Consider the following 57,671-nt stretch of genomic DNA (forward strand, 5'->3'; position numbering starts at 1 on the left):
AGATCGTCGACTACGCCGCGTCGCGGTACCTGGAGGTCGTCCCCGAGATAGACATGCCGGGGCACACCAACGCCGCGCTCGCCTCGTACGCCGCACTGAACTGCGACGGCGTCGCACCGCCGCTCTACACCGGCACCGAGGTCGGCTTCAGCTCGCTGTGCGTGAAGAAGGACGTCACGTACGACTTCGTGGACGACGTCATCCGCGAGCTCGCCGCGATGACGCCCGGCAAGTACCTGCACATCGGCGGCGACGAGGCACACTCCACCAGCCACGAGGACTTCGTCGCGTTCATGGACAAGGTGCAGCCGGTGGTCGCCAAGTACGGCAAGACGGTGGTGGGCTGGCACCAGCTGACCGGCGCCAAGCCCGCCGCGGGCGCCGTCGCGCAGTACTGGGGCTACGACAGGACGGGTGCCGCCGAGCGCGAGCAGGTCGTGAACGCCGCGAAGAACGGCACCAAGTTGGTCCTCTCGCCGGCCGACCGCGCCTACCTCGACCACAAGTACACCAAGGACACCCCGCTCGGGCTGTCCTGGGCGGGCTACGTCGAGGTGCGGCGGTCCTACGACTGGGACCCGGGGACGTATCTGGCGGGCGCTCCGGCGGACGCGGTCATGGGCGTCGAGGCACCGCTGTGGTCGGAGACCCTCTCGACCTCCGCGCACCTGGACTACATGGCGTTCCCGCGGCTGCCCGGCATCGCCGAGCTGGGCTGGTCGCCCGCGGCCACGCACGACTGGGACACGTACAAGGTCCGGCTCGCCGCGCAGGCCCCGCGCTGGGACGCCCTCGGCATCGGCTACTACCGGTCGCCGCAGGTGCCCTGGCCCGCGAAGTGACGACGTGACGGGGACGGGCGCCCCGGAGGACCGTCTCCGGGGCGCCCGTCGGCTCGGAGGACCGCGGACCGGAAGCGCTCACGGGTGCAGAAGCTCAGCAGGGCCTCCTTCTCGGGCTTCTGCACGACCGTCTCGGCGCGGAAGCCGACGGCCTCGATGAGGGAGAGCGTCGACGTGTCGCGCAGGTCGGGCTCCATCACGACCCGCTGGGCCGCCGGGTCGGCGAACAGCTCCCGCAGCACCGCGGTGAGCGCGCCGCGGCTGAAGCCGGGGACGCGGACGTCGTGGGGCGCGGTGAGGAAGTGCAGGCCCACGTCGCCGGGGAGCGGCTCGTAGAGGCCGACGAGCTCGATGTGCGCGGGGTCGTAGCGCTCCACAAGGAACGAGGGCGCGCCCTCGTGCAGGCCGAGGAACGCGTCGCGGTGCTCGGCGGCGGCGATCGCCATGTACGTGCGCTCGACGTCGGTCAGCGTGGCGTGCTGCATCAGCCAGTACGCGGCCCTGGGGTGGGTGAGCCAGCCGTGCACCAGTTCCGCGTCGGTCAGCGGGTCGAGAGGGCGCAGCGTGAAGCCGTCGTCCGTACGGGTGCGGGGCCGGAAGTCAGCAAGCGCGATCAATGGTCTCTCCCAAGTACTGCTCGGCGTGGCCGGCGATCAGTTCGAGGACGGCCGTGATGTCGGCGATGGTCGTCCCCGGGTTGAGCAGGGTGAACTTCAGGAACTGTCGGTCGCCCACCTTGGCGCCCGCCACCACGGCGTCCCCGGCGGCGCACAGGGCCTTGCGGGCGTACAGGTTGGCGCGGTCGATCGTGGCGGGGGCGCAGATCGCGGCGGGGATGTAGCGGAAGGCGAGGGTGGACAGCTGGGGTTCGGCGACGACGTCGAACCGGGGGTCGGCGACGAGCCGTTTCCAGCCCTCGGTGGCCAGCTCGCAGACGTCGTCGAAGAGGTCACCGACGCCGTCCGCGCCCATCACGCGCAGCGTCATCCACAGCTTGAGCGCGTCGAAGCGCCGGGTCGTGCGCAGAGACTCGGCGGCCTGGTCGGGGACGCGCCCGCGGTGTGTCGCGCGGGACAGCGTCGCCCGGTCGCGCACCAGGAGCGCCGACGAACTCACCGGCTGGAAGAAGGACTTGTGGTAGTCCACGGTGACGGAGTCGGCGTGCTCGATGCCGTCGAGGAGGTGGCGGTACTTGCGCGAGGCGAGCAGCCCGCAGCCGTACGCGGCGTCGACGTGCAGCCACGTGCCGTACCGCGCGCACAGCTCGGCGATCTCGGGCAGCGGGTCGATGGAGCCGAAGTCGGCGGTGCCCGCGGTGGCGACGACCGCCATGGGGGAGAGGCCGTCGCGCCCGCAGTGCTCCAGGGCGCGGGCGAGGGCCACGGTCTGCATGCGCTTGTTCCGGTCGGTGGGCAGGCTCACGATGGCGTCCTCGCCGAGGCCGAGCACCCGGGCCGCCCGGCGGATGCCGGGGTGTGCGGCCTCCGAGGTGACGATGCGCAGGGTCGCGGGGTCCCGGTCCCCGGCCGCCTCGCGGGCGAGCAGCAGGGCCTGCAGGTCGGACTCGCCGCCGCCGGTGAACACGCCGTCGGCGGCCGGGCCGAGGCCGACGCGCCCGGCGGTCCAGTCGATGACGCGGCGTTCGATGAGGGTGGCGCCCGCGGACCGGTCCCAGGTGTCGAGGGAGGAGTTGACGGCGCTGAGCACGGCTTCGCCCAGGACGGCGGGGATGACGGCGGGGGCGTGCAGGTGCGCGAGGTGGCGCGGGTGGTGGAAGTGGACCGCGTCGCGCAGGTACAGCTCGTCGAGTTCGTCGAGCGCGGCGACGGTGTCGTGCAGGGGCTCGTCCAGGTCGACGGCCTCGATGCGGGGCGCGAGGCCGTCGGCGGTCATCCCGGTGGGCGGCCGGGAGGTGGTGGCGAGCCGGGCGGCCACCCGCTCGACCCCTTCGGTCACGGAGCTGCGGTACCGCTCCGCGGTGGTGTCATTGAGCAGGTGCGAGCGCATGGACGGCCCCTCCAGGTGAGGTAAGTAAGGTAAGCCTAACCTAACCTCTCCGGGTCGTGGGTTCGGGGCATGAAAACGGAACTGCCCCCTCCGTGGCGGAGGGGGCAGCCGGGTGAACCGTGGGCACGGGGGCCCTACTTGAGCTTCTTGGCCTTCTCGATCGCGTCGGCGAGGTCCTCCAGGATCGGCGCGCACTTGTCGTACGAGAAGATGGGCTCGGCGACGCGCGGGATGACCTGTCCCGCCTTGACCGCGGGGAGCTTGCGCCAGGTCGGCTTCGACTTGTCGAGCTCGGCGGGCTGGAGGGCGGAGGAGCGGTTGTCCATCATGATGACGTCCGCGTCGTACTGGTCGACGTTCTCCCAGCTGAGGTTCTCGAACCAGCCGCCGGACGCCTTCTTCGCCTTCTCCGGCGGCTCGACGAGGTTCACGCCGAGCGCCTTGAAGTACTCCAGGTCGACGGAGAGGTTCGAGCCGGAGACGTAGAACAGGTCCTGGCTGCCGGAGCCGACGAGGACCTTGATGTCCTTGCGCGCCTTGGCGACCTTGCGCAGCCGCTCGGACGCGGCCTCGAAGCGCTTCTTCGCCTTGACGGCCTTGTCGGACCGCACGTCCGCACCGAGCGACTCGGCGAGCGCCTGGATGCGCTGCAGCGGCTGGGTCAGCTGTCGGTCGTACACGCTGATGCCGACGCTGGGGGCGAACTTGAGGATCTTGTCCTTGCTCTCCTCGGGGACGTACCAGAGGGTTCCCTTGTCGTCGAACATGGTGGAGATCAGCACGTCCGGGGCGAGGCTCGCGTACTTCTCGATGTTGAACTGGCCCCAGGCGTTGCCGATGACCGTCAGCTTGCTGACGTCCATGTCGCCGGCCTGGACGTCGGGCTTGCCCTCCTTGGTCGTGGTCGGGCCGAAAACGCCCTTGACCTCGATGCCGTAGTCGAACAGGGCGGCGGCGACGCCGGTGAACGCCACGATGTTCTTCGGCGTCGCGTCGCGCTTCGCGGTCGTGCCGCGGTCGTCCTTGAAGCTCCAGGGGCCGGTCTTGCCGCCGCCCTCGGCCTTGCCGGACCCGTCCTTCTTCTCGGTGCCGCAGGCCGCCAGGGCGGCGGTGAGGCCGAGGGCGCCACCGGCGGCGAGGATGCCGCGACGGGAGGGCTGGGGGAAGCGGGCCTGGGGCATGAGGGTCTCTGCTTTCGTGGACGTACGGCGACGGGGCCGCTGGCCGGAACTAGAGCTTAGGCTAACCTAAGCTAACTCCGGATCCAGTGGCCCCTCGCGTCACCTCCGCCGCACGGACCCAGGCTCTCAGCCCGCGAAGCCCAGCTCCCTGGCGATCAGCATGCGCTGCACCTCGCTCGTGCCCTCGCCGATCTCCAGGATCTTGGAGTCCCGCCACATGCGCGCCACCGGGTACTCGTTCATGAAGCCGTACCCGCCGTGGATCTGCGTGGCCTCGCGGGCGTTGTCCACCGCGACCGTCGAGGAGTAGAGCTTGGCGATGGCCGCCTGCTTCTTGAAGGGTTCGCCCGCGACCAGGCGCGACGCCGCGTCGTGCCAGCCGACCCGGGCCATGTGCGCCCGCGTCTCCATGTCGGCGATCTTGAACTGGATGGCCTGGTTCGCGCCGATCGGCCTGCCGAAGGCGTGCCGCTCCTTGGCGTACTTCACGGACTCGTCCACACAGCCCTGGGCGAGACCGGTGGCGAGTGCGGAGATCGCGACGCGGCCCTCGTCGAGGATGTGCAGGAACTGGGCGTACCCGCGGCCCTCCTGGCCCAGCAGGTTCGCGGCGGGCACCCGGACGTCGGAGAAGGACAGCTCACGGGTGTCCGAGGCGTTCCACCCCACCTTCGAGTAGGGCGCGGCCACGGTGAAGCCGGGCGTCCCGGACGGCACGATGATCGAGGAGATCAGCGGGCGGCCGTCCTCCTTGCGGCCGGTGACGGCGGTGACCGTGACCAGGCCGGTGATGTCCGTACCCGAGTTGGTGATGAAGCACTTGGAGCCGTTGATCACCCAGTCGTCGCCGTCGCGCACCGCCGTCGTGCGCGTGCCGCCCGCGTCCGAACCGCACTCCGGCTCGGTCAGACCGAACGCGCCGAGGATCTCGCCCGAGCAGAGCCGCGGCAGCCACGCGCGCTTCTGCTCCTCGGTGCCGAAGAGGTGGACCGGCATGGCGCCGAGGGAGACGCCCGCCTCCAGGGTGATGGCCACGGAGGAGTCGACGCGGGCGAGCTCCTCCAGGGCGATGCCGAGCGCGAAGTAGTCGCCGCCCATCCCGCCGTACTCCTCCGGGAAGGGCAGGCCGAACAGGCCCATGCGGCCCATCTCGCGGACGATCTCGTAGGGGAACTCGTGCCGCTCGTAGAAGTCGCCGATCTTGGGGGCGACGACGTCGTGGGCGAACGCCTCGACCGTGCGGCGCAGTTCCTCGTGCTCGGGGCTCAGACGGTGGTCCATCGTTGTTCACTGCTCCTGGTGGGAGGCGGTCTGCCCGGTCCGCTCGTCGTGGGAGCGGGCCGTGAGGGCACGGACGGTGCGGGACGGGCTCGGCCGGCCCAGCTGGTCGGCCATCCAGGCGCTGGTGGCGCTGAGGCGGACGAGGTCGACCCCGGTGTCGATGCCGAGGCCGTGCAGCATCCAGACGAGGTCTTCGGTGGCGAGGTTCCCGGTGGCGCTCTTCGCGTACGGGCAGCCGCCGAGGCCGCCCGCCGACGCGTCCACCGTGGTCACGCCGTGCTGCAGCGCGGCGAGGGTGTTGGTGAGCGCCTGGCCGTACGTGTCGTGGAAGTGCACGCCGATGCGCTCGGTCGGCACCTGCACCGCGTTGAGCGCGGCGAGCATCGCGGAGACGTGGCCCGGCGTGGCCACCCCGATGGTGTCGCCGAGGCTCAGCTCGTCACAGCCCATGTCGAGCAGCGCGCGGCAGACGCGGACGACCTTGGAGATCGGCACGGCGCCCTCCCAGGGGTCGCCGAAGCACATCGAGAGATAGCCGCGGACGTGCACACCCTGCTCGCGGGCGCGGGCGACCACCGGGGCGAACATCGCGAGGGCCTCGTCCACCGTGCGGTTGAGGTTGGCCTTGGCGAACGACTCGGTGGCGCTGGCGAAGACGCCGACGCGGTGCGCGCCGAGCGCGAGGGCGCGGTCCAGGCCGCGTTCGTTCGGCACGAGGACCGGCAGGTGTACGCCCTGCAGGTCGCCGAGGAGCGGGAAAAGACGCTCGGCGTCGGCCAGTTGGGGCACCCACTTGGGGTGCACGAAGCTGGTCGCCTCGACGGTGGTCAGGCCCGCGTCGGCGAGGCGGTGGATGAACTCCGCCTTGATCTCGGTGGGGACGACCGCCTTCTCGTTCTGCAGGCCGTCGCGGGCACCCACTTCGTGGATGCGGACGCGGGTGGGCAGGCCCCGGGTCGGCACGACCATGGGGAGCGGCGCGGAGCCCAGTTCGAGCGGCTCGTCCTGCGCGGCCGTCGGGTCGGTGCCGGTCATTCCTGCTCCTCCTCGGGGGTGACGACGGCGAGGACCTGGTCCATGGCGACGGTCGTGCCCGGGGTGACGTCGAGCTCGGTGACGGTGCCCGCGTGCGGGGCGGAGATGACGTGCTCCATCTTCATCGCCTCGACGACCAGGAGGCTCTGGCCCGCGGCCACCCGGTCGCCGGGGGAGACCTTGACGACGGTGACGGTGCCGGGCATGGGGGCGGTGAGGGCGTCGGCCCCCGCGTGCGCGGCGCCGGTGAGGGAGGCGGCCACCGGATCGTGGTCCTGGATGTGCCAGGCGTCGCCGTCGCGGCCGAGCCAGTCGCCCGTGCGGTGGAAGGTGTGCAGGGTGCCGTCGACGGTGACGCGCACCTGGTCGGGGGTCACGGTGTGGCCGGTGCCGCGGAGGCGGTGCGTGACGGGTTCGAGTCCCGCGGCCTTGAGCCAGTGCGACACGGGCACCGGGGTGCCGCCGAGCCGCCAGCCGCTCGGCACGGAGAACGGGTCGGTCCAGCCGTCGCCCGCGGGCTTCAGGGCGTCCTCGCGCACCGCGGCCGCCGCCTCGTACACCTCGTGGGGCACGCCGTCCGGCACCAGGCCGTCCGCCTCCCGCTCCACCAGGCCGGTGTCCAACTCGCCCGCGAGGACCGCCGGGTGGGCGAGGAGCCTGCGCAGGAAGCCCGCGTTCGTCGGCACGCCGAGGGTGACCGTGTCCGCGAGGGCGGCGCGCAGCCTGCGCAGGGCGGTGGCGCGGTCGGGGCCGTACGCGATGACCTTCGACAGCATCGGGTCGTAGAGACTGCCGACCTCCGTGCCCTCGCTCAGGCCGGAGTCGGTGCGCACGCCGTCGCCCCGCGGCTCGTGCAGCGAGAGGACCGTGCCGCCCGAGGGGAGGAACCCGCGCGCGGGGTCCTCCGCGCAGATGCGGGCCTCCACCGCGTGCCCGGTGAGGGTGATGTCGTCCTGGGTGAACGGCAGCGGCTCGCCCGCCGCCACGCGCAGCTGCCACTCCACGAGGTCGAGGCCGGTGATGAGCTCCGTGACGGGGTGCTCCACCTGGAGGCGGGTGTTCATCTCCATGAAGTAGTACGACGAGGGGTCGCCGCCGGGGACGATGAACTCCACGGTGCCCGCGCCCGCGTACCCGCACGAGCGGGCCGCCTGCACCGCGGCCTCGCCCATCGCCGCGCGCGTGGCCTCGTCGAGGAGCACGCTGGGCGCCTCCTCGATGATCTTCTGGTGGCGGCGCTGCAGGGAGCACTCGCGCTCGCCGAGGTGCACCACGTTCCCGTGGCCGTCCGCGAGGACCTGGATCTCGATGTGCCGGGGGCGGTCGACCCAGCGCTCCACGAGCAGCGTGTCGTCGCCGAAGGAGGCACGGGCCTCACGGCGGGCCGCAGCGATCTCGTCGGCGAGGAGTGCCTCGTCACGGACCAGGCGCATGCCCTTGCCGCCGCCGCCCGCACTCGGCTTGAGCAGCACCGGGGTGCCGATCTCGCGGGCGGAGTCGGCGAGTTGGGCGTCGGTCAGGCCGCTGCCCGAGGAGCCGGGCACGACCGGCACGCCGGCCGCCCGCACGGTCGCCTTGGCGCGGATCTTGTCGCCCATGAGGGAGATGGCCCCGGCGGGCGGGCCGATGAAGGTCAGGCCGGCGTCGGCGCAGGCCTGCGCGAACTCCGCGTTCTCCGCGAGGAAGCCGTATCCCGGGTGGACCGCCTGGGCACCGGACTTCGCCGCCGCCTCCAGGAGGCGTGTCACGGACAGATAGCTCTCGGTGGCCGGTGCCGGGCCGATCCGCACCGCGGTGTCGGCCTCGCGCACGTGCCGGGCGTCCGCGTCCGCGTCGCTGAACACGGCGACCGAGCGGACGCCGAGCTGCCGCAGCGTGCGGATGACGCGGACGGCGATCTCGCCGCGGTTGGCGACGAGCACCGTGTCGAACATGGTCCCTCTCCCCGGGGTGGTCCCTTGCTGGAAGTCGCTCATCGTCCGCCCCTCACATCCGGAAGACGCCGAAGCCGGGCTCGCCCAGGGGGGCGCCGGCGCAGGCGGTCAGGGCGAGGCCGAGGACCTGCCGGGTCTCCATCGGGTCGATCACGCCGTCGTCCCAGAGGCGGGCCGTTGCGTAATAGGCGCTGCCCTGCTCGTCGTACTGCGCGCGGATGGGGTCCTTGAAGGCCTCCTCGTCCTCGGCGGACCACTGCTCGCCGCGGGCCTCCAGCTGGTCGCGCTTGACCGTGGCGAGGACGGAGGCGGCCTGCTCGCCGCCCATCACCGAGATCTTGGCGTTCGGCCACATCCACAGGAAGCGGGGGCTGTAGGCGCGGCCGCACATGGAGTAGTTGCCCGCGCCGTACGAACCGCCGACGACGACCGTCAGCTTCGGCACGCGCGTGCAGGCCACCGCCGTCACCATCTTCGCGCCGTGCTTGGCGATGCCGCCCGCCTCGTAGTCCCGGCCGACCATGAAGCCGGAGATGTTCTGGAGGAAGACCAGGGGGATGCCGCGCTGGTCGCACAGCTCGATGAAATGGGCGCCCTTCTGGGCGGATTCGGAGAACAGGATGCCGTTGTTCGCGACGATCCCGACCGGGTGGCCGTGGATGTGGGCGAAGCCGGTCACCAGCGTCGTGCCGTACTCCGCCTTGAACTCGGCGAAGCGGGAGCCGTCGACCACGCGCGCGATGACCTCGCGGACGTCGTAGGGGGTGCGGGAGTCGGTGGGCACCGCGCCGTACAGCCCCAGGGGGTCGACCTTCGGCTCCTCCACCGGCCGCACCGGCCAGGGCAGTTCGCCGCGCTCGGGGAGCGTCGCCACGATGGTGCGCATGATGCGCAGCGCGTGCGCGTCGTCCTCGGCGAGGTGGTCGGTCACCCCGGAGGTCCGGGAGTGCACCTCGCCGCCGCCCAGCTCCTCGGCCGTGACGACCTCGCCGGTCGCCGCCTTCACCAGGGGCGGGCCGCCCAGGAAGATCGTGCCCTGGTCGCGGACGATGATCGCCTCGTCGCTCATCGCCGGTACGTACGCCCCGCCCGCGGTGCAGGAGCCGAGGACGGCGGCGATCTGCGGGATGCCGGCGCCGGACATCCGGGCCTGGTTGTAGAAGATCCGCCCGAAGTGCTCGCGGTCGGGGAAGACGTCGTCCTGCATCGGCAGGAAGGCGCCGCCCGAGTCGACCAGGTAGAGACACGGGAGGCGGTTCTCCAGGGCCACCTCCTGCGCGCGCAGGTGCTTCTTGACGGTCATGGGGTAGTACGTGCCGCCCTTGACCGTCGCGTCGTTCGCCACGATCACGCACTCGCGGCCCGAGACGCGGCCGATCCCGGCGATGACACCGGCCGCGGGCGCGCCCCCGTCGTACAGCCCGTCGGCCGCGAGGGGGGCCAGCTCCAGGAACGGGGAGCCGGGGTCCAGGAGGGTGTCCACGCGGTCGCGGGGCAGCAGCTTGCCGCGTGCCACATGGCGGGCCCGCGCTCGCTCTCCGCCGCCGAGCCTGGCCGCCGCGAGCTTGGCCCGCAGCTCCTCGGCGAGGGCGGTGTGCGCCGCCTCGTTCGCCCGCCATGCCTCGGACGCGGGGTCAGCCGCGCTCGCCAGCACTGGTGCCTGCCGCATCAGTCGAGCCCCCTTGCTCGGTCCGGACGGCCGCTCCCCGGTTCCGGCGGATCGACGCCCGCACCGGTTAATGACCGTTAACGCGTTTCCTTTAGGTTAACGACCGCTAACCGGCCTGTCTAGAATCAATTCCATGGCCACCAGAACCGATGCGCCCACCCGGCGCGAGCAGATCCTCAAGGAGGCCGCCCGGCTCTTCGCCGAGCGCGGCTTCCACGGAGTGGGAGTCGATGAGATAGGGGCCGCCGTCGGCATCAGCGGACCCGGCCTCTACCGGCACTTCGCGGGCAAGGACGCGATGCTCGCCGAGCTCCTCGTGGGCATCAGCGGGCAGCTCCTGACGGGCGGCAGGCGGTGCGCGGCCGACGTGGGCGGCCCGCCCGAGCGCGTGCTCGACGCGCTGATCCAGGGGCACATCGACTTCGCGCTCGACGACCGCTCCCTGATCACGCTGCACGACCGCGAGCTGGACCGGCTGCGGGACAGCGACCGCAAGCTGGTCCGCCAGCTCCAGCGGCAGTACGTGGAGATCTGGGTCGACGTCGTCCGCAAGGTCTACCCGGACCTCCCCGAGAACGCGGCCCGGGTGGCCGTGCACGCGGTCTTCGGGCTGCTGAACTCCACGCCGCACCTGAGCCGCCGCGACGCGCTGCCCAGCCGGGCGGCCATGGCGGAACTCCTGCACCGGCTGGCCCGGGGGGCCTTCGAGGCCGCCGCCGAGTGACCCGCATCTCTGGACGCTCTGGTGACCGCCGGGTAACCTGCCTCTGAGCAAGCGCTTAGTCGCCGTCGGCATGATGTAGGCAGAGGGAGTTCTCCGTGCGCCGTACCGTTTTCAATGAGGACCACGAGGCGTTCCGGGAGACCCTGCGCGCCTTCATCGAGGCCGAGGTCGTCCCGGTCCACGACGAGTGGTTCGCCGCGGGTCAGGTGCCGCGCGAGTTCTACTACAAGCTCGCCGAGCTGGGCCTCTTCGGGATCAACGTCCCCGAGGAGTTCGGCGGCGCGGGCATGGACACCCACAAGTTCGAGGCCATCCAGTACGAGGAGACCGCCCGCGCGGGCGTCACCTTCGGCGGCTCCGGCGTGCACGTGCTGCTCGCCCTGCCGTACATCAAGGCGCTCGCCACCGACGAGCAGAAGAAGCGCTACCTGGAGAAGTTCGTCTCCGCCGAGGAGATGTGGGCCCTCGCGATGACCGAGCCGGGCACCGGCTCCGACCTCGCGGGCATGAAGAGCACGGCCAAGCTCTCCGAGGACGGCACGCACTACGTCCTCAACGGCTCCAAGACCTTCATCACCGGCGGCGTGCACGCCGACCGCGTGATCGTCTGCGCCCGCACCTCCGCGCCCACCGCCGAGGACCGGCGCTACGGCATCTCCCTCTTCGCCGTCGACACCAAGTCCGAGGGCTACTCCATCGGCCGCAAGCTCGACAAGCTCGGCCTGAAGACCTCCGACACCGCCGAGCTCGCGTTCGTCGACGTCAAGGTGCCCGTCGAGGACCTCCTCGGCGAGGAGAACAAGGGCTTCTACTACCTCGGAAGCAACCTCCCCTCCGAGCGCTGGGGCATCGCCTACGGCGCGTACGCGCAGGCCAAGGCCGCCGTCCGGTTCGCCAAGGAGTACGTCCAGGACCGCACCGTCTTCGGCAAGACGGTCGCCTCCTTCCAGAACACCAAGTTCGAGCTGGCCGCCTGCCAGGCCGAGGTGGACGCCGCCGAGGCCGTCGCCGACCGCGCCCTTGAGGCCCTGGACGCGGGTGAGCTGACCGCCGCCGAGGCCGCGTCCGCGAAGCTGTTCAACACCGAGGTCGCGCACCGCGTCATCGACAAGTGCCTGCAGCTGCACGGCGGCTACGGCTTCATGAACGAGTACCCCATCGCCCGCCTGTACGCGGACAACCGCGTCAACCGCATCTACGGCGGCACCAGCGAGGTCATGAAGATGATCATCGCGAAGAACATGGGTCTGTAGAGACCGCCCGGGAGAGACAGGCCGGTAGAGACGCCCTGTAGAACTACCTTCATGAACCAGGCACTTGAAGCCCTCCTCGATCTGCTCGACCTGGAGCAGATCGAGGAGGACATCTTCCGGGGCGTGAGCCGCTCGGCGCTCGTGCCCCGCGTCTTCGGAGGCCAGGTCGCCGCGCAGGCCCTGGTCGCCGCCGGACGCACCGTCCCGGACGACAGGCCCGCCCACTCCCTGCACGCCTACTTCCTGCGCCCTGGGGACCCCGGCGCGCCCATCGTGTACACGGTCGACCGGATCCGCGACGGCCGCTCCTTCACCACGCGCCGCGTCGTCGCCGTCCAGCACGGGCAGCCGATCTTCCACCTCTCCGCGTCCTTCCAGACCTACGAGGAGGGCCTGGAGCACCAGGCGCAGATGCCGCCCGCGCTCGACCCGGAGACGCTGCCCACCGCCGCCGAGATGCTCCCGCGCCACCTGCCGAAGGACGTCGCCGACCGGCTCGTGGAGACCCGCGCCGCGGTCGACCTGCGCTACGCCGACACGCCCCCCTGGGGCACCGTCGGCGAGCCGCGCGAGCCGCGCTCGCAGGTGTGGTTCCGCGCCAACGGCAAGCTGGCGGAGGACTCCCTGCTGCACGTCTGCCTCGCCACGTACGTCTCCGACATGACGCTCCTGGACTCCGTGCTGCTCGCGCACGGCCGCGGCGGCTGGGCCGTCGGCGACGTCGTCGGCGCCTCGCTCGACCACGCCATGTGGTTCCACCGGCCCTTCCGCGCGGATGAGTGGCTGCTCTACGACCAGGAGTCGCCGTCGTCCTCCGGCGGGCGCGGCCTCGGCCAGGCGCGGATCTGGACGCAGGACGGGCGCCTCGCGGTCACCGTCATCCAGGAGGGCCTGATCCGGGTGCCGCGGTGAGTTCCGGGTGAGCCCCGGGTGAGTTCTGGGGTTCGCGTTTCCCGTTGATCGGACATACCGTCCGATACATGTCGGAGCGAGCGGAGCAGCAGGCGGAACAGGCGCAACAGGCACAACAGGCGGAGCAGCAAGCGGAGCGGGCGGGACAGCCGGAGAGCGGTGAGAGCACCTTCACCGTCCTCGTCGCCGCCGTCGCCAACCTCGGGATCGCGCTGGCCAAGGCCGTCGCGGGCGTCATCAGCGGGTCCAGCGCCATGCTCTCCGAAGCGGCGCACTCCGTCGCCGACACCGTCACCGAGCTGATGCTGCTCGTCTCCCTGAAGGCCAGCGACAAGCCCGCCGACGAGGAGCACCCGCTCGGCTACGGCGGTGCCCGCTACATCTGGGCGCTGCTCGCCTCCGTCGCCACCTTCGTCGGCGGCGGCGTCTTCGCCGTCTACGACGGCATCCACACCCTCACGCACGGCGAGGACCCCGGCGACCCGCTCATCTCGTACATCGTGCTCGCCATCGCCTTCCTCCTGGAGGGCTACTCGCTGCGCACCGGCCTCAAGCAGGCGCGCGGCGAGGCCGACCGCTTCGGAGTGCACGTCAAGCGCTACCTCCGCCACACCCCCGACACCGCGGTCAAGGCCGTCGTGATGGAGGACTCGGCGGCGCTCGCGGGCCTCGTGCTCGCCGCCGCCGGACTGCTCGGCGGGCAGCTCACCGGGTCCGGCGCGTGGGACGGCATCGCGTCGCTCTGCATCGGCGTGCTGCTCGTGTACGTCGCGTGGGTCCTCGGGCACGCCAACTCCGAGCTTCTCATCGGGCGTCCGCTGCCGCCCGAGATGCGGGCCGTGGTCCGCGCGGAACTGCTCGCCGACCCGCACGTCGTGGACGTCATCGAACTGACCACGCTGCTCCAGGGTCCCAAGGAGGCGCTGGTCGCCGCGAAGGTCGACTTCCGCGACATGTCGAGCGCCGCGGACATCGAGCGGGCCTGCGACCGGATGGCGCGCCGCCTCCAGGAGCGCTTCCCCGCGATCCGGCGGGTGTACCTGGACCCGACGCCCGGACCCGCTCAGGACCCGGGCGTCAGCCCCGCCGCGTCGAGCAGGTAGGCCGTCATCGGGTCGTAGTGGCGCGGGCTCGTGACGTGGTCGTCGAGCGGCACGGTCACCTGTACGGTGCCCTCGGCCTCGCCGATGAACAGCGCCGGGTCGTTGCAGTCCGCGTACCCCAGCGCGTCCAGGCCGCGCTGGCCCGCGCGCCCCGCCCAGCCGTGGTCGGCGACGACGAGGTCGGGCTGCGGGCGGCCCTCGCGCTCCAGGCCGTCCAGGACGGCGTTCATCGGCTCGGGGGAGTGGGTGTGCCACAGCGTCGCGCCGCGCTCCAGGACGGCGACGTCCGCGAACTGGAAGACCATGCCCTCGTCGGCCGTCAGGCCCTCGGGGATCACCACGATCTCGCAGCCCGCCGCGCGCAGGGCGGCGGCCGTCGCGCGGTGCACGTCGAGCAGGCCGCCGGGGTGGCCGGTCGCGAAGAGGACCCTCTCCTTGTCGGCGGCCGCCTTGCGCAGGCGAGCCGCCATCCGCTCCAGGGCGTCGACCGTCAGCTCCGGGTCGATGGTGTCCTGACCGTGCCGGAACTGCGGGTCGTCGATGACGCCGCACCGCTCCGCCATCACCGCGAGGACGTCCTGCTCGTCGGTCCAGCGGTCGCCGAGCTCCAGCCCCAGCCAGTAGTGGCGGTCGCCGTTCGCGAGCTTCCTGTAGTGGCTGAGGTTGTTCTCGCGGGGGGTGGCGACGTCGCCCGCGATGCGGGTGCGGACGAGGTGGTCGACCAGGGCGGGGCGGGTGGGTATGGGCGTGGGTGGCATGGTCCCCATTGTGCCGTTGCTTGGGCCGCGGGGCCGGGGCGGTGGGGTTGTTCCTTGGGTGCGGGGGTGTGGGGGCTGGTCGCGCCGTTCCCCGCGCCCCTTGGGGGGTGGTCGTCGGTTCTTCGGGTGCGGGTGGGGTGTGGCTGAGCGCGCAGTTCCCCGCGCCCCTGGGCCTGCGGCCCTTGCCCCGCCTCTGGGCCTGCGGCCCTTGCCCCGCCTCTGGGCCTGCGGCCCTTGCCCCGCCTCTGGGCCTGCGGCCCTCGCCCCGCCCTCCCTCCCCTTCCTGTCCGTCTAACCCACGCGGCTCAGCGCGAACCAGAGTTCCATCCTCGTGTCCGGGTCGTTCAAGTCCATGGCCAGGAGGGATTCGCAGCGGGCGATGCGTTGGCGGACCGTGTTGCGGTGGATCGTCAGGGCCACCGCCGTGCGGTCCCAACTGCCGTGCAGGGAGAGCCAGGTGCGCAGGGTCGTCGTCAGGGGCTCGTTGTCCGTCAGGGGGGACAGGAGCGTGCGGGCGTGGGTGTCGGCCTCTTCGGGGGACAGGAGGGACGCGATGCCGTTCTCCTGGTGTCTGACCAGGGGGCGGCGGGTGGCCTCCGCGCGGCGCAGGGCGCGGGAGGCCTGGGTGTCGGCGGCCGGCAGGGCGGTGGGGGGTGCGGTGGCGGAGACGCCCAGGGTCCAGCCGTCGGTGGGGGTGATCTCGCGGTCGGCGGGGACGAGGAGGCGTACCGCGCCCTCGGGCCCGTGCGGGTCCACGAGCGCGCTGCCCAGGGCCGCGGCGAGCGCGGACGCGGCCAGCGGGCCGGGCGTCCCGCGCGCGTGCACCACGGTCCAGTGGCCGCTGCCCAGGAGAGGGGCGGTCTCCTCCACGGGGGCCCCGACGAGGAGCCGTACGAGCGCCGCCGAGCGGGCCGCCTCGGAGGCGCCCTGGTGTTCGCCGGTGAGCAGCGAGAGCAGGACGACCGCGGCCCCGGCGATGGTGTGGTCGCCCGGTTCGCGGCGGTCCGTGGCGAGGCCGAGGGCGAAGCCGCGGCCGCCGCCCAGGGCGTAGGCGGCGAGGTGCGTGGACCCCGCCGTGTCGGCGGCGGAGGCGGGGGCGGTGGGGGTGCGGCGGCGGACGATCCCGGTCAGCTCCCGCAGCGCGGCCCGTGCCTCCTCCTGGGCCCGCCCCGCCGCCTGCAGTTCCGCGCCGTCGGGGCCGTAGAGCAGCGCGAGGCCGCCGAGCCGGGCCGCCAGCTGGCGCAGGACGGCGGGGACGGGGTCGGGGCGGGCCGCCGCCGTGGCGAGGTGCTGCTGCGCCTCGGTCACGCGGCGCAGCTCCGCGTGCCGGGCCTCGGCCATCAGCCGCCACACGGCGCGGGCGACGCCGCTGAAGGTGGTGCGGGGCGGGACCTCGAGGAGCGGCAGGCCGTGGCGCTCGCAGGCCTCGGCGAGGGCACGCGGCACCGTGTCGTGCACGGGCGCGACGCCGAAGCCGAGCGCCGCGCCGCCCGCCGCGACGATGCGGGCCACGTAGTCGTCCAGGGAGCCGCCCGCGCCCGCCGGGTCCGTGATGTGCACGCCCGCGGTCAGCAGCAGCTCGCCGCCGAGCAGGTACGGGTACGGGTCCGCCATCTCGGAGGTGTGCACCCACTGCACGGCCGTGTCCGCGGCCCGCGCGTCGGGTCCCGCGATCTGCCGCAGGCCCAGCTCCTCGCGGGCGAGCAGCGCGGCGAGCGGTACGGGTGGGGTCGGCGGTACGGGTGGGGGCGGAGGTGTGGGCGTCGGCGTCGGCGTGTTGGGGGGTGTGGGGTCGGCCATGGTGGACGGTTCCTCCATTTGAGTCGCCGAGAGTAGAGGAAACGTACACTTCAGCGTCGCTTTCCGGCCACCTAGGGTCGTGCCGACCACAGGCAGCGGGTACGGGCGGATGTCCCCGCGGCCGGTCGCCACCACTCCATCTGCACGACACGCCACCGAGGTGCGCGAAGGAGGCCCCCTTCATGGCCGTCGACTACACAGTGATCGTCGTCTATCTCGCCGGGATGCTGGCCATGGGCTGGTGGGGCATGCGCCGCGCCAAGTCGAAGAGCGAGTTCCTCGTCGCCGGGCGCCGCCTCGGGCCGTGGATGTACTCCGGGACCATGGCCGCGATCGTCCTCGGCGGCGCCTCCACCATCGGCGGCGTCGGCCTCGGCTACCAGTACGGGCTCTCCGGTGCCTGGATGGTCGTCACCATCGGCCTCGGCATCCTCGCGCTGAGCGTGTTCTTCTCGGCCCGCATCGCGCGGCTGAGGGTCTACACCGTCTCCGAGATGCTCGACCTGCGCTACGGAGGGCGCGCGGGCGTCATCTCCGGAGTCGTCATGTGGGCCTACACGCTGATGCTCGCGGTCACCTCGACCATCGCGTACGCCACCATCTTCGACGTCATCTTCGACATGAACCGCACCCTGGCGATCATCCTCGGCGGCTCCATCGTCGTCGCGTACTCGACGCTCGGCGGCATGTGGTCCATCACGCTCACCGACATGGTGCAGTTCGTGGTGAAGACGGTCGGCGTGCTGCTCCTGCTCCTTCCCATCGCGGTCGTCAAGGCCGGTGGCTTCGGCGAGATGAAGGCCGAGCTGCCCACGGAGTACTTCGACCCGCTCGGCATCGGCGGCGAGACGATCTTCACGTACGTGCTGATCTATACGTTCGGCATGCTCATCGGGCAGGACATCTGGCAGCGCGTGTTCACGGCGCGCAGCGACAGGGTCGCCCGCTACGGAGGCACCGTCGCCGGTACGTACTGCCTGGTCTACGCCGTCGCGGGCGCCGTGATCGGCACCGCCGCCAAGGTCATGTACCCGAAGCTGCCCAGCGCCGACGCGGCCTTCGCGACCATCGTCAAGGACGAACTGCCCATGGGCGTACGGGGTCTCGTGCTCGCCGCGGCGCTCGCCGCTGTGATGTCCACGTCCTCCGGAGCGCTCATCGCCTGCGCGACCGTCGCCAACAACGACATCTGGGCGCGGCTGCGGGGAGCCGTGAAGGCCGAAGGAGCGGGCGGCGAGCCGCACGACGAGGTGAAGGGGAACCGGCTCTTCATCCTCGTCATGGGCGTCGCCGTCGTCTGCGTCGCCATCGCCCTCAACGACGTCGTCCAGGCGCTGACCGTCGCCTACAACCTGCTCGTCGCCGGTCTTCTCGTGCCGATCCTCGGCGGGCTGCTGTGGAAGCGCGGCACTGCCGAGGGCGCCCTCGCGGCCGTCGCGGCGGGCGGGCTCTCGGTCGTCGGGCTCATGTGGGGCTACGGAATCCTCGCCAACGAGCCCATCTATTACGGCCTGTTGGTCTGCCTCGGCGTGTACGTCGCGGTCTCCCTCGCCACCAGGCCCACCGACGCGGCCGTGCTCGCCGCCTGGCGCGAGCGCCTGGCCGGGCGGGGCGCGGAGCCCGAGGCCGAACCGGCCCCCGTACCTCAGTAGAGTCAGAAAGCGCCCACAAGGCGCATCGAAGCGTAAAAAGGAAGGCACTCCATGAGCAGCAACGAGACGCCCCGCGGCCCCGTCGACTCCTCCCGCATCCCGCGCTACGCGGGCCCGGCGACGTACGCCCGGCTGCCCCGCCTCGACGAGGTCGGCGGCAGGACGGACGTCGCGGTGGTCGGCGTGCCCTTCGACACCGGCGTCTCGTACCGGCCCGGCGCCCGCTTCGGCGGCAACGCGATCCGTGAGGCCTCGCGGCTGCTCCGTCCGTACAACCCGGCCCAGGACGCCTCGCCCTTCGCGCTGGCGCAGGTCGCCGACGCGGGCGACATCGCCGCCAACCCGTTCAACATCAACGAGGCCGTGGAGACCATCGAGGCCGCCGCCGACGACCTCCTCGGCTCTGGCGCCCGCATGATGACCCTCGGCGGCGACCACACCATCGCGCTGCCGCTGCTCCGCTCGGTCGCCAAGAAGCACGGCCCGGTCGCGCTCCTCCACTTCGACGCCCACCTGGACACCTGGGACACCTACTTCGGCGCCGAGTACACGCACGGCACGCCGTTCCGCCGCGCCGTCGAGGAGGGCATCCTCGACACCGAGGCGCTCTCCCACGTCGGCACGCGCGGCCCGCTGTACGGCAAGAAGGACCTGACCGACGACGAGAAGATGGGCTTCGGCATCGTCACCTCGGCGGACATCTACCGCCGCGGCGCCGACGAGGTCGCCGACCAGCTCCGCCAGCGCATCGGCGATCGCCCGCTCTACATCTCCATCGACATCGACTGCCTCGACCCGGCCCACGCGCCCGGCACCGGCACCCCCGAGGCCGGCGGCATGACCTCCCGCGAGCTCCTGGAGATCCTGCGCGGCCTCGCCTCCTGCAACCTCGTCTCGGCCGACGTCGTCGAGGTCGCCCCCGCGTACGACCACGCGGAGATCACGGCCGTCGCCGCCTCCCACACGGCGTACGAGCTGACGACGATCATGAGCAGGCAGATCGCCGCCGCCCGCGGCGCGGAGCAGAGCACGCAGTGACCACGGCCTGAGCCACCCGAGAGGTCCCAGCCCGGACGAGGCGGAGGAGACGCCGCATGACCCACGACCACGACCTGGTACTGCGCCCCACGCCGCGCCAGAGCGAGGCCGCCCTGAACCCGCCCCCCGGGCGCAACGGCGGCGACCTCGTCGTCGAGACCCTCGCCGGGCTCGGCGCGACCACCGTCTTCGGGCTGCCCGGCCAGCACGCGCTCGGCATGTTCGACGCGCTGCGCCGCTCCTCGCTCTCGTACGTGGGCTTCCGCGTCGAGAACAACACGGGCTTCGCCGCCGACGCCTACGGCCGGGTCACCGGCGAGGTCGCCCCGCTGCTGCTCTCCACCGGGCCCGGCGCGCTGACCTCGCTCGCCGCGCTCCAGGAGGCGGCGGCGGGGTCGTCCCCGGTCCTCGCCATCGGCAGCCAGGTGCCGGTGGCCGGGCTCGGCGGCGGCCGCCACGGCTATCTGCACGAACTGCGCGACCAGCAGGCCTCGTTCCGTGACGTGGTCAAGTCCGTCCACACCGTCCGCACGGCCTCGCAGATCCCCTCCGCCATCGCGGCGGCCTGGGAGTCGGCGCTCACCGCGCCGCACGGCCCGGTGTGGGTGGAGATCCCGCAGGACGTGCTGCTCGCGGAGACGACGCTGCCCGTCGTGACGGCCATGGACGCGGCCCCGGAGGACGTCGTCCCGCGCCCCGAGCTGACGGCGGTCGCCGCCGACCTGCTCTCCCGCGCCGAGCGCCCGGCGATCATCGCGGGCGGCGGAGTCGTACGGTCCGACGCGAGCGGCAAGCTGCGCGCGCTCGCCGAGCTCGTGAACGCCCCCGTCGTCACCACCTTCGGCGGCAAGGGTGCCTTCCCCTGGGAGCACCCGCTCTCGCTCCAGTCGTGGCTGGAGGACCGCCACACCACGGACTTCCTGGAGGACGCGGACGTCCTGCTCGTGGTCGGTTCCGGCCTCGGCGAGCTCTCCTCGAACTACCACACGTTCAAGCCCCGGGGCCGGGTGATCCAGATCGAGGCGGACGCCGGGAAGCTGGAGTCCAACCACCCCGGTCTCGGCATCCACGCGGACGCGCGGATCGCCCTCTCGGCGCTCCTGGAGACCATCGACGCGCCCCGCGAGGACCCCTCGGCGCCCGAGCGGGTCAGCCAGGTGCTTGCCAGGGTCCGGGAGCGGATCGACGCGCAGGACCTCACCCTGGAGCGGCAGGTGCTCGCCGCCGTCCGCGAGGCCCTGCCGGACGCCTCGCCGTCCTTCTGGGACATGACGATCCTGGCGTACTGGGCGTGGTCGGCGTTCGACGCGCGGCGCCCCAACACCATGCACTCGGCGCAGGGCGCGGGCGGCCTCGGCTACGGCTTCCCCGCGGCGCTCGGCGCGGCGGTCGCGGACCCCTCGCACCCGGTCCTCGCGGTCTCCGGCGACGGCGGCGCCATGTACTCGATCGCGGAGCTTGCGACCGCCCGGCAGTACGGGCTGAACGTCACCTGGCTGATCGTCGACGACGGCGGCTACGGCATCCTGCGCGAGTACATGTCCGACGCCTTCGGCGAGGCCACGGCGACGGAGCTGGCGCGGCCGGACTTCGTGAAGCTCGCCGAGTCCTTCGGGGTGCCGGGGGTCAGGACGACTCCGGAGGCGCTGCGGGACGACCTCGCGAAGGCGCTGGCCGAGCCGGGGCCGTCGGTGGTCGTGCTGCCCGCGCTGCTTCGGATGTTCGCGCCGACGCACCTGGGCTGAGCCGCCGCGGGTGCGGCCCCGCGAGATTTCGTTCGGATCTTCGTTTTTCGTGCAACCGTTCACCCCTGTTGGTGAGTCATGTGAGGCGAGTGCGCCGGGGGGCGCACTTGTCGCACCAGGGGATGGGAAGCTCCATGACTCACCGGACATCCGGTATATCCAGCCGTGCCCGCATGCTCTCGGCGGGCATCGCCGCCGGAGTGCTCGTGCCGCTCGCCGCGGCCGCCACGCCCGCCACCGCCGCCACGCCCGCCGCCGCCGCGCCGACGGTCAGCTGCAGCTCCGCGCAGTCGGGCCTGGCCGCCAAGCTCAAGAAGGACATCACCGCGGCCCTGAAGAACCGCAAGGGCACGGTCGCCGTCGGGCTGTACGACCGCACCACCAAAACCACCTGCACCCTGCGTTCGACCACCTCCTTCGACTCGGCGAGCGTCGTCAAGACGACCGTCCTCGCGACGCTGCTGTGGGACGCGAAGAAGTCCGGCCGGTACCTGACGGAGCGCGAGTCGGACCTCGCGTACGCCATGATCACCAAGTCGGACAACGCGGCCACCAGCACTCTCTGGCGCCAGCTCGGCACCGGCAAGATCAAGGCGTTCCTCAAGGAAGCCAAGATGACCAAGACCGTGCCCGGGGCCGACGGCTACTGGGGCCTGACCCGGATCAACGCGGCCGACGAGCAGAAGCTCCTCGCCCTGGTCACCGCCAAGAACACCGTCCTGAGCGACAACGCGCGCGCGTACATCCTCAAGCTCATGGGCAAGGTGATCCCCTCGCAGCGCTGGGGCACCCCCGCAGGCGCGCCCTCCGGCGTCTCCATCCACGTCAAGAACGGCTGGCTGCAGCGCGCGACCCACGGCTGGCGCGTGCACAGCATCGGCGCGTTCAAGGGCGGCGGCCACGACTACACGATCTCCGTGCTCACGCACGGCAACAGCACGATGAACTACGGCGTCGCGACCATCCAGGGCGTGGCCAAGGCCATCCACAAGGACCTGACGCCCCGGGCCTCCGCGGCGCAGCGCTACACCCCGACCGACACGCCGAAGGAGGCGTTCGTGGCGGTGCCCAGCTCCTGAGTTTTGTTGCGGCGGGATGAAATCGGCGTCCCGCCGCGTTGGGCCTCTCGGCAGGTCAGGTCGACGGGAGGCAGCACGTGGCGGAGCAACGGGGTGGAGCCGAGCGGGAGAAATCCGGCTGGGCCGGGCGACTCGCCGGATACGCGTGGCGGTATCCGAAGGACGTCGTGCTCGCGCTCGGGTCCTCGCTGGGCGGCATGGCCGTCATGGCCCTCGTACCGCTGATCACCAAGGTGATCATCGACGACGTCATCGGACAGGACGGAGAGGGCGGCGGCCGCTCCATGGGCCCCTGGGCCGGCGCGCTGATCGCCGCCGCCGTCGTCGTCTACGTCCTCACCTACATCCGCCGCTACTACGGCGGCCGGCTCGCCCTCGACGTCCAGCACGACCTGCGGACCGAGATGTACGGGACGATCACGAAGCTCGACGGGCGGCGCCAGGACGAGCTGTCCACCGGGCAGGTCGTCGGGCGCGCGACCAGCGACCTCCAGCTCATCCAGGGCCTGCTCTTCATGCTGCCGATGACCATCGGCAACATCCTGCTCTTCGTGATCTCCCTCGTGATCATGGCGTGGCTCTCCCTGCCGCTCACCCTCGTCGCCCTCGCCGTCGCCCCCGCCCTCTGGTTCATCGCCCGCCGCTCCCGCTCCCGTCTGCACCCCGCCACCTGGTACGCGCAGGCCCAGGCCGCCGCCGTCGCCGGAGTGGTCGACGGCGCCGTCAGCGGCGTACGCGTGGTGAAGGGCTTCGGGCAGGAGGAGCAGGAGACCGGCAAGCTCAGGGACGTGGGGCGCAAGCTCTACGCGGGGCGCCTGCGCACCATCCGCCTCAACTCCCGCTACACCCCGGCCCTCCAGGCCGTCCCCATGCTCGGCCAGGTCGCCATGCTGGCTCTCGGCGGCTGGCTCGCGGTGCGCGGGGAGATCACGCTCGGCACGTTCGTCGCGTTCTCCACCTACCTCGCGCAGCTCGTCGGCCCGGTGCGGATGCTCGCCATGGTCCTCACCGTGGGGCAGCAGGCCCGCGCCGGCGTCGAGCGCGTGCTCGAACTCATCGACACCGAGCCGAGCCTGCGGGACGGCACCAAGGAACTGCCCGCCGACGCCCCGGCCACCGTCGAGTTCGACGGCGTCGGCTTCGCGTACGAGGACGACAGGCCCGTCCTGGACGGCCTCTCCTTCGAGATCCGCCCCGGCGAGACCCTCGCCGTCGTCGGCTCGTCCGGCAGCGGCAAGTCCACCGTCTCGCTGCTCATGCCGCGCTTCTACGACGTCACGCACGGCGCCGTCCTCATCGGCGGCCACGACGTCCGCGAGCTGACCCTCGACTCCCTGCGGTCCGCCATCGGCCTCGTGCCCGAGGACTCCTTCCTCTTCTCCGAGACCGTGGGCGCCAACATCGCCTACGGCCACCCGGACGCGACCCGCGAGCAGATCGAGACCGCCGCGCGCGCCGCCCAGGCCCACGGGTTCATATCCGAGCTGCCCGAGGGGTACGACACCAAGGTCGGCGAGCAGGGCCTGACCCTCTCCGGCGGCCAGCGCCAGCGCATCGCGCTCGCCCGCGCCATCCTCACCGACCCCCGCCTCCTCGTCCTCGACGACGCGACCTCGGCGGTCGACGCGCGCGTGGAGCACGAGATCCACGAGGCCCTCAAGCAGGTCATGGCGGGCCGCACCACGCTCCTCATCGCCCACCGCCGCTCCACCCTCGGCCTCGCCGACCGCATCGCCGTCCTCGACGACGGACGCCTCGCCGACCTCGGCACGCACGACGAACTGGAGCGGCGCTCTCCCCTCTACCGGCGGCTGCTGACCGACCCCGACGAACTGGGCGGCGTATCGCCCGGCCACGCGCTCCCCGCCGACCTCCCCGAGGACACCTCCGTACGCGAGGAGCTCGACGCCGAGTTCGACGCGGAGCGCGGCATCACGCCCGCCCTGTGGACCGGTGACCGGGAGCCGAAGGACACCGCGCTCTCCGGGATGCCGTCCACGCCCGAACTCCTCGCCCAGGTCGACGCGCTGCCCCCGGCCGACGACACCCCCGGCATCGACGAGGCGCGGGCCGTCACTCCGGAGGAGTCGTACGGACTGCGGCGGCTGCTCGGCGGGTTCGGGGTGCCGCTGCTGTTCAGCCTGCTGCTCGTCGCCGTCGACGCGGGCATGGGGCTGCTCCTTCCCGTCCTGATCCGGCACGGCATCGACGAGGGCGTCAGCCAACTCGCGCTCGGCGCCGTCTGGGCCGCCGCGGGGCTCGCCCTCGCCGCCGTCGCCGTGCAGTGGGCGGCGCAGACCGGCGAGACGCGGATGACCGGACGCACCGGCGAGCGGGTCCTCTACTCGCTGCGGCTGAAGATCTTCTCGCAGCTCCAGCGGCTCGGGCTCGACTACTACGAGCGGGAGCTGACCGGGCGCATCATGACCCGGATGACGACCGACGTGGACGCCCTGTCGACCTTCCTGCAGACCGGGCTCGTCACCGCGTTCGTCTCCGTCGTCACCTTCTTCGGCATCATGGTCGCCCTGCTGGTCATCGACGTGGAGCTGGCGCTCGTCGTCTTCGCGACGCTGCCGCTGCTCGTCGTCGGCACGTACTTCTTCCGCAAGTCCAGCGTGAAGGCGTACGAGCTGGCGCGCGAGCGGGTCTCCGTCGTCAACGCCGACCTCCAGGAGTCCGTCGCCGGGCTGCGCATCGTGCAGGCCTTCCGGCGCGAGCGCTCCGGCGCCGCGCGGTTCGCGGAGAACAGCGACAGCTACCGCCAGGCCCGCATCCGCGGCCAGTGGCTGATCTCCGTGTACTTCCCGTTCGTGCAGCTGCTGTCCTCCGTCGCCGTCGTGGCCGTCCTGGTCGTGGGCGCCGGACGGGTCGAGGCGGGCACGCTGACCACCGGCGCGCTCGTCGCCTACCTCCTCTACATCGACCTGTTCTTCGCCCCCGTGCAGCAGCTCTCCCAGGTCTTCGACGGCTACCAGCAGGCCACCGTCTCGCTCGGCCGCATCCAGGAGCTGCTCCAGGAGCCGACCTCGACGAAGGCCGCGCAGGAGCCGACGGAGGTGCTCTCGCTGCGCGGCGAGATCGCCTTCGAGGACGTCGACTTCGCGTACGCGGCCACCGGCGACGGCACCCCCGAGGAGGCGCTCAGCGACGTGAGCCTGCGGATACCCGCGGGCCAGACCGTCGCCTTCGTCGGCGAGACCGGCGCGGGCAAGTCGACGCTCGTGAAGCTCGTCGCGCGCTTCTACGACCCCACGGGCGGCCGGGTGACCGTCGACGGCACCGATCTGCGCACCCTCGACCTCACCTCGTACCGGCACCGCCTCGGCGTGGTCCCGCAGGAGGCGTACCTCTTCGCGGGCACGGTCCGCGACGCCATCGCCTACGGCCGCCCCGCCGCCACCGACGCCCAGGTCGAGGCGGCGGCGCGCGCGGTCGGCGCGCACGACATGATCGCCACGCTGGACGGCGGCTACCTCCACGAGGTGGCCGAGCGGGGCCGCAACCTCTCGGCCGGGCAGCGCCAGCTGATCGCGCTGGCCCGCGCCGAGCTGGTCGACCCCGACATCCTGCTCCTCGACGAGGCGACCGCCGCCCTCGACCTCGCCACGGAGGCGCAGGTCAACCAGGCCACCGACCGCATCGCGGGCAAGCGCACCACGCTGGTCGTCGCCCACCGCCTGACGACGGCCGCCCGCGCCGACCGCGTCGTCGTGATGGACCACGGCCGGGTCGCCGAGGACGGCACGCACGAGGAGCTCCTCGCGCTGGACGGGCGGTACGCGCGGCTGTGGCGGACGTTCGTGGGGGAGCCGGTCGAGGCGGTCTGAGCGAACGCGGAGGACGGGGCCGGGCGCGGCGGGGGAGGCGCGGGCAGAAAAGGCGGGGGATTTCGCAACCGTACGAGCCCCGGTCGGCGTCCGTACATCAGTACGTGAGGCAGACGTGGCGGGAGGGACAACTGTGAGCAGTGGACGCGGCACTGGCCGGATACGACGGCGGCTGACGCTCGGCACCGCCGTGCTCACCGCCGGTGTCCTGCTCGCCCTCGCGGGCCCCGGCACCGCCTCCGCGGACAGCGCCGCGGGCCGCTGCGCCGGCCGCAAGGTCCGCACGCTCCCCTTCAGCACCGGCCGGGTCGACGTCTTCAAGAGCCGCGGCTACGTCTGCGCCGTGGTCATCGCCAAGAAGTCCGGCGCCCGCAAGGTCATGTCCGTCAGCGTCAAGGCGCGCGGCGGCCGCCCGGCCCGCGACAAGGGCCGCTACACCCATCACGCGGGACCGGTGACCGTCCACGCCGGGCACCGCTGCGTGTGGGTGAAGGGAAAGATCAGCGGGCGCGGGGTCAGTTCGGGCTGGATTCTCTGCTGACGTCCGCTTTTGTGCCGTCCTCCCGTGGCGCGGCCGCGCAAACCCCCCTGGTGCGGACCCAGTTGCTCCGTTAGGTTCCGGGGCATTGCTGTGTCGACAGGGGAGGGTGCATGCGCAAGGCGCTCAGATGGCTGCTGTCGCTCGTGGTGCTGATAGGCACGGTGGGCGTGGCCGGAGCGACGACCGGGGCGGCCACCGCCGCCGAACCGGGCACGACCACCGGTGCCAGGAGCACCGACATCAAGGACAGGCTGCTCGCCGTACCCGGCATGAGCCTGATCGAGGAGAAGCCGTACCCCGGCTACCGCTACTTCGTCCTCGACTACACCCAGCCGGTGGACCACCGGCACCCGTCCAAGGGCACCTTCAAGCAGCGGCTGACCGTGCTGCACAAGGACACGAGCCGTCCCACGATCTTCCACACCAGCGGGTACAACGTCTCCACGCGGCCCAGCCGCAGTGAGCCGGCGCAGATCGTCGACGGCAACCAGGTCTCCATGGAGTACCGCTTCTTCACGCCCTCGCGGCCCGACCCCGCCGACTGGTCCAAGCTCGACATCTGGCAGGCGGCCTCGGACCAGCACCGCATCTACCGGGCGCTCAAGGCGATCTACGGCAAGAAGTGGCTGGCCACCGGCGCCTCCAAGGGCGGCATGACGGCGACGTACTACGAGCGCTTCTACCCGCGCGACATGGCGGGCGTCGTCTCCTACGTGGCCCCCAACGACGTCGTCAACAAGGAGGACTCGGCCTACGACGAGTTCCTCGCGGGCGTCGGCCCCAAGGAGTGCCGCGAGAAGATCCAGGCGGTGCAGCGCGAGGCGCTGGTGCGCAGGGAGCCGCTGTCGGCGAAGCTCGCGGCGTACGCCGAGGCGGAGGGGTACACCTTCAAGACCGTCGGCAACCTCGACAAGGCCTTCGAGGCCGTCGTCATGGACCTGGTGTGGGGCTTCTGGCAGTACCAGCCCGCCGCCACCGCCTGCGGGAAGATCCCGGACGCGGCCACCGCGACCGACCAGGCCATCTTCGACTACGTCGGCTCGGTGGGCGACTGGTCCTCCTACAGCGACCAGGGCCTCACCCCCTACACGCCGTACTACTACCAGGCGGGCACCGAACTCGGCTCGCCCGACATCGCGCAGCCCTGGCTCGGCGACCTGAGCCGCTACGGCTACCAGCCGCCGCGGAACTTCGTGCCGCGCGACATCCCCATGAAGTTCAAGCCGAACGCCATGCGGGACGTGGACCGCTGGGTGCGGCACGACGCGCACCGGATGATGTACGTGTACGGCGAGTTCGACCCGTGGGGCGCCGAGCAGTTCCGCCCCGCCCGCGGCGCCAAGCACGACTCGTACGTCTTCACGGCGCCCGGCGCCAACCACGGCGCGAACGTCGCACAGCTCGTCGCGGACGAGAAGGCGAAGGCGACGCAGCGGATCCAGGCGTGGGCCGGAGTGTCCTCGCCCGCGGCGAAGCCGCTGGCCCCGTACGACAAGAAGCTCGACCGGCGCGACGTGCGGAAGGAGTCGACGCTGCGGCCGTGACGCGGTGAAGCAGTGACGGCGTGCTGCCGTCGGCAAGGACCCGGGGGGCCGAAGCACCGCTTCGGCCCCCCGGCGCTGTCCCGCCACCTCCTCGTCCCGCTGCATCCGCACGGCGCACCCGACGGGACGCCCGCCACGCAGCGTCACGTACGGGTCAGTACGTCAGCCCGTGTCCGATCGGGTACAGCACCTGCGCCGGGTCGTCCGCCCGCCGCACCGGCACGGGCAGCCGGCCCCGGGGCGTGGCCCGGCCCGCGATCACCCGGGCCGCGGCGCGCAGTTCGACGTCGGTCCAGGAGTAGGAGGCGAGGGCGGCGTCGACCGGGGGCAGGTGGGCGACGTCGTACGGATTGCGGATGGCGAGGGTGATGACCGGGACGCCGGTGGCTCTGAGGGCACTCACCAGGGCGATCTGACCGTCGGTGCCGGTGCCGGGGTCCGTGGCCTGGTGGACGCGGGCGAACGCGACGGGAGCGGCCCGGTCGAGCACGGTGTTCGCCGCCTGGGTGTGGTCCTTCGTCGCCGCGTGGGTGGTGACGTTGTACGTCGCCACCAGGACGGCGTCCTGTCCCCGCGCGGCCGCCACCGCCTCCTCGATCAGCGCCTCGTCGGGTGCCGTGCCGGTGGGCAGGGCCACGGCGCGGAAGCCCAGGCCGTTGAGCGCGCCCGCGAGGACGGTGGTCGGCGGGCCCGTGGTGCCGGACGGGGAGCGGGGGTCGGCGCCGAGCACGAGGATGCCGGGGTGGGTGGCGGGCGACAGCGGCAGGAGCCCGTCGGTGTTGACCAGCACGGTGGTGGTGGCGTCGGCGATGCGGTCGGCGGCGACCAGATGGGCGGGGGTGCCCACGGTGGCGTCGACCGCTTCGGGGGTGGGGGGAGGGCCGGCCGCGCCGCCCAGGTGGGCGTCGAGGAGGCCCCCGTCCGCCTTCATGCGCAGCACGCGGAGCACCGACGCGTCGACGCGCTCCTCCGTCAGCTCGCCCGCCGCGACCGCCTGGATCACCGCCTTCCAGGCGACCTCCGGGTTGGGCGGGTTCAGGAGCTGGTCGGCGCCCGCCTTGAGCGCGAGGACGGCCACGCGGTCGTCCCCGTACTTCGTCCGTACGCCGCGCATGGCGAGCGAGTCCGTGGAGATCACCCCGTCGTAGCCGAGCTCCTCGCGCAGGATGCCGGTCAGGATCGGGTGGGAGAGCGTCGCGGGGTCGCCGGACGGGTCGAGGGCGGGCACCACGATGTGCGCGGTCATGACGGAGTCGACGCCCGCGGCGATCGCGGCCCGGAACGGCGGCGCGTCGTCACGCTCCCACTCCTCGCGGGTGTGGAGGATGTGCGGCAGCTCGGTGTGGCTGTCGTCCCGCGTGTCGCCGTGCCCCGGGAAGTGCTTGGCCGCCGTCGCGATGCCCGCGCTCCGGTACCCCTCGACCTGCGCGGCCACGAACCCGGCGACCGTCTCGGGGTCGGCGCCGAAGGAACGTACGCCGATGACCGGGTTGGCGGGGTCGACGTTGACGTCGGCGTCCGGGGCGTGGTCCTGGCGGATGCCGAGGGCGTGCAGTTCGGCGCCCGCGATACGGGCGGCCTCGCGGGCGTGCTCGTGCGAGCCGGACGCGCCGAGCGCCATGGCGCCGGGGAGCAGGGTGGCGGGGGCGCCGACCCGGGCGACGGCGCCGTGCTCCTGGTCGACAGAGATCAGGACGGGGAGGGTGTGCGGCGCCGCCGCTTCCTGGATGCCGCGGGAGAGCTCGGCGATCTGGTGCGGGGAGCGGGTGTTGTGGGCCCAGCCGAAGTAGATGATGCCGCCGAGGCGGTAACGGGCGATCAGCTCGGCGGCGTCGCGGACACCGCTCTCCCGGAGGTTGGCGTCGACGTCGGCCCGGTCGGGGTCGGTGGCGGTGTGCCCGTACACGTGCATCACGAAGAGCTGGCCGACCTTGTCCTCCAGGGACATGGCCGCGATGAGCTCGCGGAGCCTGCGGTCGCGATCGCGGGCGTCGGGCTGGGACACGGGGGCTCCTGCGGGCCGGAAGGAAACTTTCAGGAGCTACGGATATCCCGAAGATTTCTGCCGGTCAAGGGAGGGCCGCCACCGGCGCTGTGGAGGGGGGGCGCACCGGTGACGGCGAGCTGCCGGACCGCAGGCGGCGGAGAGGGTGGTCAGCGTTCGCAGCCAGCAGCGATGCCGACACCGCCGTACGGGGACTCAACCGGCAGCGTGCCGATTGGACGAGCGGGGCGGTGGCCAGGTTCCCGACTCACCCTCGATTCAAGGAAGTTGGGGCGGGGGTGTCGTGGTGGTCGTCGTGGGGCGCTGCTGGGGGCGTGCGCGGCGCCCAGTGCGCCCGCAGCGCGCGCACCGTCTCCGCGATCGCGGGGCGGCGCGAGGCACCCGTGCGCCACAGGGCGTAGAGGCGCCGGACCGGCACGGGGTCCAGGGAGACGGTGACCGCCTCGGCCGGTACGGGCCCGCGGCCGAGGCGGGGGATGAGCGCGATGCCGAGCCCCGCCGCGACCAGCGCGACCAGGGTGGGGTTCTCCTCGGCCTGATGGGCGATGTCGGGCTCGCAGCCCGCCTCGCGCAGGGTGTGGACGAGCCACTCGTGGCAGACGAGCCCCGGCGGCTGGGTGATCCAGCGCTCGGACCGCAGCTCCTCGCGGCGCACGGAAACGCGCCCGGCGAGCCGGTGGTCGCGCGGTACGACCAGATCGCAGAGGTCGTCGCCGATGACCGCCTGTTCGACGCCCGGCGGCGTCGGCAGCGGCGCGATGTCCCAGTCGTGGACGACGGCCACGTCGACCGCGCCCTTGGCCACCAGGTCGATGGAGAGGTGCGGGTCGATCTCCGTCATGCGGGCGTCGAGCGCCGGATGGCGGCGGGCCAGGTCCGCGAGGACCCCGGGCAGCAGCCCGCGCGCCGCCGAGGCGAACGCGGCGATCGTCAGGCGCCCCGCGGGCAGCCCGCGCCGTTCTTCGAGTTCGGTCTCCGCGCGCTCCACGATGGCCATCAACTGTCGTGCGGTCTCGGCGAGATGGAGTGCCTCCTCGGTGAGCGCGACGCCCCTGCCGCGGCGCTCGAGGAGGGTCGTGCGGGTCTCGCGTTCGAGCTTGGCTATCTGCTGGGAGACCGCGGACGGCGTGTAGCCGAGCGCGGTGGCGGCCGCGCCCACGGTGCCGTGCACGGAGACGGCGTGCAGGGCGCGGAGCCGGGCGAGATCGAGCACGGTGGGGACCCCGTTTCGTAAGCGTTGCTTCATCCCATCATGCAGAGATCCGCGCTGGTCCTGCATGGTCGTGCCGGGTGATCCTCGACGCATGCGACCTGCTCATGTCTGTCTGGCGGTTCTCGTCGCCGCCGTCTGGGGCGTCAACTTCGTGGTGATCGAGGTGGGCCTCGACCACTTCCCGCCGCTGCTTTTCTCGGCGCTGCGCTTCCTCGTCGCGGCGCTGCCCGCCGTCTTCTTCGTGGGGTGGCCGAAGGTGGCGTGGAGGTGGGTGGTGGGGGTGGGGCTCGTCCTCGGAGTGGCCAAGTTCGGGCTGCTGTTCATCGGGATGGACGCCGGGATGCCCGCCGGCCTGTCCTCCCTCGTCCTGCAGATCCAGGCGGTGTTCACCGCCTTGTTCGCCGCGCTTGCCCTGGGTGAACGGCCGTGCCGGGTACGGGTGTTGGGCATGTGTGTAGCCCTCGCGGGTATCGCGGTCGCGGCCGTCGACGAGGGGGAGGGCGGCCCGTTCACCGCCTTCGTGCTGCTGATCGGCGCCGCCGCCTGCTGGGGCGTCTCCAACGTCCTCACCCGCAAGGCGTCCCCGCCCGACCCGCTGAACTTCATGGTGTGGGTGAGCACCGTCCCGGTCCTGCCCCTGCTCGGCCTCTCCCTGCTCTTCGAGGGCCCCTCCCGCGACCTGGCCGCCCTGCGCTCCCTCGACGGGCCGGGCGTGGGCATCGTCGTCTACGTCGCCTGGGTCACGACCGTCTTCGGCTTCGGCGCCTGGGGGTACCTGCTGCGCCGCTACCCCGCGTCCACCGTCGCCCCGTTCTCGCTGCTCGTGCCGGTCTTCGGGATGTCGTCCGCCGCTCTCGTCCTGGACGAGTCGGTGAGCGCGTTGCGGTGGTGCGCGGCGGCCCTGCTGGTGGGCGGCGTCGCGCTGACCTCGTTCGCGCGGACGCCAGGGTTTCAAAGACAGGCTCTCAGCCGGAGCGCGTCACGAGGCGGGAGAGCAGCTCACGGCCTGGGCCCAGCAGATCCGCGAGCGGTGCCGCCTCCTCGTACCAGCGCTTCTCGTACTCCCAGCACAGCCACCCCTCCCCCTGCTCCGCGCTGAGCAGCGCCACGCACTCGGCGAGCGGCAGGGTCCCGGCCCCGAGCGGCAGCGGCGTCGTGTCCTCCGCCGACGCGATGTCCTTCACCTGGACGTAGCCGAGGTGGGGCGAGAGCGCCGCGTAGCTGTCGGTGACGGATTCTCCGCCGAGCCAGGTGTGCATCAGGTCCCACAGCGCGCCGACCTGGCGGTGGCCGACGGCGCCGAGGACGCGGATGGCGTCGGCGCCCGTGCGGTGCGAGTCGTGGGTCTCCAGGAGGATGCGTACGCCGGCGTCCGCGGCGTACCCGGCGGCGGTGCCGAGCCGCCGCGCGGCCGTCGCGTCGGCCTCCTCGGCGCTCTGTTCGGTACCGCCGCCGGGGAAGACGCGGACGAAGGGGGCGCCGAGGTCGCGGGCGAGGGCGACGAGGGAACGCAGCTCTTCGAGTACGGGTTCGTCGTCGCCCGGCGCCGCCACGCGCGCGTACCCCGCGATACCGAGGATCTCGACGCCCGCCGCCTTGAACTCGGCTGCCACGTCGGCCCGTTCGACGAGCCCGAGCCCGGGGTGCACCGGCTCCTCGGGGTGCGCGCGCAGCTCGACGCCGTGGTAGCCGTGGGCGGTGGCGAGCCGCAGCACGTCGGGGACGGGGAGTCCGGGCACGCCGAGGGTGGAGAAGGCGAATTTCATGGTCCCGACAGTAGGCGGCGCGCGGGGCCGGTCAACCCCGCCGCCGCGCCGGGCCGCCTAGAGGAAGGCCAGTCGCGCGCCGAGCGCGGCGAACGCCGCGGCGAAGCCGCGCCGCATCCACGCCACGACGGCGGGCCGCGCGAGCACGTGACTGCGCATCGCCGCCGCGAACCTCCCGTACGTCACGAAGACCACGAACGTGATCAGCATGAAGTACGCGCTGAGCTCCGTCATGCGCAGGAAGGAGTGCGGCTCGTCGGCGCTCACGAACTGCGGCAGGAACGCGAAGAAGAACAGTGTCAGCTTGGGGTTGAGGATGTTGATCAGCACGCCCGTCAGGATCGTGCGGCCCGCCGGACGCGGCTCGCTCTCGCGCTCCGCGGTGAGCTCGCTCCGGTCCCGCCAGGTGCTCCACGCCATGTACAGCAGGTAGGCCACGCCCAGGTACTTGAGCGTCTGGAAGGCCACGGCGCTGGTGTTCAGGAGCGCCGCGAGGCCGGTGACCGCGGCGGCCATGTGCGGGACGACGCCCAGCGTGCAGCCGACGGCCGCGGTCACCGCGGCGCGGGTGCCGCGCGAGAGGCCGGCCGCGATCGTGAACAGGACGCCGGTGCCGGGCGTCACGCAGACGACGAGGGAGGTGAGAAAGAATTCCATGACCCGACCCTGGCGCCACAATGGCTCCATGAACAGGTCCATTGGATCTCCTGCCGACCGGTCCATAACTCCGAGCACGGTGGACGCCACGAGAACGGTGGACGCCACGAGCACCGCGGACTCCGCGGACTCCGCGGACACCACGAACTCCACGGACGCCACCTCGGACTTCCTCCAGCTCGACCCCGGGGAGGCTCCCTCGGGCGGCCTCTCCGACTGGCTGACGGCACAGATCAGGACCGCGCTGTCGGACGGCCGCCTCGCGACCGGCACGAGACTCCCCGCCACCCGCACCCTCGCAGCCGACCTGCACGTCTCCCGAGGCGTCGTCACGGAGGCGTACCGGCGCCTGACCGAGGACGGGCACGTGGTGGGGCGGGGGAGGGGCGGGACGGTGGTGGTGGCCGTGCCGGAGGCGGGGGTGAGGGCGGGCGGGGACGCAGGGGAGCGAGGGGCGTCAACTCCCGTGCGGGGGAGGGGTGATGGCGCGGGAGAAGCCCGTACCCCCCGCCGCAACGTCCCCCGCCCCAACGCCCCCCGCACCCCGCCCCACCACGACGACGACTTCTTCACCGCCCCTCCCGGCCTCGGCGTCTTCGACGCCATCCGGGCCGCGCCCGCCCGCATCGACCTCTCGCCCGGTCTGCCCGACCTCTCCGCCTTCCCGCGCGCGGCCTGGCTGCGGGCCGAACGCGCCGTGCTCGACGGGCTCACGCCGCCGGACTTCGGCTACGGGGATCCACGCGGCACCCCCGCCCTGCGGGGCGCCGTCGCGCGCTGGCTCTCGCGCAACCGGGGGGTCCTCGCCGACCCGGACGACGTGATGATCGTGAACGGCACGGCCCAGGCGCTGCGGCTGCTCGTCGACGTCCTGCGCGCCGAAGGGATCGCACAGGTGGCGGTCGAGGATCCGGGTTCGCTCGGCGTACGGCAGCACCTGCGCCCGCTCGGCACCCCGCCCGTACCGGTCGACGCCCACGGCATCCGCGTCGACGCGCTGCGTGCGGGCGGGGCCCCGGCCGTCCTGCTCACGCCCGCCCACCAGTTCCCCACGGGTGTCGTGCTCGGCGGCGAGCGGCGCCGCGAACTGATGGACTGGGCCCGCGGCGGTGGCCTGATCATCGAGGACGACTACGACGCCGAACACCGTTACGACCGCCCCGCCGTACCCGCGCTGCGGTCCCTGCTCCCCGACCACGTCTGCTACGCGGGCAGCGTCTCGAAACTCCTCGCCCCCGCCCTGCGCCTCGGCTGGCTGCTCGCCCCGCCCGCCCACCGCGACGCCCTCGTGGACGCCAAACGCCTCACCGACCTCGGCAGCGCGGCCCTGCCCCAACTCGTCCTCGCCCACCTCATGGACTCCGGCGCCCTCGAACGCCACCTGCGCCTCGTCCGCAAGCATCACTGCAGGCGCAGGGACGCGATGATCGCGGCGCTGAGGAGGCACCTGCCGGGAGCGGTGGTGCACGGGGCGGCGGCGGGCCTGCACCTGATGATCACCCTCGACGCGTACGCCCCCGAGGGCGGCGACACGGCCCTCGCGACCACCGCCCTGCACCACGGCATCAAGACCCACCCCCTGACCTGGCACACCCAACTCCCGCACCCCCCGGGCCTGGTCCTGGGCTACGCGGCCAGCACGACGACGGAGATCGAGGAGGGGGTGGGGGTGTTGGGGCGGTTGGTGCGTGAGCGGGGGGCGTTACGTGAGGTCCGAGGGCGTGCCGCCGACGGCGCGACGCGGAGGGCGTGAGAGCCGAGGGCGTGCCGCCGGGGACGTGACGCTGAGGGCGTGAGGACCGAAACTGTGAGGGCCGACGTCGAGACCGCCAACCGGCAAGGGCCCCAGCGGGGTCCGCCCTGCCTGCGCCGATCGCCAACGGGCCCCCACCAGGGACCGCACCGCCCGCCCGCGCCAACGCCCCCACCAGAAACCACGCCGAGCGCCCCGGACCACAGCCTCCGAGCGCCCCGGACCACAGCCCCCGAGCGCCCCGGACCACAGCCCCCGAGCGCCCCGGACCACCGCCCCCGAGCGCCCCTGACTACCGCCCCGAGCGCCCCGTACCACCGCCCCCGGGCCCCCGGCCCCTACCGCGGCCCCGCCGTAGACCCCCGCACCATCAGCTCCCCATGCACCGTCGCCACCCCACCCGGCGGCGGCTTCTCCTTGCCCATGGCGATGCGGCCCGCTCGCGCTCCCGCCTCGTGGAGAGGGAGACGCACCGTCGTCAGCGCGGGGACCGCGTCGATGCTGAACGGGAGGTCGTCGAAGCCCGCCACCGAGACGTCGTCGGGGATGCGCAGGCCCTTGTCGCGCAGGGCCGCGCACGCGCCGAGTGCCACCGTGTCGTTGGCGGCGACGACGGCCGTCAGGTCGGGGGCGCGGCGCAGGAGTTCGTCCGTGGCGTCGTAGCCGGAGCGGCGGTCGTAGGGGCCGTGGACCGTCAGCGCGGGGTCGTCCGGGACGCCGCGCGCGGCGAGGGCGGCGCGGTGGCCCTCCAGGCGGTGCCGGGTGGTCGTGCGCTCCTCGGGGCCCGCGATGTAGCCGACGCGCCGGTGGCCGAGGCTCAGCAGGTGTTCCGTCAGCTGCTGCCCGCCGCCCCGGTTGTCGAAGGTGAGCGCCACCGCCTCGGTCTCCGGCGACGGCGGCCGGCCGCAGAGCACCACCCGTGAGCCCGCCTCCGCGAGCCGCCGCAGCTTGCCCGCGATGGCGGCCGCGTGGTCGGGGTCCTCGACGGCGCCGCCGGTGAGGACGACCGCGGCGGCGCGCTGGCGCTGCAGGAGCGTGAGGTAGGTGAGCTCGCGCTCGGGGGAGCCGCCGGTGTTGCAGACGACCGCCAGCCGCTCGCCGCCCGCCCGCCCCCCGGGCCCGCCGATCTCGGACTGCACGGCCCCGGCCATGATCCCGAAGAACGGGTCGGCGATGTCGTTGACGAGGATGCCGACCAGGTCGGAGGTGGCCGCGGCGAGCGCGCTCGCGGGGCCGTTGAGGACGTAGTCGAGGTCGTCCACGGCGCGCAGGACGCGTTCGCGCGTGGCGGCGGCGACGGGGTAGTTGCCGTTGAGCACGCGCGAGACGGTGGCGGGGGAGACCTGCGCGCGGGCCGCCACGTCCGCCAGGGTCACCGTCATGCCGCCCCGCCCGCCAGGGTCACAGTCATCTCGTCGTCCTCCGGTCACCCGTCTCGTCGACTTCCGCCACGCCCTCGACCGAAGCCCTTGTCCAACCCTGCCCGGCAGGCTAGCTTGCCCTAGGATAGAAAGCGCTTGCTACGCCCCTACGGAGGGACTTTCGTGACACGCAAGACGGTGCGCATCGCCATGAACGGCGTCACCGGACGCATGGGCCACCGCCAGCACCTGGTCCGTTCGATCCTCGCCCTCCGCGAGCAGGGCGGCCTCGACCTGGGCGACGGCACCGTGCTGTGGCCCGAGCCCGTGCTGGTCGGCCGCAGGGAGCACGCGCTGCGGGCACTCGCCGCCCAGCACGGTCTGGAGCACTTCTCGACCGACCTCGACGCGGTCCTCGCCGACCCGGCCGTCGACATCTACTTCGACGCGCAGGTCACCTCCGCCCGCGAGGACGCCCTCAAGCGGGCCATCGCCGCGGGCAAGCACGTCTACACGGAGAAGCCGACCGCCACCGGGCTCGACGCCGCCCTGGGGCTCGCCCGCCTCGCCGAGGAAGCGGGCATCAAGCACGGCGTCGTCCAGGACAAGCTCTTTCTGCCGGGTCTGCTCAAGCTCAAGCGGCTGATCGACAGCGGCTTCTTCGGCCGGATCCTGTCCGTGCGCGGCGAGTTCGGCTACTGGGTATTCGAGGGCGACGGGCAGCCCGCCCAGCGCCCCTCCTGGAACTACCGCGCCGAGGACGGCGGCGGCATCGTCGTCGACATGTTCCCGCACTGGGAGTACGTCCTGCACGAACTCTTCGGCCGCGTACGCAGCGTCCAGGCCCTCACCGCCACCCACGTCCCGCGGCGCTGGGACGAGCGCGGCGAGCCCTACGAAGCCACCGCCGACGACGCCGCGTACGGCATCTTCGAACTGGAGGGCGGCACCGTCGCGCAGATCAACTCCTCCTGGACGGTCCGCGTCAACCGCGACGAGCTCGTGGAGTTCCAGGTCGACGGCGTCGAGGGCTCGGCGGTCGCGGGGCTGCGCGACTGCCGCGTCCAGCACCGGAGCACGACCCCGAAGCCGGTGTGGAACCCCGACCTGCCCGCCGCCCACTCCTTCCGCGACCAGTGGCAGGAGGTCCCCGACAACCAGGGCCCCGAAGGGTTCGACAACGGCTTCAAGGCGCAGTGGGAGCTCTTCCTCAAGCACGTGTACGCCGACGCGCCCTACCGCTGGGACCTCCTCGCGGGCGCGCGCGGCGTGCAGCTCGCCGAGCTGGGCCTGCGGTCCTCCGCACAGGGCCGCCGCATCGACGTACCGGAGATCGCGCTGTGAACGACCGCGTCCTGCTCCCTGCCGCGAACGGCGCCACGCGCGCGTACACCCCCCGCGGCGAGCCCCTGCCCGCGACGGCGGGCGGCCCGCCGCTCGCCTCCCGCACCGTCTTCGCCGCCGCCCACGTGGTCGCCGACCCCCGCGCGGACGTCACCCCGGACGGCCCCGCCGCCGTCGACTGGGACGCCACGCTCGCCTTCCGCCACCACCTCTGGTCGCACGGCCTGGGCGTCGCCGAGGCCATGGACACCGCCCAGCGCGGCATGGGCCTCGACTGGCCGGGAGCCGCCGAGCTCATCCGCAGGTCGGCCGCCGAGGCGACGGCGGCCGGCGGGCGGATCGCCTGTGGCGTCGGCACCGACCAACTGACCCTGCCCGCCGGTCTTCCGCAGGTCAGGGCCGCGTACGAGGAGCAGCTCGGCCTCGTCGAGTCGGTGGGCGCCCGCGCGGTCCTCATGGCGTCCCGCGCCCTCGCCGCCGCGGCCGCCTCCCCGGACGACTACCTGGAGACGTACGGCCACCTCCTGCGCCAGGCCCGCGAGCCGGTGATCCTGCACTGGCTCGGCCCGATGTTCGACCCCGCCCTCGAGGGCTACTGGGGCTCGGCCGACCTGGACGCGCCCACGGACACCTTCCTCCAGGTCATCGCCGCCCACCCCGGCAAGGTCGACGGCATCAAGGTCTCGCTCCTGGACGCCGGCCGCGAGATCGCCCTGCGCCGCCGCCTGCCCCGGGGCGTGCGCTGCTACACCGGCGACGACTTCCACTACCCCGAGCTGATCGCGGGGGACGACCAGGGCTTCAGCCACGCCCTGCTCGGCGTCTTCGACCCGCTGGGCCCGCTCGCCGCGACGGCCGTACGGGCCCTGGACACCGGGGACGTACGGAAGTTCCGCGAACTCCTCGACCCCACCGTCGCGTTGTCCCGCCACCTCTTCCAGCCCCCGACCCGCTACTACAAGACGGGCGTCGTCCTCCTCGCCTGGCTCGCGGGCCACCAGTCGCACTTCACCATGGTCGGCGGACTGCAGTCCGCCCGCTCGCTGCCGCACCTGGCCCGTGCCTACGAACTGGCCGACGGCCTCGGCCTGTTCCCCGACCCGGCCCTCGCGGCCGCCCGCATGCGCTCCCTGCTCACCGTCCACGGAGTCCCCCAATGAGCGTCGCCCCCAGCCCCCCACCGAGCCCTCAGCCACCCCTGACGCTCTCCCGCCTGAGCATCAACCAGGAGACCGTCAAACAGTGGTCGCTCCCCGAACTCGCCGAGGGCTGCGCCAAGGAGGGCGTCCGTGCGGTCGGTCTGTGGCGCGCCCCGGTCCAGGAGTACGGGGTCGAGCGCACCGCCCGTTTGATGCGCGACGCCGGACTCGCGGTGACGAGCCTGTGCCGGGGCGGCTTCTTCACGGACGGCGAAAAGGCCGCACGCGCGCGTGCTCTCGACGACAACCGCGTGGCGGTCGACGAGGCGGCGGCCCTCGGCACGGACACCCTGGTCCTGGTCTCCGGCGGCCTGCCGCCCGGCAGCAGGGACCTGACCGGCGCGCGCGAGCGCGTCGCGGACGCGCTCGCCGTCCTCGGGCCGTACGCGCGGGAGCGGGGCGTGCGCCTCGCCATCGAGCCGCTGCACCCGATGTTCGCCGCTGACCGCTGTGTGGTCTCCACTCTCGGCCAGGCCCTCGACCTCGCGGAACGCTTCCCCGCGGACCAGGTCGGGGTGGTCGTGGACACGTACCACGTCTGGTGGGACGACCGGGCGCCCGAGCAGATCGCGCGGGCGGGCGCGGGCGGACGCCTGTACGCCTTCCAACTGGCGGACTGGATCACGCCGTTGCCCGCGGGCGTGCTGCTCGGCCGGGGCCAGCTGGGTGACGGCAGCGTCGACTTCAGGGCGCTGCGCGCACGCGTCGACGCCGCCGGGTACCGCGGGCGGATCGAGGTGGAGATCTTCAACGAGGCCCTGTGGGCGCGGGACGGGGGCGAGGTGCTGAGGGAGACGGCGGACCGTTTCCGCGCGCACGCCTAGAGCCCCCGGGCGGCTACTTCCTGCCGCCCAGGATCTGACCGAGCAGATCGCCGAGGCCGCCGGAGGACGCGGACCCCTTCGGGCCCGGCCCGCCGGAGGCCTTCGTGCCCGCCGCCCGCTTGGAGAGCACCGCGAGCACCACGGGGATGAGCATCTCGATCACGCGCGTGATCGTCGGCGCGGGGATGCCGGTCTTCTTGGCGACCGCGTTGGCCACCGGCCTGCTCATCCTGGCGAGCACGCCGGACATCATCCCGCCGGCCGCCAGTCCGCCCAACCCGCCGAAGGCCGCGACGCCTTGGAGGGGCGCGTCGCCGGGCGCGGGCGCGTCGCCGACCTCGGCGACGGCCCGACGCACCTCCTCGGCCTCCGCGGGGTCGTCCGCGGCCGCCTTGTCCTGGAGGGTGCCGGAGAGCGCGGACACCGTGGTGCCCACGACGTCCTGGGCGCCGGACGCGTCCGTGCCGAGCAGACCGGCGATCTCGTGGAGCCTGTCGTCGCCGAGCTCGTTCAGCACGTCCTGCTCGAAGGACCGAGGTTCATCACTCATGCGTCAAACGCTACGTCTGCCCCGCTTTGCCAGCATCTGGAAAACGGTCAAAAAAATATTCACCACACCGTGCAACCCTTCGGCCACCACGCGTGTCGTACTGGGCGTCAAGGCTTCTGGGGGGAAACCAGGATCTGGGGGGATCCGGGGGATCCGGGGGGATCGCGAGGTCTTGGCAGGGGAGGGGAAACCCGAAGGGGCCCGGTCCACAGGACCGGGCCCCTTCGAAGGTCCGGACACCCGCACGCGTTGTCGGTGCCGGGCGGTAGCGTCGGATCATGGCGAGTCCAGCTGCGGCGACGGCGGTGCTCGAGGGGGTCCTCGAACGCATCACGTACGCGAACGAGGAGACCGGGTACACGGTCGCGCGCGTCGACACCGGCCGCGGCGCCGGAGACCTGCTCACCGTGGTCGGCGCGCTGCTCGGCGCGCAGGTCGGCGAGAGCCTGCGGATGCAGGGCCGCTGGGGCTCCCACCCGCAGTACGGCAAGCAGTTCACCGTCGAGAACTACACGACGGTGCTGCCCGCCACCATCCAGGGCATCCGCCGCTATCTCGGCTCCGGCCTCATCAAGGGCATCGGCCCCGTGATGGCCGACCGCATCACCACCCACTTCGGCGTGGACACCCTCGACATCATCGAGACCGAGCCGAAGCGCCTGGTGGAAGTGCCCGGGCTCGGCCCCAAGCGGACCAAGATGATCGCCGCCGCGTGGGAGGAGCAGAAGGCCATCAAGGAGGTCATGGTCTTCCTCCAGGGCGTCGGCGTCTCCACCTCCATCGCCGTGCGCATCTACAAGAAGTACGCCGACGCCTCCATCTCCGTCGTGAAGAACGAGCCGTACCGCCTCGCCGCCGACGTCTGGGGCATCGGCTTCCTCACCGCCGACCGCATCGCCCAGTCCGTCGGCATCCCGCACGACAGCCCCGAGCGCGTCAAAGCAGGCCTGCAGTACGCCCTTTCGCAATCCACCGACCAGGGCAACTGCTACCTCCCCGAGGAGCGCCTCATCGCCGACGCGGTGAAGCTGCTCCAGGTCGACACGGGCCTCGTCATCGACTGCCTCGCCGCCCTCGCGGGCGAGGAGGAGGGCGTCGTACGGGAGAGCGTGCCGGGCCCGGACGGCGGCGAGGACGTCACCGCCGTCTATCTCGTTCCCTTCCACCGCGCCGAACTCTCCCTGGCGGGGCAGCTGTTGCGCCTGCTGCGGACCGGCGACGACCGCATGCCCGCCTTCCGGGACGTCGCCTGGGACAAGGCGCTGGCCTGGCTCGCCGCCCGCACCGGCGCCGAGCTCGCGCCCGAGCAGGAGGAGGCGGTCAAGCTCGCGCTGACCCAGAAGGTCGCCGTCCTGACCGGCGGCCCCGGCTGCGGCAAGTCCTTCACGGTCCGCTCCGTCGTCGAGCTGGCCCGCGCCAAGAAGGCCAAGGTCGTCCTCGCCGCCCCCACGGGGCGCGCCGCCAAGCGCCTCGCCGAGCTCACCGGAGCCGAGGCCTCCACCGTGCACCGCCTGCTCGAACTGCGGCCCGGCGGTGACGCGGCGTACGACAAGGAGCGGCCGCTCGACGCCGATCTGGTCGTCGTCGACGAGGCCTCGATGCTCGACCTGCTGCTCGCCAACAAGCTGGTGAAGGCCGTGCCGCCCGGCGCCCACCTGCTCTTCGTCGGCGATGTGGACCAGCTGCCCAGCGTCGGCGCCGGAGAAGTGCTGCGGGACCTGCTCAGCGACGACAGTCCGGTCCCCGCCGTCCGCCTCACCCGCATCTTCCGGCAGGCCCAGGAGTCCGGCGTCGTCACCAACGCCCACCGCATCAACTCCGGTGTCCCGCCCCTCACCCAGGGCCTGAAGGACTTCTTCCTCTTCGTCGAGGAGGAGACCGAGGACGCGGGCCGCGTGACGGTGGACGTCGCCGCGCGCCGCATCCCGCAGAAGTTCGGCCTCGACCCGCGCCGTGACGTGCAGGTCCTCGCGCCCATGCACCGCGGCCCCGCGGGCGCGGGGAACCTCAACGGCCTGCTCCAGCAGGCCATCACGCCCGCCAGGCCGGGCCTGCCCGAGAAGCGGTTCGGCGGCCGGGTCTTCCGCGTCGGCGACAAGGTCACCCAGATCCGCAACAACTACGAGAAGGGGCAGAACGGCGTCTTCAACGGCACGGTCGGCGTCGTCACCGCCCTCGACCCCGACGAGCAGCGGCTCACCGTCCGCACGGACGAGGACGAGGAAGTCCCGTACGACTTCGACGAGCTGGACGAGCTGGCGCACGCCTATGCCGTGACGATCCACCGCTCCCAGGGAAGCGAGTACCCGGCGGTGGTGATCCCGGTCACCACCGGGGCATGGATGATGCTGCAGCGGAATCTGCTCTACACGGCCGTGACGCGCGCCAAGAAGCTGGTGGTCCTGGTCGGTTCGCGCAAGGCTCTGGGGCAGGCAGTGCGCACGGTCTCCGCGGGCCGGCGCTGTACGGCCCTGGATTTCCGGCTCTCGGGGCGCCGCGGAGCAGGCCCCGGCTGATTTGATCGATCAAACGAGTCGGAAACGTCACACAGCACTTCCGGAACCGGGGCGAAGGGGGCAGGATGAGCAGGTTGGCGGCACTGAGTGCCGCCAATAGGCCCAATGGTCGACCCCGAGTGCACTCTCCAGGGCCAAATGGGGGATGGTAGAGACAGTCAGGGCACCTCGAAGAAGAGGCACAACGTCGGTGAGGGATGACGTGAGCGAGAACGCTAACAACGGTGTAGTACTGCGGTACGGCGACGACGAGTACACCTACCCGGTGATCGAGTCGACCGTCGGCGACAAGGGCTTCGACATCGGGAAGCTCCGCGCCCAGACCGGTCTGGTGACCCTGGACAGCGGCTACGGCAACACCGCCGCCTATAAATCCGCCATCACCTATCTCGACGGTGAGCAGGGCATCCTCCGGTACCGCGGCTACCCGATCGAGCAGCTGGCCGAGCGCTCCACCTTCACCGAGGTGGCGTACCTCCTGATCAACGGCGAACTGCCGAAGGTCGACGAGCTGGCCACGTTCAAGAACGAGATCACGCAGCACACGCTGCTGCACGAGGACGTCAAGCGGTTCTACGACGGCTTCCCGCGCGACGCCCACCCGATGGCGATGCTGTCGTCCGTGGTCAGCGCGCTGTCGACGTTCTACCAGGACAGCCACAACCCCTTCGACGAGAAGCAGCGCGACCTCTCGACGATCCGCCTTCTCGCCAAGCTTCCGACGATTGCGGCCTACGCGTACAAGAAGTCGCAGGGCCACCCGGTCGTCTACCCGCGCAACGACCTCGGCTACGTCGAGAACTTCCTGCGCATGACCTTCTCGGTGCCCGCCGCCGAGTACGAGCTCGACCCGGTCGTGGTCAGCGCGCTCGACAAGCTCCTGATCCTGCACGCGGACCACGAGCAGAACTGTTCGACGTCCACCGTGCGTCTGGTCGGTTCCTCGCAGGCGAACATGTTCGCCTCGATCTCGGCCGGCATCTCGGCCCTGTGGGGCCCGCTGCACGGCGGCGCCAACCAGTCGGTCCTGGAGATGCTGGAAGGCATCCAGGCCTCCGGCGGCGACGTCGACACCTTCATCCGCAAGGTGAAGAACAAGGAAGACGGCGTGAAGCTCATGGGCTTCGGGCACCGCGTCTACAAGAACTTCGACCCCCGGGCGAAGATCATCAAGGCGGCGGCGCACGACGTCCTCTCGGCCCTCGGCAAGTCCGACGAGCTGCTCGACATCGCGCTGAAGCTGGAGGAGCACGCGCTGGCCGACGACTACTTCGTCGAGCGCAAGCTCTACCCGAACGTGGACTTCTACACGGGCCTCATCTACCGCGCGATGGGCTTCCCGACCGAGATGTTCACGGTCCTGTTCGCCCTCGGCCGGCTGCCGGGCTGGATCGCCCAGTGGCACGAGATGATCAAGGAGCCCGGTTCGCGCATCGGCCGTCCGCGCCAGATCTACACCGGTGAGGTTCTCCGGGACTTCGTCCCGGTCGAGGGTCGCTGACCCTCTCGGGTATCTGCGGGCCGGCTTCGGCTGGCCGCGCAGTTCCCCGCGCCCCCCAGGGGCACAAAGCGGAAAGCGCCCCGCCGTCGATCCCCCCACGGGTCGACGGTCGGGGCGCTTCCCTTTTTCCCGGTGCGGATTCCCCCCACGGGATCCGGCCGGGCGTCTGTGGCTGCCCTGCGCTCTGCCGGGACGCGTACTACGGGAGGGCCGCTCAAAGCTCCCCGGTGCACGTGCCCCGGCAACGCAATTTCCGAGGAACATCCCCCAAGATGTCCTCCGATGTCGGAAGGCGTCCCCCAAGACATCTTCCTGCATCGCACCATTAGACTCGCGACTTCCCCCAATGGTTACGTTCGGATCACTGTGATCTGCGTCTCTTGCATATGTCCAGTACATGCGCAAGAGGCCCGATATGGGGATTCTGTGACCGGGGTGAGGATGCTGAAACGACCTTGTGAAGGGGTTATGTGAACGTCCGCAGCCGGAGACTGTTCGTCACCACGAAGACCGAGGAGAACGCCATCGCGGCGCCCGCGATCATCGGATTGAGCAGACCGGCGGCGGCGAGCGGCAGCGCGGCGACGTTGTAGCCGAAGGCCCAGAAGAGGTTGCCCTTGATGGTGGCGAGGGTTTTCCGGGAGAGCCTGATGGCGTCGGCCGCCACCCGCAAGTCCCCGCGCACCAGGGTCAGGTCGCTCGCCTCGATCGCCGCGTCCGTACCCGTGCCCATCGCCAGGCCCAGGTCGGCGGTGGCCAGCGCGGCCGCGTCGTTCACACCGTCCCCGACCATCGCCACGACCTTGCCCTCGCCCTGCAGCCGCCGTACGACGTCGACCTTGTCCTCCGGCAGGACCTCGGCGTGCACGTCGTCCGGCGCGATGCCCACGGCGCGCGCGACCGTCTCGGCGACGGCCCGGTTGTCCCCGGTCAGCAGCACCGGCGTCAGACCGAGCGCGCGCAGCTCGCGCACCGCTTCGGGGCTGGTCTCCTTCAGGGCGTCCGCGACGGCCAGGACGCCGCGTGCGACGCCGTCCCAGGCGACCAGGACGGCCGTGCGCCCCGCGGCCTCCGCGCCGTCCCGCAGCCGGGCCAGCGCGTCCAGGCCCGGCACGCCCGCGTCCGCGAGGAGCCGCTCGCGTCCGGCGAGCACCTCGTGGCCGTCCACCGTGCCGCGCACCCCGGCCCCGGCGACGCTCTCGAACCGCTCCGGCGCCGGCAACTCCCCGACGGCGGTGCCGAGGCGGTCGGCGGCGCCCGCCGCGACGGCCCGCGCCACCGGGTGCTCCGAGGCGTGCTCCAGGGCGCCCGCGAGGCGGAGCAGCTCCGCCTCCTCGGTGTCCCCGGCGAGGTGGACGTCCGTCAGTTCCATACGCCCGGTCGTGACCGTGCCCGTCTTGTCCAGGACGACGGTGTCGACGCGGCGGGTGGACTCCAGGACCTCGGGGCCCTTGATGAGGATGCCGAGCTGGGCGCCCCGGCCGGTGCCGACCATCAGGGCCGTCGGCGTCGCGAGACCGAGCGCGCAGGGGCAGGCGATGATCAGGACGGCGACGGCGGCGGTGAACGCGGCGGTCACGTCGCCCGTGGCGCCGAGCCAGCCGCCGAGCGTGCCGATCGCGATGAGCAGGACGACCGGCACGAAGATCCCGGCGATCCGGTCGGCGAGGCGCTGCACCTGGGCCTTGCCGGTCTGCGCGTCCTCGACGAGCCGCGCCATCCGTGCCAGCGAGGTGTCGGAGCCGACGCGCGTCGCCCGCACCACGAGGCGCCCCGCGACGTTGACGGTGCCCCCGGTCACGGCCCCGCCCGCGGCCACGTCGACCGGCACGGACTCGCCGGTCAGCATCGAGGCGTCGACCGCGGACGCGCCGTCGACGACGGTGCCGTCGGTCGCGACGGTCTCCCCGGGGCGTACGACGAAGCGGTCGCCGACGGCGAGCCGCTCGACCGGCACCCGCACCTCGGCGCCGTCCCGCAGCACCGCCACGTCCTTCGCGCCGAGTTCGAGGAGGGCGCGCAGCGCCGAACCGGCCTTCCGTTTGGAGCGGGCCTCCAGCCAGCGTCCGAGGAGGATGAACGTGATGACGCCCGCGGCCACTTCGAGGTAGATGGTCGAGGCGCCGTCGCCGGGCGCGACGGTGAGGTCGAAGCCGTGCCGCATGCCCGGCATCCCCGCGTCCCCCACGAACAGCGCCCACAGCGACCAGCCGAAGGCGGCGAGCGTGCCGACGGAGACGAGGGTGTCCATGGTGGCGGCCGCGTGCCGGAGGTTGGTGAACGCCGCCCGGTGGAAGGGGAGCCCGCCCCAGACGACGACGGGCGCGGCGAGGGTCAGCGAGAGCCACTGCCAGGAGTCGAACTGCAGGGCGGGGACCATCGCGAGCAGGACGACGGGCAGCGCGAGGACCGCGGAGACGACCAGCCGTTGGCGCAGGGTGTCGGGCTCGGTGATGTCGGCGGTCGTGGGGGCCGCGGCGCCGTCCCCGGGCTCCGGCGCGGGCGGCACGATCTCCTCAGCCGTGTACCCGAGCTTCTCGACCAGGGCGACGAGCTGGCCGACCTCGACCCCCTCGGCGTAGGCGACCTTGGCCTTCTCCGTCGCGAGGTTGACCGTGGCGGTCACGCCCTCCACGCGGTTCAGCTTCCTCTCGATGCGGGACGAGCAGGAGGCGCAGGTCATGCCGCCGACGGCGAGTTCGACCTCGCGGACATCGGCCTCGGTCGCGGCGCTTGAGACTTCCGTCATGGCTCTTTCGTACTGCTTTCCGGCTCGGCTTTCCGGGGTGGCTTTCCCGGCGGCTTCCTGGGTGGTGGAACGGCCCCGGGCCCTGTGGCGCCGGTTCGCGGCACCACAGGGCCCGGGGTACCCGGCAGGCTGCCGGTCAGGCCTCGACGCCGACGAGCTCGTAGCCCGCCTCGTCGACGGCGGCGCGCACGGCGGCCTCGTCGAGGGGGGCCTCGGAGACCACGGTCACCCGGCCCGTGGACGCGACGGCCTTGACGGAGCTGACGCCCGCGAGCTCCGAGATCTCCGCGGAGACCGCGCCCTCGCAGTGCCCGCAGGTCATCCCCGTCACCTCGTACACGGTGGTGACGGCGCCCTGCGACGCCTCGGCGGCGTCGGAGTGGCAGGAACCGCTGGGGGAGCAGCAGGAGCCGGTCGACTCGGACGCGGCCTGCGGGAGCTCGGTCTGGGCGCTCATGTCGTTCTCCTCGGGAGGGATGTGTACGTGTGCGGCGTAGCGTGCAGGAGGGGGCCCCGGAGCCCCGGTGGCCTCCTGGCACACTCGAGACTATACCCCTAGGGGGTATTTCTCAACGAGGTCGGCCCGCGGTGGGGCCGTGGACTCAGTCTCTGCGGCCCCGGTTGCCGGGCCGGGCCGCGACCCAGGCGCGGATGGTGTCCGCGTACCAGTAGGGCTTGCCGCCCTCCACGTGGTCGGGGTCCGGCAGCAGACCGTGCTTGCGGTAGGAGCGCACGGTGTCGGGCTGCACGCGGATGTGCGCGGCGATCTCCTTGTACGACCAAAGCCTGCGGTCGGTCATCAGTGGCACCTCCCTGCGCGCGCCCAGGGCGGCCCGAAAGGGCCGACGGGGGAGCTGGGCGCGGCGCGTGGCGATCACTCAGCCTGTGCCCGGTGAACGACGCTGAGTGACCACAGGAGAGCGCCTGTAGACCGCCTGTGACGCAAGACCCGCGTACGCGAGACATGTGTGACAGGAAGGGAGTGTTTGTGACAGAAGAGACGCATGCGGAGGGTGCGTTGCCCCGGCGTACGGCAGGCGCGCGGCGGGAATCCTAGGCGCCGCACGACCGCAGGAAGGAGCGGGTGCGGCGGGCGATCGGCAGCGGCCCGTCCGGCTCGCACGGGTACATGTCCTGCTCCACGATCGCGAAGAGCTCGACGCCCAGCCGCTGGGCGGCGGCCAGGACGGGTTCCAGGGCGGGCACCCCGGCGGGCGGCTCGCACATCACGCCGCGCGCCACCGCGGGTCCGAACGGCAGTTCCTGGGCCCGCACTTCGGCGAGGACGGCCGGGTCGACCTGCTTGAGGTGCAGATAGCCGATGCGCTCGCCGTACGTCTCGATGAGCTCGACGCTGTCGCCGCCGCAGTACGCGTAGTGGCCGGTGTCCAGGCAGAGCGAGACCAGGCCGGGGTCGGTGGCGTCGAGGAAGCGGGTGACGTTCTCCTCGGTGTCGATGTGGGTGTCCGCGTGCGGATGGACGACGACGCGCAGGCCGTACCGCTCGCGGACCTCGTGGGCCAGGCGCTCGGTCTGGGTGGTCAGTTCGCGCCATTGTGCGGGGGTGAGGACGCGGTCCTCCAGGACCTCGCCGGTCTTGTCGTCGCGCCAGAAGGAGGGGATGACGACGAGGTGCTCCGCCCCCATGGCCTGCGCGAGCGCCGCGTTGTCCGCGACGTGCGCCCAGGTCTTCTCCCAGACGGCGGGGCCGTGGTGGAGGTTCGTGAAGACCGTGCCCGCGGACACCTTGAGGCCGCGCCGGGCGGTCTCCTCGGTCAGTTCGGCCGGGTCGGTGGGCAGATAGCCGTACGGGCCGAGCTCGATCCACTCGTATCCGGAGTCCGCGACCTCGTCGAGGAAGCGGCGCCAGGGGACCTGTCGCGGGTCCTCGGGGAACCACACGCCCCACGAGTCGGGCGCCGAACCGATCCGGATGCGAGACAGCGTCGTCATGTCGGCCAGACTCCAGGCCGCCTCGGAAGAGTGTCAAGCAGTGGTCCGAATGTAAGGACAAAATGTTGACAGGGTTCCTGGGGCGGGATTAGACCTGGGGGCACACGAACGCGATGAAGGGGCGTGCAGGGTGTCCGATCCGTACGACGTCATCACGATGGGCCGGATCGGGGTGGACCTGTATCCCCTGCAGGCGGGGGTGCCGCTGGCCGAGGTGACCGCGTTCGGGAAGTTCCTCGGCGGCTCGGCAAGCAACGTCGCGGTCGCCGCGGCCCGCCTCGGGCGCCGCGCGGCCGTCATCACCCGCACCGGCGAGGACCCCTTCGGGGAGTATCTGCGCCGGGCGCTGCGGGAGTTCGGGGTCGACGACCGCTGGGTGGGCGCGGTCGCGGGCCTGCCGACGCCGGTGACCTTCTGCGAGATCTTCCCGCCGGACGACTTCCCGCTGTACTTCTACCGGCTGCCGAAGGCGCCCGACCTGGAGATGTACGAGGACGGGCTCGACCTCGACGCGATCGCGGCGGCGCGGATCTTCTGGATGACCGGGACGGGGCTGTGCGCGGAGCCGAGCCGCACGGCCACGCTGGCGGCGCTCGCCCACCGCGCGCGGTCCGGGACCACCGTCTTCGACCTGGACTGGCGGCCGATGTTCTGGGCGGACTCCGGTGCGGCCCGGCCGTACTACGAGGCGGCCCTCGCGCACGCCACCGTCGCCGTCGGCAACCTCGACGAGGTGGAGATCGCCACAGGGGTGCGCGAACCCCGCGCGGCGGCACGGGCGTTGCTCGACGCGGGGGTCGAACTGGCCGTCGTCAAGCAGGGGCCCGACGGAGTGCTCGCGATGAACCGGGCGGGGGAGTCGGCGCAGGTGCCGCCCCTGCCGGTCGAGGTCCTCAACGGGCTCGGCGCGGGGGACGCGTTCGGCGGGGCGCTGTGTCACGGGCTCCTCGCGGGGTGGGGGCTCGAACGGATCATGCGGTACGCGAATGCGGCGGGGGCGATCGTGGCGTCCCGGCTGGAGTGTTCTTCGGCCATGCCGTTTGCTGGCGAGGTCGCCCTGGCGGTGGAGAGGGGGGCCGTCACGTGAGCGTTGCCGCCTGGCGGGGGCGCCGTGCACGGGGCTCTGCCCCGGACCCCGCTCCTCAATCGCCGGAGGGGCTGAATTGTGCGCCGGGGCCCGCTCCTCAACCCTCGGAGGGGCTGAATTGTGCCCCGGACCCCGCTCCTCAACCCCCGAAGGGGCTGACATGTGTGAGAGGGCGGCGGGCGTGGGCTCTGTAGACGTCGGGGCGCTCGTGCGTACGCGTGCTCGGTATCCCGGAGCCATCGCCGAAGCCGCCGGGCGGCGCGGGCGGCGGGAGTTGCTCGGGGCGAGCGGGCGGTTGATGATCATTGCCGCGGACCATCCCGCCCGCGGCTCCCTCGGCGTCGGTGGGGCGCCCTTCGCCATGGCCAACCGGCGGGATCTTCTCGAACGGCTCTGTCTCGCGTTGTCGCGCCCCGGTGTCGACGGGGTGCTCGCCAGCGCCGATGTCCTCGAGGACCTGCTCCTCCTCGGCGCTCTCGACGGCAAGGTCGTCATGGGGTCGATGAACCGCGGGGGGCTCGCGGGGGCCGTCTTCGAGATGGACGACCGGTTCACCGGGTACCGGCCCGAGGACATCGAACGGCTCGGGTTCGACGCGGGCAAGCTGCTGTTGCGCGTCGACTACGACGACCCCGGCTCGCTCGCCACCCTGCACTCCGCCGCCCGCGTCGTCGACGCCATGGCCGAGCGCCGGCTGCCGGTCTTCGTCGAGCCGTTCCTCGCCGGCCGCGACGGTCCCGGGCCGCCCCGCAACGACCTGAGCGCGGACGCCGTCATCCGGTCCATCGCCATCGCCTCCGGCCTCGGCGGCACCTCCGCGTACACCTGGCTGAAGGTTCCCGTCACCGAGAACCCCGACGACATGGCCCGCGTCATGGAGACCTCCACGCTGCCCGCCGTGCTGCTCGGCGGCGATGTCGGGGGCGATCAGGACGCCGCGTACGAGAAGTGGCGCGGCGCCTTGCAACTGCCCACCGTGCAGGGTCTCGTCGTGGGCAGGGCGCTGCTGTATCCGCCCGACGGCGACGTGGCGGGAGCGGTCGACACCGCCGTGGGGCTGCTCTAGCCAAGCAGGCTGGGCAGTCCGGGCAGGCTGGGCAAGTGGGGCGGGAAGAGGCTGGGAGGCCCATATGACGTACGTACCGAAAGGGAGTGCGGCCGACGGTCCGTATGCCCTCTCCATCGACCCCGAGCGGGCCGGGTGGACCTACTCGCGGCTGCGCGTCGTCGAGCTCGAACCGGGCGGGCGGCACTCCTTCACCACCGGCGGGAGTGAATGGATCGTGCTGCCGCTGACCGGCGGCTGTACGGTGCAGACAGCAGACGGGATCATCGAACTGCTGGGCCGCGAGAGCGTGTTCAGCGGAGTCTCCGACTTCGCTTACGTGCCGCGTGATGCCCGGATCCAGATCGCCTCCGGCGCGGGAGGCCGCTTCGCCCTGGCAGGAGCGAAGTGCGAGCGTCGACTCCCCGCCCGCTACGGCCCCGCGCCGGAGGTACCAGTGGAGAGCCGCGGCAGCGGCGGCACCGCCCGCGAGGTGCGCAACTTCGCCTCCGCGGACGCCTTCGAGTGCGACCGGCTGATCGCCGTCGAGGTGATCACGCCCGGCGGCAACTGGTCCTCGTACCCGCCGCACAAGCACGACGAGCACCGCCCCGGCGTCGAGGCGGAGCTGGAGGAGATCTACTACTTCGAGATCGAGGCACGAGGCGGCCGTGAAGGAATCGGGTACCAGCGCGTGTTCCCGTCCCGCGCGGGCGGCACCGACGTCCTCGCCGAGGTCCGCTCCGGCGACGCCGTCCTCGTGCCCGACGGCTGGCACGGCCCGTCCGTCGCCCAGCCGGGACACGCGATGTACTACCTGAATGTGATGGCGGGCCCGGGCGAGGAGAGGGAGTGGCGGATCTGCTTCCACCCGGACCACACGGAGGGATATCGATGACGGGGACCCCGAAGGGCAGCGTCAGGCTCACCACCGCACAGGCGCTGGTGCGCTTCCTGACCCGGCAGTTCACCGAACGGGACGGCGTCAGACAGCGGCTGATCGGCGCGACCTGGGGCATCTTCGGGCACGGCAACGTCGCGGGCATCGGGCAGGCGCTCGTGGAGCACGCCACCGTGCCGCCCGGCCAGGCGCCATCCGGGCAGCCCCTCATGCCCTTCCACCAGGGGCGCAACGAGCAGGCCATGGTGCACGCCGCCGTCGGGTACGCCCGCCAGTGCGGCCGCCTCTCCGCGCACGCCGTCACCACGTCCATCGGGCCCGGCGCCACCAACCTCGTCACCGGCGCCGCGCTCGCCACCGTCAACCGGCTGCCCGTCCTGCTGCTGCCCGGTGACACCTTCGCGGCCCGGCCCGCGGACCCGGTCCTCCAGCAGCTCGAAGTCCCGTACGCGGGCGACGTGTCGGTCAACGACTGCCTGCGGCCCGTGTCGAGGTACTTCGACCGCGTGAGCCGCCCCGAGGCGCTGATCCCGGCCGCGCTCGCCGCGATGCGGGTGCTCGCCGACCCCGCGGAGACCGGCGCGGTCACGCTCGCCCTGCCGCAGGACGTGCAGGTGGAGGCGTACGACTGGCCGGAGGAGTTCTTCGCCGAGCGGGTGTGGGGCGTCCGCAGGCCCGCCCCCGACCCCCGCGAACTGGCCGCCGCAGCGGCCGCGGTGCGCGCGGCCCGGCGCCCCCTGGTCGTCGCGGGCGGCGGCGTCCACCACAGCGCCGCCGAGGACGCTCTGCGGGAGTTCGTGGAGGCGACCCGGATCCCCGTCGCCTCCACCCAGGCGGGCAAGGGCTCCCTGCGCCACGACCACCCCGCGGACGTCGGCGGCATCGGGCACACCGGGACGGCCACCGCCGACGAACTGGCCCGCACCGCCGACCTGGTGATCGGCGTCGGCACCCGCTACAGCGACTTCACCACCGCGTCCGGCACCCTCTTCGAGGCGACCGGGGTGCGCTTCCTCAACCTCAACATCGCGCCCTTCGACGGGCACAAGATGGCGGGCGCCACCCTGATCGCCGACGCGCGCGCCGGTCTCGAGGCGCTGACCCAGGCGCTGCGCGGGCACCGCGTCGAGCCCGCGTACGCCGTCGAGTACGGCGACGACAAGGAGCGCTGGGAGCAGCGCGTCGACGCCGCGTACCAGACGGACGAGCCGGACGTGCGCCCCACCCAGGCCCAAGTCCTCGGCGTCCTCGACGAGTTGGTGAGCGACGAGGACATCGTCATCAACGCCGCCGGATCGCTCCCCGGCGATCTCCACAAGCTGTGGAGGGCCCGCTCGCCGCGCCAGTACCACGTCGAGTACGGCTACTCCTGCATGGGATACGAGATCCCCGCCTCCATCGGCGTCGCCCTCGCCGCGCCCGGGCGGCCCGTGTGGGCGCTGGTCGGCGACGGCACGTACCTGATGAACCCCACGGAGATCGTGACGGCCGTCCAGGAGAACGTCCCGATCAAGGTCGTCATCCTGCAGAACCACGGCTACGCCTCCATCGGCGGCCTCTCGGAGTCCGTGGGCGGCGAGCGGTTCGGCACCGCGTACCGCTTCCGGGCACCGGACGGGACGTACACCGAGGGGCCGCTGCCCGTCGATCTCGCCGCGAACGCGGCCTCGCTCGGGATGCGGGTCCTGCGCGCCAAGACCATCCGTGACCTGCGCGCGGCGCTGCACGAGGCGCGTGGGGCAGACCGTCCCACATGTGTCTATGTGGAGACGGAAACGGCAGACACAGTGTCGGGCCCGCCCCCGGCGCAGGCGTGGTGGGATGTGCCCGTGGCCGAGACCGCGACCAGGGAGTCCGCGGTCAAGGCCAGGGAAGAGTACGACCGGCACGTCGCTGCCCGACGCCGCCACCTGTGAGAGTAGGGATGCTTGTCATGACGAAGACCGTCAGTCACTGGATCGGCGGGAAGGCCGTCGAGGGCGCGTCCGGCAACTACGGCCCGGTCACCGACCCGGCGACCGGTGCCGTCACGACGCAGGTCGCGTTCGCGTCGGTGGACGAGGTGGACGCCGCCGTCGCCGCCGCCCGCGAGGCCTTCGCGACCTGGGGCACCTCCTCGCTCGCCAAGCGCACCGCGATCCTCTTCAGGTTCCGCGCGCTGCTCGACGCCCACCGCGACGACATCGCCGAGCTGATCGTCGCCGAGCACGGCAAGGTGCACTCGGACGCGCTCGGCGAGGTCGCCCGCGGCCTGGAGATCGTCGACCTGGCCTGCGGCATCACCGTGCAGCTGAAGGGCGAGCTGTCGACGGAGGTGGCCTCGCGCGTGGACGTGTCGTCCATCCGCCAGCCGCTCGGCGTCGTCGCGGGCATCACGCCCTTCAACTTCCCGGCCATGGTGCCGATGTGGATGTTCCCGCTGGCCATCGCGTGCGGCAACACCTTCGTGCTCAAGCCGAGCGAGAAGGACCCGTCCGCCTCGATGAGGATCGCGGAGCTGCTGAGCGAGGCCGGTCTGCCGGACGGCGTCTTCAACGTCCTGCACGGTGACAAGGTGGCCGTGGACCGCCTCCTGGAGCACCCGGACGCCGCGGCCGTCTCCTTCGTCGGCTCCACGCCCATCGCCCGGCACATCCACGCCACCGCCGCCGCCAACGGCAAGCGCGTCCAGGCGCTCGGTGGCGCCAAGAACCACATGCTGGTGCTGCCGGACGCCGACCTGGACGCGGCCGCCGACGCCGCCGTCTCGGCCGCCTACGGCTCGGCGGGCGAGCGCTGCATGGCGATCTCGGCCGTCGTCGCGGTCGGCGCGATCGGCGACGAGCTCGTCGCGAAGATCAAGGAGCGCGCCGAGAAGATCAAGATCGGCCCCGGCGACGACCCGGCCTCCGAGATGGGCCCGCTCATCACCGCCGCCCACCGCGACAAGGTCGCCTCGTACGTCACGGGTGCCGCGGCCGAGGGCTGCGAGGTCGTCCTCGACGGGACCGGTCTCACGGTCGAGGGCCACGAGAACGGCCACTGGATCGGCCTCTCGCTCCTCGACCGCGTCCCGACGACCGCCAAGGCCTACCAGGACGAGATCTTCGGCCCCGTCCTGTGCGTCCTTCGCGTCGACACGTACGAGGAGGGCGTGGCGCTCATGAACGCCTCGCCGTTCGGCAACGGCACCGCGATCTTCACCCGGGACGGCGGCGCGGCCCGCCGCTTCCAGCTGGAGATCGAGGCGGGCATGGTCGGCGTGAACGTGCCCATCCCGGTGCCGGTGGGCTACCACTCCTTCGGTGGCTGGAAGGACTCGCTCTTCGGCGACCACCACATCTACGGCAACGACGGCACGCACTTCTACACGCGCGGCAAGGTCGTCACCACCCGCTGGCCGGACCCCTCGGACGCCCCGGCCGGCGTCGACCTCGGCTTCCCGCGCAACCACTGAGCCGATCTCCCCTCCATCGGCTCCAGAGCCCCCGGCCCGTCGGCCGGGGGCTCTGCCGTTGGTTCACCGTTCTACGATGTGTGTGCACTACATGGAAGGCCGTGAGCATGCCGCACATCGACATCGACTACGCCGACACCCTGTCCGGCGTCCTGGATCTGCCCGCCCTCGTGGCGGAGCTGCATCCCCTGGTCGTGGAGCGGGTGGACTCGGTCGGGGTGGGCAAGACCTTCTGCCGCCCGGCGCCCGCCTTCGTGGACGGCCGGCCGGGAGCGCCCTTCCTGCACGTCACCGTGGGTCTCCTTGCCGGGCGCACGCGCGCCGTGAAAGCGGCCCTCTCCGAGGACGTGCTGAGGCTGCTCGGCAAGCACCTGTCCGGGATCGAGGGCGCGACGTACTCGGTGGAGGTCCGCGACCTCGACCCTTCGTACCGGCTGTACCCGACGCACTCGGAGGCGTCGGGGGAGCCGACGCACTGACGGGAGCCGATCTGTCACCGTGTGTGGAGCAGGGCCGTCCGGATTCCGGACGGCCCTGATTCTTTTTTGACGCCGTCCTTGCGGTTCCCGTGCACAGGGCGCAATCCGGGCACCTAATGTCCTCGCGTTCATACGCCTGCAATGTCAAGGTCATTCCCGGCACAGGCATGTTCATTGCGACCCGAGGGGGCAAACTCTTGGGAAAGTGAGGCGACTTGGGGATCTTCACCGCTGCGGATTCCGTAGGTAAATGACCGTTGACGTTCCGGTTGCCGCCGGGGTTCGATGACGCGCCGGGAGCCACCGAAACACCAGCTCAACAGCCTTCGGAGGCGATAGCGCTCCCGCCGTACTCCTGCCGCACGAGTCGATCGGAACCGCGCTCCATGACCGATACGCTTCGCCCGCTCCAGTCCGCCGTCACCGGGGAACCCCCGGCACCGGTGGCCGTCCCTGGGGATCCCCAGAAGCTCAAGCGCTCCATCGGCGTCGTCGGCGGCACCCTCCTCACGCTGTCGTGCGTGACGCCCGCCTCCACCCTCTTCGTCGTCGTCCCCGACCTCTTCTCCTCGCTCGGCACCGCCACCGCGCTCACCATCGCGATCGGCTCGCTGATCTGCGTCGGCGTCGCGTTCTGCTACTCGGAGCTCGGCACCCTCATCCCCAGCGCGGGCGGCGAGTACGCCATGGTCTCGACGATGGCGGGACGCCTCGCCGGCTGGCTGGTCTTCGTCCTCTCCCTGCTGGTCGTGATGATCGTGCCGCCGGTGATCGCCATGGGCACGGCCGACTACCTCACCCCGGTCATCCACCTCGACCCCGCCTACGCGGGCGCGGGCGTCATGATCCTGGCCACCCTCGCGGGCCTGCTCGACCTGCGCGCCAACGCGTGGATCACCGGCGTCTTCCTGGTCCTCGAGGTCATCGCGGCGGGCGTGGTCGCCGTCCTCGGCTTCACCCACGCCGAGCGGGGCGCGGGCAGCCTCACGGACCTCTCCGTGGCGGGCACGGGCCCCGGCGGCGTCGACACGGTCACCGCCATGCTGATCGTCTCCGGCCTCGCCATCGCCCTCTTCGTCACGCAGGGCTTCTCCACGGCCGTCTACCTCTCCGAGGAGCTGGAGAACCCGCGCCGCAACGTCGCACGCACCGTCCTCGCCACCCTCGCCATCTCCACCGTGATCATCCTGGTGCCGGTCGTCGCGATCACCATGGGCGCCGAGAGCCTGTCCGCCCTGACCGAGGGCGACATCAGCGCCATGGTGACGGCCTGGTCCAACTCGGCGGTCGGCACGTTCGTCAGCCTCTGCGTCGCCCTCGCGATCATCAACGCGGGCATCGTCATGGTCATCCAGAACTCCCGCGTCCTGTTCGCCTCGGCCCGGGACAAGGCGTGGCCCTCGC

44 protein-coding genes and 1 pseudogene (2 of these 45 cut by a window edge) are annotated in these 57,671 nt (G+C 72.2%); 26 read left to right on the forward strand and 19 right to left on the reverse strand.

Annotated elements, in window-relative coordinates; translation table 11 throughout:
• Positions 1–842 carry the 3' end of a beta-N-acetylhexosaminidase gene (locus ACZ69I_RS00840; RefSeq protein ID WP_470829869.1) on the forward strand. It extends 889 nt beyond the left edge of the window, so the window shows 842 of its 1,731 coding nt (coding positions 890–1,731); the start codon falls outside the window, past its left edge; the stop codon is at positions 840–842.
• Here the strand turns inward: ACZ69I_RS00840 and ACZ69I_RS00845 are convergent.
• From ACZ69I_RS00845 to ACZ69I_RS00875, 7 genes are all read right to left on the reverse strand, one after another.
• On the reverse strand, positions 806–1,459 hold the full coding sequence (locus tag ACZ69I_RS00845; RefSeq protein ID WP_470829870.1) for a GNAT family N-acetyltransferase: 654 nt from the start codon (positions 1,457–1,459) through the stop codon (positions 806–808). The two genes, ACZ69I_RS00840 and ACZ69I_RS00845, sit on opposite strands and share 37 nt — an antisense overlap.
• Positions 1,443–2,849: a pyridoxal phosphate-dependent decarboxylase family protein gene (locus ACZ69I_RS00850; RefSeq protein WP_470829872.1), complete on the reverse strand. Its 1,407-nt coding sequence runs from the start codon at positions 2,847–2,849 to the stop codon at positions 1,443–1,445. The genes ACZ69I_RS00845 and ACZ69I_RS00850 overlap by 17 nt, the downstream gene beginning before the upstream one ends.
• 134 nt (positions 2,850–2,983) lie before the next feature.
• Positions 2,984–4,030, reverse strand: coding sequence for an ABC transporter substrate-binding protein (locus ACZ69I_RS00855; RefSeq protein ID WP_470829874.1), 1,047 nt, complete (start codon positions 4,028–4,030; stop codon positions 2,984–2,986).
• A 126-nt stretch (positions 4,031–4,156) separates the two neighbouring features.
• Positions 4,157–5,311 (reverse strand): acyl-CoA dehydrogenase family protein, encoded by a 1,155-nt coding sequence (locus tag ACZ69I_RS00860; RefSeq protein WP_467669468.1) that lies wholly within the window; start codon positions 5,309–5,311, stop codon positions 4,157–4,159.
• 6 nt (positions 5,312–5,317) lie between these two features.
• The gene (locus ACZ69I_RS00865; protein ID WP_467669466.1) at positions 5,318–6,346 is read right to left on the reverse strand and encodes a hydroxymethylglutaryl-CoA lyase; all 1,029 of its coding nucleotides are present in this window, start codon (positions 6,344–6,346) and stop codon (positions 5,318–5,320) included.
• Positions 6,343–8,280, reverse strand: coding sequence for an acetyl/propionyl/methylcrotonyl-CoA carboxylase subunit alpha (locus ACZ69I_RS00870; RefSeq protein ID WP_470829875.1), 1,938 nt, complete (start codon positions 8,278–8,280; stop codon positions 6,343–6,345). The genes ACZ69I_RS00865 and ACZ69I_RS00870 overlap by 4 nt, the downstream gene beginning before the upstream one ends.
• 52 nt (positions 8,281–8,332) lie before the next feature.
• On the reverse strand, positions 8,333–9,949 hold the full coding sequence (locus ACZ69I_RS00875; protein ID WP_470829876.1) for a carboxyl transferase domain-containing protein: 1,617 nt from the start codon (positions 9,947–9,949) through the stop codon (positions 8,333–8,335).
• 133 nt (positions 9,950–10,082) lie between these two features.
• On the opposite strand from ACZ69I_RS00875, the gene ACZ69I_RS00880 reads away from it, so the two are divergent.
• The 4 genes from ACZ69I_RS00880 (at position 10,083) to ACZ69I_RS00895 (ending at position 13,941) form a co-directional block, all read left to right on the forward strand.
• Complete coding sequence (locus tag ACZ69I_RS00880; protein ID WP_467669460.1) at positions 10,083–10,673, forward strand: SACE_7040 family transcriptional regulator; 591 nt, start codon at positions 10,083–10,085, stop codon at positions 10,671–10,673.
• A gap of 95 nt (positions 10,674–10,768) precedes the next feature.
• Entirely contained in the window at positions 10,769–11,926 is a 1,158-nt protein-coding gene (locus ACZ69I_RS00885; RefSeq protein WP_467669458.1) for an acyl-CoA dehydrogenase family protein, read from the forward strand.
• Between the two features lie 51 nt (positions 11,927–11,977).
• Positions 11,978–12,838, forward strand: coding sequence for an acyl-CoA thioesterase (locus ACZ69I_RS00890; protein WP_467669456.1), 861 nt, complete (start codon positions 11,978–11,980; stop codon positions 12,836–12,838).
• Between the two features lie 68 nt (positions 12,839–12,906).
• A complete protein-coding gene (locus ACZ69I_RS00895) occupies positions 12,907–13,941 on the forward strand; it encodes a cation diffusion facilitator family transporter (RefSeq protein ID WP_470829878.1) in 1,035 nt (344 codons plus the stop codon).
• Here ACZ69I_RS00895 and ACZ69I_RS00900 read toward each other — a convergent pair.
• Both ACZ69I_RS00900 and ACZ69I_RS00905 read right to left on the reverse strand, forming a co-directional pair.
• A complete protein-coding gene (locus ACZ69I_RS00900) occupies positions 13,902–14,708 on the reverse strand; it encodes a phosphatase (RefSeq protein ID WP_467669452.1) in 807 nt (268 codons plus the stop codon). The two genes, ACZ69I_RS00895 and ACZ69I_RS00900, sit on opposite strands and share 40 nt — an antisense overlap.
• A 282-nt stretch (positions 14,709–14,990) precedes the next feature.
• Entirely contained in the window at positions 14,991–16,499 is a 1,509-nt protein-coding gene (locus ACZ69I_RS00905) for a PucR family transcriptional regulator (protein ID WP_470829880.1), read from the reverse strand.
• Positions 16,500–16,681: 182 nt separating this feature from the next.
• On the opposite strand from ACZ69I_RS00905, the gene ACZ69I_RS00910 reads away from it, so the two are divergent.
• The 7 genes from ACZ69I_RS00910 to ACZ69I_RS00940 all read left to right on the forward strand — a co-directional run bounded on the left by ACZ69I_RS00910 (position 16,682) and on the right by ACZ69I_RS00940 (position 27,928).
• On the forward strand, positions 16,682–18,151 hold the full coding sequence (locus ACZ69I_RS00910) for a sodium:solute symporter family protein (protein WP_470829881.1): 1,470 nt from the start codon (positions 16,682–16,684) through the stop codon (positions 18,149–18,151).
• A gap of 51 nt (positions 18,152–18,202) precedes the next feature.
• A complete protein-coding gene (gene speB / locus ACZ69I_RS00915) occupies positions 18,203–19,189 on the forward strand; it encodes an agmatinase (RefSeq protein ID WP_467669446.1) in 987 nt (328 codons plus the stop codon).
• Positions 19,190–19,245: 56 nt separating this feature from the next.
• Positions 19,246–20,934, forward strand: coding sequence for a thiamine pyrophosphate-binding protein (locus ACZ69I_RS00920; RefSeq protein WP_470829882.1), 1,689 nt, complete (start codon positions 19,246–19,248; stop codon positions 20,932–20,934).
• A 134-nt stretch (positions 20,935–21,068) separates the two neighbouring features.
• A complete protein-coding gene (locus ACZ69I_RS00925) occupies positions 21,069–22,013 on the forward strand; it encodes a serine hydrolase (protein WP_470829883.1) in 945 nt (314 codons plus the stop codon).
• 77 nt (positions 22,014–22,090) lie between these two features.
• Positions 22,091–25,843, forward strand: a complete 3,753-nt coding sequence (locus tag ACZ69I_RS00930) for an ABC transporter ATP-binding protein (RefSeq protein ID WP_470829885.1) — start codon at positions 22,091–22,093, stop codon at positions 25,841–25,843.
• A gap of 133 nt (positions 25,844–25,976) precedes the next feature.
• The gene (locus ACZ69I_RS00935; RefSeq protein WP_470829886.1) at positions 25,977–26,384 is read left to right on the forward strand and encodes a hypothetical protein; all 408 of its coding nucleotides are present in this window, start codon (positions 25,977–25,979) and stop codon (positions 26,382–26,384) included.
• 110 nt (positions 26,385–26,494) lie between these two features.
• Positions 26,495–27,928, forward strand: coding sequence for an aminopeptidase (locus tag ACZ69I_RS00940; RefSeq protein ID WP_467669436.1), 1,434 nt, complete (start codon positions 26,495–26,497; stop codon positions 27,926–27,928).
• A gap of 154 nt (positions 27,929–28,082) precedes the next feature.
• On the opposite strand, the gene ACZ69I_RS00945 is transcribed toward ACZ69I_RS00940, so the two are convergent.
• Complete coding sequence (locus ACZ69I_RS00945; RefSeq protein ID WP_470830631.1) at positions 28,083–29,876, reverse strand: glycoside hydrolase family 3 protein; 1,794 nt, start codon at positions 29,874–29,876, stop codon at positions 28,083–28,085.
• A 304-nt stretch (positions 29,877–30,180) separates the two neighbouring features.
• Entirely contained in the window at positions 30,181–31,146 is a 966-nt protein-coding gene (locus ACZ69I_RS00950; protein ID WP_470829888.1) for a LysR family transcriptional regulator, read from the reverse strand.
• A gap of 91 nt (positions 31,147–31,237) precedes the next feature.
• On the opposite strand from ACZ69I_RS00950, the gene ACZ69I_RS00955 reads away from it, so the two are divergent.
• Positions 31,238–32,245 carry an EamA family transporter gene (locus ACZ69I_RS00955; protein WP_470829889.1) on the forward strand — a complete coding sequence of 336 codons (1,008 nt, stop codon included), beginning with the start codon at positions 31,238–31,240 and terminating at the stop codon, positions 32,243–32,245.
• On the opposite strand, the pseudogene ACZ69I_RS00960 reads toward ACZ69I_RS00955, so the two are convergent.
• Positions 32,244–32,912, reverse strand: a pseudogene (locus ACZ69I_RS00960) (sugar phosphate isomerase/epimerase family protein); the annotation flags it as partial. The gene ACZ69I_RS00955 and the pseudogene ACZ69I_RS00960 sit on opposite strands and share 2 nt — an antisense overlap.
• 57 nt (positions 32,913–32,969) lie before the next feature.
• Complete coding sequence (locus tag ACZ69I_RS00965; RefSeq protein WP_470829890.1) at positions 32,970–33,569, reverse strand: LysE family translocator; 600 nt, start codon at positions 33,567–33,569, stop codon at positions 32,970–32,972.
• Between the two features lie 28 nt (positions 33,570–33,597).
• Between ACZ69I_RS00965 and pdxR the strand changes: the two genes are divergently transcribed.
• Positions 33,598–35,322 (forward strand): MocR-like pyridoxine biosynthesis transcription factor PdxR, encoded by a 1,725-nt coding sequence (gene pdxR / locus ACZ69I_RS00970; RefSeq protein WP_470829891.1) that lies wholly within the window; start codon positions 33,598–33,600, stop codon positions 35,320–35,322.
• Between the two features lie 338 nt (positions 35,323–35,660).
• Here pdxR and ACZ69I_RS00975 read toward each other — a convergent pair whose 3' ends face one another.
• Positions 35,661–36,704: a LacI family DNA-binding transcriptional regulator gene (locus tag ACZ69I_RS00975; protein WP_467669426.1), complete on the reverse strand. Its 1,044-nt coding sequence runs from the start codon at positions 36,702–36,704 to the stop codon at positions 35,661–35,663.
• A gap of 162 nt (positions 36,705–36,866) precedes the next feature.
• On the opposite strand from ACZ69I_RS00975, the gene ACZ69I_RS00980 reads away from it, so the two are divergent.
• The 3 genes from ACZ69I_RS00980 to ACZ69I_RS00990 are packed head-to-tail and all read left to right on the forward strand — an operon-like array spanning position 36,867 to position 40,050.
• Complete coding sequence (locus tag ACZ69I_RS00980) at positions 36,867–38,027, forward strand: Gfo/Idh/MocA family protein (RefSeq protein ID WP_467669424.1); 1,161 nt, start codon at positions 36,867–36,869, stop codon at positions 38,025–38,027.
• Positions 38,024–39,187, forward strand: a complete 1,164-nt coding sequence (locus ACZ69I_RS00985; RefSeq protein WP_470829893.1) for a dihydrodipicolinate synthase family protein — start codon at positions 38,024–38,026, stop codon at positions 39,185–39,187. Before ACZ69I_RS00980 ends, ACZ69I_RS00985 begins: the two co-directional genes overlap by 4 nt.
• The gene (locus ACZ69I_RS00990) at positions 39,184–40,050 is read left to right on the forward strand and encodes a sugar phosphate isomerase/epimerase family protein (RefSeq protein WP_470829895.1); all 867 of its coding nucleotides are present in this window, start codon (positions 39,184–39,186) and stop codon (positions 40,048–40,050) included. Before ACZ69I_RS00985 ends, ACZ69I_RS00990 begins: the two co-directional genes overlap by 4 nt.
• A gap of 13 nt (positions 40,051–40,063) precedes the next feature.
• Here ACZ69I_RS00990 and ACZ69I_RS00995 read toward each other — a convergent pair whose 3' ends face one another.
• Positions 40,064–40,600 (reverse strand): DUF937 domain-containing protein, encoded by a 537-nt coding sequence (locus ACZ69I_RS00995; protein ID WP_470829896.1) that lies wholly within the window; start codon positions 40,598–40,600, stop codon positions 40,064–40,066.
• A 278-nt stretch (positions 40,601–40,878) separates the two neighbouring features.
• On the opposite strand from ACZ69I_RS00995, the gene recD2 reads away from it, so the two are divergent.
• Both recD2 and ACZ69I_RS01005 read left to right on the forward strand, forming a co-directional pair.
• The gene (gene recD2 / locus ACZ69I_RS01000) at positions 40,879–43,116 is read left to right on the forward strand and encodes an SF1B family DNA helicase RecD2 (protein ID WP_470829898.1); all 2,238 of its coding nucleotides are present in this window, start codon (positions 40,879–40,881) and stop codon (positions 43,114–43,116) included.
• 202 nt (positions 43,117–43,318) lie between these two features.
• Positions 43,319–44,617, forward strand: coding sequence for a citrate synthase (locus ACZ69I_RS01005; RefSeq protein ID WP_470829900.1), 1,299 nt, complete (start codon positions 43,319–43,321; stop codon positions 44,615–44,617).
• A 466-nt stretch (positions 44,618–45,083) separates the two neighbouring features.
• On the opposite strand, the gene ACZ69I_RS01010 is transcribed toward ACZ69I_RS01005, so the two are convergent.
• From ACZ69I_RS01010 to ACZ69I_RS01025, 4 genes are all read right to left on the reverse strand, one after another.
• Positions 45,084–47,366 (reverse strand): heavy metal translocating P-type ATPase, encoded by a 2,283-nt coding sequence (locus tag ACZ69I_RS01010; RefSeq protein ID WP_470829901.1) that lies wholly within the window; start codon positions 47,364–47,366, stop codon positions 45,084–45,086.
• Between the two features lie 136 nt (positions 47,367–47,502).
• A complete protein-coding gene (locus ACZ69I_RS01015; protein ID WP_470829902.1) occupies positions 47,503–47,823 on the reverse strand; it encodes a heavy-metal-associated domain-containing protein in 321 nt (106 codons plus the stop codon).
• 145 nt (positions 47,824–47,968) lie between these two features.
• Entirely contained in the window at positions 47,969–48,166 is a 198-nt protein-coding gene (locus ACZ69I_RS01020) for a MerR family transcriptional regulator (RefSeq protein WP_467669408.1), read from the reverse strand.
• Positions 48,167–48,419: 253 nt separating this feature from the next.
• Positions 48,420–49,319 (reverse strand): sugar phosphate isomerase/epimerase family protein, encoded by a 900-nt coding sequence (locus ACZ69I_RS01025; RefSeq protein ID WP_470829904.1) that lies wholly within the window; start codon positions 49,317–49,319, stop codon positions 48,420–48,422.
• A gap of 157 nt (positions 49,320–49,476) precedes the next feature.
• Between ACZ69I_RS01025 and iolC the strand changes: the two genes are divergently transcribed.
• The 7 genes from iolC to ACZ69I_RS01060 all read left to right on the forward strand — a co-directional run.
• The gene (gene iolC / locus ACZ69I_RS01030; protein ID WP_470830632.1) at positions 49,477–50,406 is read left to right on the forward strand and encodes a 5-dehydro-2-deoxygluconokinase; all 930 of its coding nucleotides are present in this window, start codon (positions 49,477–49,479) and stop codon (positions 50,404–50,406) included.
• Between the two features lie 160 nt (positions 50,407–50,566).
• Complete coding sequence (locus ACZ69I_RS01035; protein WP_470829906.1) at positions 50,567–51,472, forward strand: Cgl0159 family (beta/alpha)8-fold protein; 906 nt, start codon at positions 50,567–50,569, stop codon at positions 51,470–51,472.
• Between the two features lie 64 nt (positions 51,473–51,536).
• Positions 51,537–52,349, forward strand: coding sequence for a 5-deoxy-glucuronate isomerase (gene iolB, locus ACZ69I_RS01040; RefSeq protein ID WP_470829908.1), 813 nt, complete (start codon positions 51,537–51,539; stop codon positions 52,347–52,349).
• Positions 52,346–54,268, forward strand: a complete 1,923-nt coding sequence (gene iolD / locus ACZ69I_RS01045) for a 3D-(3,5/4)-trihydroxycyclohexane-1,2-dione acylhydrolase (decyclizing) (protein ID WP_467669400.1) — start codon at positions 52,346–52,348, stop codon at positions 54,266–54,268. The genes iolB and iolD overlap by 4 nt, the downstream gene beginning before the upstream one ends.
• 17 nt (positions 54,269–54,285) lie before the next feature.
• Positions 54,286–55,788 (forward strand): CoA-acylating methylmalonate-semialdehyde dehydrogenase, encoded by a 1,503-nt coding sequence (gene mmsA, locus ACZ69I_RS01050; protein WP_470829910.1) that lies wholly within the window; start codon positions 54,286–54,288, stop codon positions 55,786–55,788.
• Positions 55,789–55,895: 107 nt separating this feature from the next.
• On the forward strand, positions 55,896–56,267 hold the full coding sequence (locus tag ACZ69I_RS01055) for a 5-carboxymethyl-2-hydroxymuconate Delta-isomerase (protein WP_470830633.1): 372 nt from the start codon (positions 55,896–55,898) through the stop codon (positions 56,265–56,267).
• 386 nt (positions 56,268–56,653) lie between these two features.
• Positions 56,654–57,671, forward strand: the 5' portion of a protein-coding gene (locus tag ACZ69I_RS01060; protein WP_470829911.1) for an APC family permease. It continues 416 nt past the right edge of the window; the window shows 1,018 of its 1,434 coding nt (coding positions 1–1,018); the start codon lies at positions 56,654–56,656; the stop codon falls past the right edge of the window.

This window comes from Streptomyces sp. NPDC036815 (assembly GCF_055609205.1).

Excerpts from the sequence above, each read along its gene's own strand:
- ACZ69I_RS00850 (WP_470829872.1), bottom strand. The coding sequence starts at position 2,849 with ATGCGCTCGCACCTGCTCAATGACACCACCGCGGAGCGGTACCGCAGC.
- ACZ69I_RS00855 (WP_470829874.1), bottom strand. The coding sequence starts at position 4,030 with ATGCCCCAGGCCCGCTTCCCCCAGCCCTCCCGTCGCGGCATCCTCGCC.
- ACZ69I_RS00860 (WP_467669468.1), bottom strand. The coding sequence starts at position 5,311 with ATGGACCACCGTCTGAGCCCCGAGCACGAGGAACTGCGCCGCACGGTC.
- ACZ69I_RS00865 (WP_467669466.1), bottom strand. The coding sequence starts at position 6,346 with ATGACCGGCACCGACCCGACGGCCGCGCAGGACGAGCCGCTCGAACTG.
- ACZ69I_RS00870 (WP_470829875.1), bottom strand. The coding sequence starts at position 8,280 with ATGTTCGACACGGTGCTCGTCGCCAACCGCGGCGAGATCGCCGTCCGC.
- ACZ69I_RS00875 (WP_470829876.1), bottom strand. The coding sequence starts at position 9,949 with ATGCGGCAGGCACCAGTGCTGGCGAGCGCGGCTGACCCCGCGTCCGAG.
- ACZ69I_RS00880 (WP_467669460.1), top strand. The coding sequence starts at position 10,083 with ATGGCCACCAGAACCGATGCGCCCACCCGGCGCGAGCAGATCCTCAAG.
- ACZ69I_RS00890 (WP_467669456.1), top strand. The coding sequence starts at position 11,978 with ATGAACCAGGCACTTGAAGCCCTCCTCGATCTGCTCGACCTGGAGCAG.
- ACZ69I_RS00895 (WP_470829878.1), top strand. The coding sequence starts at position 12,907 with ATGTCGGAGCGAGCGGAGCAGCAGGCGGAACAGGCGCAACAGGCACAA.
- ACZ69I_RS00900 (WP_467669452.1), bottom strand. The coding sequence starts at position 14,708 with ATGGGGACCATGCCACCCACGCCCATACCCACCCGCCCCGCCCTGGTC.
- ACZ69I_RS00905 (WP_470829880.1), bottom strand. The coding sequence starts at position 16,499 with ATGGCCGACCCCACACCCCCCAACACGCCGACGCCGACGCCCACACCT.
- ACZ69I_RS00910 (WP_470829881.1), top strand. The coding sequence starts at position 16,682 with ATGGCCGTCGACTACACAGTGATCGTCGTCTATCTCGCCGGGATGCTG.
- speB (WP_467669446.1), top strand. The coding sequence starts at position 18,203 with ATGAGCAGCAACGAGACGCCCCGCGGCCCCGTCGACTCCTCCCGCATC.
- ACZ69I_RS00920 (WP_470829882.1), top strand. The coding sequence starts at position 19,246 with ATGACCCACGACCACGACCTGGTACTGCGCCCCACGCCGCGCCAGAGC.
- ACZ69I_RS00925 (WP_470829883.1), top strand. The coding sequence starts at position 21,069 with ATGACTCACCGGACATCCGGTATATCCAGCCGTGCCCGCATGCTCTCG.
- ACZ69I_RS00940 (WP_467669436.1), top strand. The coding sequence starts at position 26,495 with ATGCGCAAGGCGCTCAGATGGCTGCTGTCGCTCGTGGTGCTGATAGGC.
- ACZ69I_RS00945 (WP_470830631.1), bottom strand. The coding sequence starts at position 29,876 with ATGTCCCTGGAGGACAAGGTCGGCCAGCTCTTCGTGATGCACGTGTAC.
- ACZ69I_RS00955 (WP_470829889.1), top strand. The coding sequence starts at position 31,238 with ATGCGACCTGCTCATGTCTGTCTGGCGGTTCTCGTCGCCGCCGTCTGG.
- ACZ69I_RS00965 (WP_470829890.1), bottom strand. The coding sequence starts at position 33,569 with ATGGAATTCTTTCTCACCTCCCTCGTCGTCTGCGTGACGCCCGGCACC.
- pdxR (WP_470829891.1), top strand. The coding sequence starts at position 33,598 with ATGAACAGGTCCATTGGATCTCCTGCCGACCGGTCCATAACTCCGAGC.
- ACZ69I_RS00975 (WP_467669426.1), bottom strand. The coding sequence starts at position 36,704 with ATGACGGTGACCCTGGCGGACGTGGCGGCCCGCGCGCAGGTCTCCCCC.
- ACZ69I_RS00990 (WP_470829895.1), top strand. The coding sequence starts at position 39,184 with ATGAGCGTCGCCCCCAGCCCCCCACCGAGCCCTCAGCCACCCCTGACG.
- ACZ69I_RS00995 (WP_470829896.1), bottom strand. The coding sequence starts at position 40,600 with ATGAGTGATGAACCTCGGTCCTTCGAGCAGGACGTGCTGAACGAGCTC.
- recD2 (WP_470829898.1), top strand. The coding sequence starts at position 40,879 with ATGGCGAGTCCAGCTGCGGCGACGGCGGTGCTCGAGGGGGTCCTCGAA.
- ACZ69I_RS01010 (WP_470829901.1), bottom strand. The coding sequence starts at position 47,366 with ATGACGGAAGTCTCAAGCGCCGCGACCGAGGCCGATGTCCGCGAGGTC.
- ACZ69I_RS01015 (WP_470829902.1), bottom strand. The coding sequence starts at position 47,823 with ATGAGCGCCCAGACCGAGCTCCCGCAGGCCGCGTCCGAGTCGACCGGC.
- ACZ69I_RS01020 (WP_467669408.1), bottom strand. The coding sequence starts at position 48,166 with ATGACCGACCGCAGGCTTTGGTCGTACAAGGAGATCGCCGCGCACATC.
- ACZ69I_RS01025 (WP_470829904.1), bottom strand. The coding sequence starts at position 49,319 with ATGACGACGCTGTCTCGCATCCGGATCGGTTCGGCGCCCGACTCGTGG.
- iolC (WP_470830632.1), top strand. The coding sequence starts at position 49,477 with ATGGGCCGGATCGGGGTGGACCTGTATCCCCTGCAGGCGGGGGTGCCG.
- ACZ69I_RS01035 (WP_470829906.1), top strand. The coding sequence starts at position 50,567 with ATGTGTGAGAGGGCGGCGGGCGTGGGCTCTGTAGACGTCGGGGCGCTC.
- iolB (WP_470829908.1), top strand. The coding sequence starts at position 51,537 with ATGACGTACGTACCGAAAGGGAGTGCGGCCGACGGTCCGTATGCCCTC.
- iolD (WP_467669400.1), top strand. The coding sequence starts at position 52,346 with ATGACGGGGACCCCGAAGGGCAGCGTCAGGCTCACCACCGCACAGGCG.
- mmsA (WP_470829910.1), top strand. The coding sequence starts at position 54,286 with ATGACGAAGACCGTCAGTCACTGGATCGGCGGGAAGGCCGTCGAGGGC.
- ACZ69I_RS01055 (WP_470830633.1), top strand. The coding sequence starts at position 55,896 with ATGCCGCACATCGACATCGACTACGCCGACACCCTGTCCGGCGTCCTG.